A 43,330-nucleotide genomic window follows, 5' to 3' on the forward strand; every position below is an offset into this window, starting at 1 on the left:
CGCGCGCTTCCTCGGCCGAGGGCTCCACCACGAACCAGCCGCGCCGCGACTGCACCGCCACGAAGCCCCGCGCCTGCAGCTGCATCAGCGCCTCGCGCACCATGGTGCGGCTCACGCCGAAGTTCTCGGCCAGCTGCTGTTCGCCGAGCCGCTCGCCGGGGGCGAGCTTCTGCGCGAGGATGGCTTCGACCACGCGCTCGGCGATGGTGGTGGGGGTGACTTCGGGCATGGGGCTAAAGCCCGTTAGTGTGCCGGATGGGCCGTGCGCGTCGCGTGGGCGGCGGCCACCGGCGAATCCGGCTCTGCCAGCGGCTCGTCTTCGGGCGAGTGGGTGCCGTTCAACACCGCATGGGCCCGCTCGCGGTCGATGTCGCCTTCCCAGGCTGCGATGGCGACGGTGGCCACGCAGTTGCCGATCAGGTTGCCCAGTGCGCGGGCGATGCCCATGAACCAGTCGACCGACAGCACCAGCACCAGCCCGATCGCGGGAATGGCCGGAATCGCATGCAGCGTGGCGGCCAGCACCACGATGGCCGATCCCGGCACGCCGTGCGCGCCCTTTGAGGTGACCAGCGCGATCGCCAGGATGGTCAGCAGGTCCGACATCGTGATCGGCGTGTTGGTCGCCTGCGCGATGAACACGGCCGCCAGCGTGATGTAGATCGAGAAGGCGTCGAGGTTGAAGGAGTAGCCGGTCGGGATCACCAGGCCCACCGTCGAATCGCGGATGCCCATGTTGCGCAGCTTGGCCATGATCTGCGGCAGCACGCTGTCGGACGAGGTGGTGGCGAAGACGATGGTCAGCTCTTCGCGCAGGTAGCGCAGCAGCTTGATCAGGCTGAAGCCCGAGAGCTTCATGACGAAGCCCAGCACCACGAACACGAAGATGAGCACCGACACGTAGAACAGCGCCACCAGCATGCCCAGCTGCTTGAGCGAGCCGATGCCGTACTTGCCCACCGTGAAGGCGATGGCGCCCAGCACGCCCAGCGGTGCCAGCTTGATGATGATGCCCATGATCTTGAACAGCACCAGCGACATCGCGTCGATGACCACGGCCACCGGCTTGCCGCGGTCGCCCAGCAGCGCCAGTGCACAGCCGAACAGCACTGCGAACAGCAGCACCTGCAGCACGTCGCCGGTCGCGAAGGCGTTGACCACCGTGGTCGGGATCAGCTTCATCAAGAACTCGACCGTGCCGCCGCTGGTCAGCTTGTCGGCGTTGGAGGCGTAGGCGCTCATGGCCGAGGCGTCGAGCGTGCCGGGGTCGACGTTCATGCCTACGCCGGGCTTGAACACGAAGGCCAGCACCAGGCCCATGGCCAGCGCGACGGTGGTGAGCACCTCGAAGTAGATCAGCGACTTCACGCCGACGCGCCCCACGCGCTTCAGGTCGCCTGCGCCGGCGATGCCATGCACCACCACGCAGAAGACCAGCACCGGGATGATCATCTTGATCAGCTTGATGAATCCGTCGCCCAGCGGCTTGAGCTTGGCGGCGAACTCGGGGAAGAACAGGCCCGCCATCACGCCCAGAACCAGCGCGATGACGACCTGACCGAAGAGGGATTTTGCGAACTTGGGCATCCTCGAATCTCCGTGGTGAGGGTTGCATGCAAGACGCGATTCATCTTGCATACAAGCAATGTAGGCAAGATTCGGGATTTTTCTGTGCGGGTTTTCCTGGGGGGAGGGGCGCGTATCGGTCGAACGCCGTCTCGGCCGGCTGCCGTTTCAGAGCGGTTTCAGCCTTCAGGCTCGAGAAGCGGCGTCGTCCGCGGCTGGGGCACCCTGCCGAAGCCCGGCACCCGCAGCGTCATGTCGTCGACGTCGATGCCGAACGCCAGGCCCAGAAGATTGAGTTCCAGGCCCTCGTCGCGTGCCACCGTGACGCCGGCCAGGCCCAGCAAGGACAGTTGCCAGCCGGTGCCGCTGGGTGCATGGTCGATGAAGGTGGTCGGTCCGAGGTAGTCCTTGCCGATGGCGGTGGGCGGCAGGTCCAGGCGCAGGCCAGGCACTTGGCGAGCCACCCAGGCCACGAACGTGTTGCTGTTGGGGCCGGGCCAGAGCCGGTACGAGTCGCGCCAGGGATAAGCCGCCACTGCAGTTTCGATCTGGTCGATCAACGCCTCTGCATGGGCGCCGCGATGGTCCGCCAGCAACTGCGGATCGGCGCCGAACCATTGAACGTCCGGGGCATCGACTTCGCTGGTGACCAAGGCATCGCCGCCGCGGCGGGCCCGCCATCCGACGATGTGGTACGTGGTGTAGTGCGCCGCGCCGGCGCGCTTGACCGCGATCCAGGGATGGATGCCGAAGGCGCCCCGCCATCGCACGATGCGAGCACCGTAGACCTGCACGACCGCACCGCTTTCTTGCGCAGGGCTGGGCGCCTGCCTGGTGCTCTGGCGACTCGTCATGTACCAAGGGGTGTCCAGGTCCAGCTTGCCGGACGCGAGGACACCGATGGGGCCCAGCATCAACAAGGCGAGCAAGGCAAGAAGCATTCGCGACCAGCGCGCCCAGCGCGGCAAGCGCCTCCGGACAGGGTCCGAAGATGAAGGTTTTGTCATCCTGCCAGTATGCGCGGGGGCGTTGACACAACGCTCAGCTGGGGAAGCAGCTTTCCGTGGCGTCGAGCCGATCCGCGAGAGCCGTCAACGCATCGCCAACCGGCTGCGCCACCTTCAGCGCCAACAAGCCGTCCGCCCGCGTGCGTCCGAGGTTGACCGCCGCCACCGGCTTGCCCGCCGCCACAGCCGCCTGCACGAACCGGAAGCCCGAATACACCATGAGCGACGAACCCGCTACCAACACGGCATCGGCTTCGCCCAGCGCCGCGAAGGCAGCTTGCACGCGCTCGCGCGGCACGCCCTCGCCGAAGAACACGACGTCGGGCTTCAGCATGCCGCCGCAGGTCGAGCAGGCCGGCACGTCGAAGGCGGCGAAATCCTGCCCTTCGACGTCGGCATCGCCGTCCGGCGCAGTGCGCGCTTCCAGTGCGGCCCACGCGGGGTTGCGCGCGCGCAGCGACAGCTGCATGTCGGCACGTGGTGTGCGCGTCTCGCAGCCGAGGCAGCGCACGGTGTCGATGCGGCCGTGCAGGTCGATGGTCTTGCGGCTGCCGGCGGCGTCGTGCAGGCCGTCGACGTTCTGCGTCAGCAGCTGACTCACGCGGCCCGAAGCCTCCAGGCGGGCCAGCGCGCGGTGCGAGGCGCCCGGCTGCGCTGTCGCCATGGTCGGCCAGCCCACGAGGCTGCGTGCCCAGTAGCGACGTCGTGTCAGCTCGTCGCCGGTGAAGGCCTGGAAGGTCACTGGCGCAGGACGCTTCCAGTCGCCGTTGATGTCGCGGTAGTCGGGGATGCCGGAATCGGTGCTGCACCCAGCGCCTGTCAGTACGAACAGGCGGGGATGGCGCTTCGCGAAGTCGGCCAGCGAGGTGTAGACGTCCATGGCCGTCGAGCATACGGCTGCCGACGCTGCCCCGCAGGCCGAGTGCCTCCGATGCGGGGCCGAGGTGGACGGTATGTCAGCAAGCCACGCCCGTCGTGCTGCCGTTGTCGATCGGCAGCGCGACGTCGAGCCCGGCGGTGAAGGTCAGGCCCTTGGCCTCGAGCTTGCGACGCACCTCCGTGCCGAAGTCCCGCTCCACGCGCTCCGCGACGGACGGGATGTTGTCGACGTCGCGAAACCGGTCGCGGTCGCCCTGGATCGTCACCAGCAGGCTCGCCTCGGTGTTCGAGACGTTGGTGAAGTTGCGCACCACGCCGGGCGGCACCGCGATCATGTCGAAGGGCTCCAGGAAGATGTGATGTTCTCCCTCGTCACCCCACCGGACCTCGAAGCGCCCGTTCAGGCAGAAGAAGGTCTCGTGCGTGTAGTGGTGGGCGTGCAATGGCGAACCGTTGCCGGGCGGACAGGTGGCGATGTTGATCGTGTACGTGTCGCCACCGTCGCCACCGATCACGGGCGGGTCTTCGCCGGTAGCGCTCAAGAGGCCTTTGGGGCCCATCAGGATGAACGTCCTGTCGGCCGCGATCGCGGCGTAGGCGCCGGCGGGAATGCCATCGCCCTTCATGAACTGCTCCTTGACCGGCTTCAAGTCCTTGAACCGTGCGACCCGCGTCATCATTTCCGTCGGGCTCGGGGTGTGAGTCTTCATCTTTGCCTGCTTGGTGGTGAATGGAAACGGATCAGTCCAGCTTGATGTTCAAGGGCGGGACCAGCTTGCGCCACTTCTCGATGTCGGCCTTGTAGAACTCGGTGAATTGCTCGACGGTGGTCGGCGCCAGGTGCGTGCCCAGGGTGTCCGCGAGCGTCGCGAACGCGGGCGTGGCCATGATCTTGTTGATCTCCAAATTCATCTGGCGCACGGCGGCCGCAGGCGTGCCCTTGGGCGCGAGCACGCCGACCCAGGAGAAGCATTCGTAGCCCGCGTACGACTCGGCCACGGCCGGAACGCCGGGCAGCTGCGGCATCCGCTTGTACGACAGGGCCAGAGGCACGAGCTTTTTCGCGTTGACGTTGGGTGTCGTGGAGCCGATGTTGTCGAAGCCCATGTCGACGACGCCGGCCATCATGTCGCCCGCGTACAAGTTCTTGTAGGGCACGTGGCGGAAGCGCGCGCCCGTGGTGGCCTGCAGTTGTTCCATGCAGATGTGCGTCATGCTGCCGTAGCCGTGGGACGCGAAGGTGACCTGGTCGGGCCGCGCCTTGCCCGCCGCCACGAGTTCCGCCAACGACTTGTAGGGCGTGTTGTTGTTCGCGACCAGGATGTAGCCGCCGGTGATCAGGTTGGTCACCGGGATGAAGTCGTTCGGCGAGTACCGGAGCTTCTCGTAGATCAGCGGGTTGATCGTCAACGGGCTGTGCACCGTGACGAGGAAGGTGCTGCCATCGGCGGGCTGGCCGAGCGCGTACTCGGTGCCGATGTTGCCCCCGGCGCCGGCGCGGTTCTCCACCACGATCGGCCGGCCGAGCACGGCGGGCAGCTTGGCGCTCAGGTCGCGCGCCAGCACGTCGATGGTCGTGCCCGGCGGGAAGGGCACGACGAACTTGATGGGGCCCGACGCGACTTGCTGCGCGATGGCGGATGAAGCCGCCAACGCAGAGGTCAGGGCGAGCAGGTGCGCCAGGCAGCGCCTGAGAAATGTCTTGTTCATCGTGTCTCCGGTTGTTCTGTCTGGCTGCGGAAAGCGAAAGCGGAAAGCGGCAAGGCGCCCGCAAGCTACCCCTGCAATCGCCGCGCGAGAAAGTCGAGTCCGTCGTTGAGCTGCTCGCCTTCGACGGGTGTGTGTGCGCCCATGTAGACCTTGCACCATTTCTCGGCACTGCCGAGGCGATCGAACAGGTCCAGCTGCCCCTCGCGTCGGAAGAACTGGTCGTCCCACTTGACCTGGTACAGCACCGGGCAGCGCACGGCCGGCGCATCGGCGACGAGACGCTCGCTGTTGACGTAGTCGGAGCCCCACATGCCCAGCAGTGCGGCGCGGATGCGCGGCTCCTGTGCGATCAGCGGCAGCCCGTACGCCGTGCCCATGGACACGCCCCACCAGCCGATGGCACGCGCATCGACGCATTCCATGCGCGCGAGTGCATCGATGGCGGCGCGCCACTCGGCGACCATGAAGTCGATGCGCGTGTCGACCGCCCACAGGTCGCGAAACGCCTGCTGCATCGCCGGCCCGATCAGGCCATCGGATCGGCGGCTGCCGTGGATCGGGCCGTCGATCGCCGCAGCCACGAAGCCGTGCGCGCGCACGAGGCGCGAAGCCAGGTCCTGAATGCCGGGCGCGTCCTTCGATTGCGAGCCGCCGTGGCCGATCAGCACCAGCGGCCGCGGCTCTCGCGCGTTCACGGGCGTCCACAGGTTGGCCGGCACCGCATGCCCCTCACGGTCGACGCTGAACTCGCGCGTCACCACGCCCCATTCGTCGCTGTCTTCACGGCTCCAACGCATCGTCGCCTCGCCGTTCACTGCGGCTGCAGCTTGCCCGCCGCGATCATCACCTGCACGGCTTCCGGCGAGTATTCGGCGCTCGGCTGGTCGCCGCCGATGACGCCCAGCAGCAGGCCCTTCGTCCTGCCGTGGCCCGCCTCGATGCAATGGAACTGGCGCTGCACGTGCGGCGGAAACGCGATCACGTCGTAGCGGCCCATCTCGATCGAGTCGTTGCCCTGGTCGCCTTCCCAGGTCATGCGCCACCGGCCCTCCAGCACCATGAAGGTCTCGTTGGTGTCGTGCACGTGCATCATCACGCCGTTGTCGGGCTCGGCTTCCACCATCGCCATGCCGAAGCCGGTCTGCAGATGCGTGATGGCCGCGCGCAGGCTCGAAGGAACGGGGGAGACGCGTCCACCGCCTTCGTCCTCGGGTGGCTTGAAGCCCATGATGTTCATGAAGCTGCGACGATAGCCGGGCAGGTCGGCATCGGGCAAACCGCCGTCGATGCGCGGCATGTCGTCGAAGTGAACGACGCATCGGAGGATGTCGTCGCGCGACGGCTTGATCACGGGAATGGTCATGTCTTTGTCTCCTGGCTTGCGGCGAATTCTGCGCAGGCGCCGCCTTCCATCGCCATGTCCGGCGCGTGATGTGCCCATTGATGCGCCGGATGCGCCGTATGTGCGTCGATCGGAACGTGGCGGGCGCCGGACTCAGCGCGCGCTCTTGCGCGACTTTGCGGACGCGCGTGCCGCCGGCGTCAGGCCGCCGGCGACATCGCGAAACTTCTGCCGCAGCCAGCGGTGCGCGGCATCGTGATGGGTCAGCTCGTGCCACACCATCGAGAGCCGCAGTTCGGGTGCCGCGAACGGCGCCGGCAGCACCTGCAGGCCGAGCCGCGCCTCGCTGCGCATCGCGATCTCCGTCGGCACGGTGGCGATCAGATCGCTGCCGGCGACGAGCAGCGGAATGGTCACGAGGTTGGGCATCCACAAGACGACGTTGCGGGCACGCCCGCCGGCACGCCGCAGCGCTTCTTCGGTGCGCGATTCGAGCGTGGTGGTGTGCGTTCCGCCCACCATCAGGATGTGAGGCAGGCTCGCGTAGTCGTCCAGCGAGATCTTGCCGCGGACCATGGGATGGCCTGCCCGCGCGATGCACGACACCGAGTCCGTGAAGATGTCGCTGACATGCAATCCTTCGGGCATGTCGGCGTAGTAGCCGATGCAGAGATTGAAGCCGTCTTCCTCGAATCGCTCGCGCAGGCGCAGCGCATCCGAGGGGCCGATCTCGACGTGCACGCCGGGCGCTTCGCGCACGAGGGCGTTCATGATCGACGGCATGAACAGCATCGACACGTAGTCGGACATGGCGATCTTGAAGGTGTTGCGTGCCTTGGCCGGGTCGAACGTCGCCTGCGATTCCAGCGCGGCATCGACATGGCGCAGCGCTGCGCGCACCGAGGTCTGCAATTGCAGGGCGCGCTCCGTCGGCACCATGCCCTGCGAGGTTCGCACCAGCAGAGGGTCTTGCAGCTTCTGCCGCAACCGCGCGAGCGCGTTGCTCATGCCGGGCTGGCTCATGTTCATCTTCTCCGCGGCGCGCGTGACCTGCTTCTCCTGCAGCAGGGCGTCCAGGCAGGCCAGAAGATGCAGGTCGACGATGCGGTTCGATGTCATGGTGGGAGCGAAACCAGATTCGAGCCAATGCTACATTCGACGAACGCAGCGGCATCCTTCTTCGGCCGGCGGCGGCAGGCCCACCCGCTGAGTGTCGAGGCCTGAACACGTTCGGAGCCCCTGCTTGAAACTCGTCTCCACGACCTCGCTGCACTACTTCGCCGAGGTTGCGCGCACCGGCTCGATCAGGGCGGCATCCGAAAGCCTTTACGTCGCTGCGTCGGCCATCAGCCGGCAAGTGGCCATGCTGGAGGACTCCTTGGGCGCGCCGCTGCTCGAGCGCCGCCAGGGCCGCGGGAAGGTCAAGCTCACGGCGGCAGGCGAACTGCTGATGCGCTACTACAAGAACATCGGCAACGAGTCGCGGCGCATGCATGCCGAGCTGGAGGCCCTGCAGGGGCTCAAGCGTGGCCACGTCAAGTTCGGCATGCCCGAGTCGCTGACGCGCGACCTGATGCCGGGCTTCTTCTCGCGCTTCTCGAAAGACTATCCGGGCATCTCGTTCAGCGTGCATGTCGCCGGCAGCCCACGGCTGACCGAGCTGCTGCTCGAGGACGAGATCGACGCCTGCTTCACCTTCGGCGACGTTCCGCAGCAGGACCTGACGATCGTCCATTCGCGCCTGCTGCCGCTCTTCGTCCTGGTGCCCAAGGGCCATCCCTTGGAGGGGCGGAAGTCGTTGCGGCTCTCCGATTGCGCCGAGTACGGCCTGTCGCTGCTCGACTCCACGCTGTGGGCCAAGCGCCAGTTCGACGAGATGCTGTCCAAGGCGAAGATCCGGCCGCGCGTCGCGCTGGAAACCAACTCCTACGAACTCATGCGCAACGTGGCTGCCGAGGGCATGTGCCTCACCTTCACGACGACGCCGCTCGAAGATCCGAAGGCCAAGCCGCGCGCGGGCTCCTACGTGCCGCTGAAGGACCCGCGCGCACGCCCGCAGCGCTTCGCATTGAGCGTGCACCGGGGGCGCAACCTGCCGCTTCCGGTCGAGACCTTCCTGGCGGAACTCCTGCTCGTGCTCGAGGACGCCGAGGCACGTGCGCAGGCCGCGCAGGGCGGCCGCTGAGGTTCAGGCCTCGGCCTCGGCCGCGAGCTCGGCCGGTGTCTTGTACTTCTGCACCGCCGCGAAGCGGCTCACCAGGTACTCGCCCGACTTGATGGGCGCGTGCTTGGGGGCCGTGCCATCCTTGGGCTCGAAGCCCGGCAGGCAGCGCACCGGCGTGTCGTAGTCGAGATTGAAGAAGGTGGGAATCGAGTAGCGCTCGCGGCCAGTGCGGTTGGCCACGCGGTGCGGGTTGGACACGTAGAAGCCATTGGTCCAGACCTTGACCAGGTCGCCGAGATTGACGACGAAGGTGCCTTCGACGTAGGGCGCCGCCACCCATTCGCCGTCGCGCGTGCAGAGCTCCAGCCCACCGATCGGGTCCTGCGTGAGCAGCGTGATCATGCCGTAGTCGGTGTGCGCCGCCGCGCCTAGCTCGAGATTGGTGAAGGACTCCTGCGGCGGGTAGTGGAAGAGCCGCGATTGCACCATCGGCTTCTTCGCGTATTGAAGGAAGAAGGATTCGTCCTGCCCGGTGGCCAGCGCGAACACCCGCAGCAGGTTGCGGCCCAGTTCGATGGTCGCGTTGAAGTAGGTCATGGCCGCTTGCTCCAGCCACGGCTTGTCGGCGGGCCAGCGGTTGGGCCCGTGCAGCGGGCGGCCGGACTGCACGTCCGCGTCGTCGAGCGCCAGGTCCATGCCCAGCTCGTAGCTCTCCTTGCGATCGGGCTTGTGGCCGGGATGCTGCGTCACGCCCATCGGCATGAAGCCGCGCCGGAAGCGCTCGTCGATCTTGTCCTGGAGGCGTTCCTCCATCGGCAGCGACATGTAGCGCCGGGTGGCGTCGAACACGTCGTCGATGACCTGCTGCGGCACGCCGTGGTTCTTGACGTAGAAGAAGCCGGTGTTGGTGCAGGCGGACTTGAACCGCTCGACCAAGGGGCCGACGGGGCCACCGGCCAGCCAGGGGCCGAGGTCGAGGATCGGCATTTCTTCGGCAGAGGCCCGGCGTGGGGCCTCGACTGCTTGTTCCGTGATGTTCATGTCGTATCTCCTTGGAGTGCTTGGAACCGGCTCAGGTGCCGCGGGAAAGATCGGTGAAGGCGTCGGCCCAGAAGATCACGCGCCGCGCGATCGACTTCACGATCGCGTGCAGCACGATCCCGATGGCCGACAGGATGATCAGGATGGCGAACATGCCGCCGGCATCCATCGAGAAGTTGCGCTGCAGGATGAGGTAGCCCAGGCCCGCCTGCGCCCCCACGAATTCGCCGACGATCGCGCCGATGACGGCCAGCACGATGCCGATGTCGAGGCCGGCGAAGACGTACGGCAGCGCATGCGGCAGCCGCACCATCCGGAACACGTGCCAGGGCGATGCGGTGAAGGCACGCATCAGGTCGATCTGGTCGCGCGGCGCCGATCGCAGGCCCACGATGGTGTTGGCCAGCACCGGGAAGAACACGATGGTGGCGGTGATGACCACCTTCGACGTCGTGTCGAAGCCGAACCAGAGCACGAAGAGCGGCGCGATCGCAACCTTGGGCACCGTCTGGAAGGCGACCACGTACGGATAGAGCACGGCTTCGAGCAGCGCGCTCTGGCCGATCATCGCGCCCAGCAGGAAGCCGGCCAGCGCCCCGAGCCCGAAGCCCGCCAGGATTTCGTAGAGCGTGATGCCCAGGTGCGGCCACACCTCGCCGCTGGCGAAGACGGCATGAAGCGACTTGCCCACGCCGACGGGCCCGGGAAAGATCAGGTGAGAGACGTCGAACGCGGTCACGGCCACGTGCCATGCCACCATGACGAACGCGAACACGGCGACGATCAGCATCCGGCGCCGACCGGGCGTGAGCCAGTGCCCCGGCTCTTCGGCGGTGGTGTCGATGGTTTGGATGTCTTCGGCGATGGCGGCCATCAGTCGAGCCCTCCGCTGGCATTGAGGTTGGTGCGGATGCCGGACACGTAGCTGCCGAACCGCTCCGTGTTGATCAGGTCGAGCGTGCGCCTGGCCGGCAGGTCGACGTCGATCACCTGCGTCACGCGGCCCGGGCGGGGCGACATCACGACGACCCGATCGCCGAGGAACACCGCCTCGGGAATGCTGTGCGTGACCAGCATGATCGTGGCGCCGGTGCGCTCACGCAGCTTGAGCAGCTCGACGTTCATGGTCTCGCGCGTCATGGCGTCGAGCGCGCCGAAGGGCTCGTCCATGAGCAGGAGAAGCGGGTCGTTGACCAGGGCGCGCGCGATGCCCACGCGCTGCTGCATGCCGCCGGAGAGCTCGCCGGGGTACTTGGTCTCGAAGCCCGCAAGGCCCACGAGTTGAAGGTAGTGCATCGCCCGCTCGCGTGCGACCTTGGCATCTCGGTTCTGGATCTGCGCCGGAACGAGCACGTTGTCGAGCACGTTGCGCCAGGGCAGCAGCACCGGCGCCTGGAAGACCACGCCGATGTGGCGGCTGGGGCCGGCGTGTCGCTTGCCTTCCAGCTCGACCAGGCCGCGGCTCGCACGCTCGAGCCCGGCCAGGATGCGCAGCAGCGTGCTCTTGCCGCAACCGCTCGGGCCGACCACGGTCACGAACTCGCCCCGGCCCACGCTGAAGCTCACGTCGTGCAGCGCGACCACGTCGGCGCCGTCCTTGGACTTGAAGGTCTTGTGCAGGCCCTCGAAGCGGAAGGCCGGTGGCGAAGACGGGTCGGCGTGCAGCCGGTGGCCTTCCCCGCCCGTCACGACCTGAAGCGCGGCGCGTGCGTTCATGTCGCCTCCGCCCGTGCAGCGCCCTGTACCTCTGCTTCTGCTTCTGCCGACCATGCATCGATGGCGCGCAACGCGAAGGCCCTGCGCTCCTCGCTGATGAAAGCCGCCTCGAAGCTGTTGCGCGCGAGGCGTACGAGGTCGGCACGCTCCAGCCCGAGCGCTACCTGGCAGGCCAGGTAGTTGTCGTTGACGTAGCCGCCGAAATACGAGGGGTCGTCGGAGTTGACGGTCACGCACAGTCCCGCGTCGAGCAGGCGCTTGAGGGGATGCGCGGCCACCGATGGCACCACGTGGAGGCGCAGGTTCGACAGCGGGCACATCGTCAGCGGAATGCGGCTCTGTGCCAGTTCGGCGACGAGCGCCGCGTCGTCCACGCAGGCGTTGCCGTGGTCCACGCGCTGCACCTGCAGAAGCTCGACCGCCTCGCGCACGTAGCCGGCGGGCCCTTCCTCGCCCGCATGGGCGACCACCTTGAAGCCGAGCGCGCGGCAGCGGCGGAAGAACTCGGCGAACTTGCGGGGCGGATGGCCGACCTCGGCACCGCCCAGGCCGAAGCCCATGAGGCGGTCGTACCAGGGTGCCAGCGAGTCCAGCAGTTCGAGCGCCTCGGCCTCGCTGCGGTGGCGCTGCGCGACGACGATGAGGCCGGAGCTGATGCCGTCCTCCGCCAAGGCCTCGTCCATGGCGCCCAGCACGCCATCCATGATGGTGGCGGGAGCGACGCCGCGCGTGGTGTGACCCTGCACGCCGAGAAACATCTCGGCATGCAGCACGCGGTCGGCATGCGCGCGGTGGAGGTATTCGCGCGTGACGTCGTGGAAGTCCTGCGACTGCACCAGTACCCTGCAGCCGTCGTAGTACAGGTTCAGGAAGTCCTGCAGGTCGTCGAAGCTGTAGGCCGCGCGGAGCTCTGCTTCGGTGCTCCAGCGGATGTCGACGCCGTTGCGGCGCGCCAGGCGCAGGAAGAGGTCAGGCTCGATCGAGCCTTCCAGGTGCATGTGCAGCTCGGCCTTGGGCAGGCCGGCCACGAACTGTTCGGGCGTCATGTCGAGTGTCTGGTTCAGAGGCCCTTGCAGGCCTTGGCCGCGGCGATCACGGCGTTGCGGTCGAAGTTGTTGATGGCCTCGACGAAGCCGGGCTTCAGGTACAGCATCGACTCGGGCGGCAGCGTGCGCTTGATGGTGCCGTCCTTGAGCATGAAGTCCTGCATCCGGCCGTAGGCCGCGGGGCTCATGGCGCCGATCAGCTTGCCGCCGTTCATCGTGTGCGCCGCGGCCATGGTTTCGAGCTGGGTCTGGAGCAGCGCCAGGTCGTTCTTCGCGAGCGTCGCCTCGTCGGCGCCGGTGGGCTTGCTGCCGGGGAAGTTCTTCCAGTGGATCTGGCGCGCGCAGTCGGGGTTGGTCTGCGCGAACAGCGTCGCCTTGGCAGCGCCGCGCGCGATCGCCTCGACCATGGCGGGGTCGGCGTCGATCGTCTTCTGCATGGTCGCGAACGTGAAGTCGGGCAACGCGCGCCAGGCGGGGTCGAACACGATGCGCATCGGGACGCCTGCATTCTGGAAGCCGGTGAGCGCTGAGCCCCAGAACATGAGCGCCTGCACGCGGTCTGTCTTGAGGGCTTCGAGCGCGGGGGCGCCGGCGCCGGTCGCGATGATCTGCACGTCGGTGTCGGGGTTGATGCCGTTGGCGCGCAGGTAGCCCTTGAGCAGCGGCACGCCGCCGGTGCCCAGGCTGAAGATGCCGATCTTCTTGCCCTTGAGGTCGGCGACCGACTTGATCGAACTGTCGGCCGTGACGCCCACGCCCCAGTCGATGACGCCGGTGCCCATGATGCCGCGCACGGCGACGTTGTTCTCGGTGTTCGCCTGGATCAGGCCCGTGGAGTTGACCTGCGCGAAGTCCACGCCGCCGGCCATCATCTGCTGGATGCCCTGCAGCGAGCCGCCGGTGGTCACGATCTTCACGTCGTAGCCGTCGTCCTTCCAGTAGCCCAGCGCGATCGGCAGCGTGAGCCACGGATAGGTCACGTTGACGACCTGCGTGCCGAGCGCGATGGACACGGGCTTGAGCGGCTTGGGGGTCTGGGCCGCCGCTGCGGAAGCCAGGCCCGCGGCCAGAACGAGGCCCGCGAGCAGGCGCATCGGCGAACGGAGGGAAGGGCGAGGAAGATGGGGCATGGATGCGCTCTCGGCAGTTCGAATCGGCCGAAGTTTGCATCGTGTTGCTGATCTCTTTCGCTCAATATTCAGCGGCGATCCGTCGAATTAATCGAACATAAATCGATGGTGTTCGTGGCGCTCGATGGTGCGTCGTGCACCACGAACGGCACCAATCCGGCGATTCCACGCTGTTGCTCAGACGATGCCTCGATTTGGTGCGAGCGGCCGCAGACACCCGTTGCGTTCGGCGAGGCGAGAGGGCCCGCGTGCGCTCTTCGATCTCTAGTTTTGCTGCCCCCGCAGGTAGCGCGCCGGCGAAGCCCCGAAGTTCCTGCGGAACAAGGCGATGAACGCACTCGGCGTCGAGTAGCCGAGCGCATCGGCGACGCTCGCCACGCTCGTTCCGCGCGTGAGCATGTCCATGGCGGCCATCAGAACGGCTTGCTCTCGCCAGTGCGCGAAGCTGATCCGTACTTCCTGCTGGAACAACCTGCTCAGCGTGCGCACCGACAGGCCGGCCCATGCGGCCCAATCCTCACGCGTTCGCGAATCCGCCGGGTTGTCGAGGATGGCCGCTGCGACCCGGTGCAGCCGCCGATCGCGGGGCATGGGCAGTTGCATGCGATCGTGCGGCGCTCCCGCAAGCTCGTCCAGCAGCACCGACATGACGCGCTTCTGCGGCGCCGCCAGTGCCGGTTGCGAGGTCCAGGCCACTGCGCGGAACACGAGCTGGTCCATCAGCTCGTTGACTTCGATCACGCACGGCTTGCCGGGTAGCCCCTTGCTCGCCGCGGGCGACAAGTAGAGGTTCCAGCTGTGCGTGACGCCGTTGCTGTTGACGGCATGCAGTTCACCCGGTGGCATCCATGCGGCGCGTCGTGGCGGCACCGCCCAGGCGCCTCGTTCGGTGCGCACCTGCAGCAGTCCGTCGGCGACGGACATCAGTTGGCCACGATGGTGCCGATGCCACCGGCCTTCCTGCTTCGCGTTGCTTCCGGAGAACGAGGGCATGCTCGCTGCGGAGATCGCCAACACACCGGGGCCTGTGCGCCGGTCGCCCAGTTCGTTGAGCGCCTGCCGGTAGGCGACGAGACTCGGAAACGTATTCGACGTGCTGGACATGGCCCGATCTCGACATTTCTTTGCAAGGCCCCGCTACCGCGCGAGGGACTTGAAGTGGGACAGTTCATTCATGGCGGCGACAGGCGCCGCGGAACCCTTCCACACCATAGCGATTTCGAGCCATGAAGCCAATATCCGATTCGCCCGCTCCGAACACCACCGAAGTCTTCATCGTCGGCGGCGGGCCGACCGGCCTCGCCATGGCCCTGCTGATGGATCGCTTCGAGATCCCCTTCGTGCTCGTCGAACGGAATCCCGGGCTGACCGACCACCCGCGTGCGCGCGGCGCCTGGGTTCGCACGATGGAGCTGTTTCGTCAGTGGGGCATTGAGCGCGCGGTCAAGGCCCGGGGTCTGCCCGATGATGCGAACGGATTCGCGTTCGTCGAAGCGATCGCCGGGCATGAATACGGCCGCGTCCCACGCGAGATCGACCTGGGCCAGACTCCGGCGTGGAAATGCACCGTGTCGCAGGACGTCGTGGAGGACGAGTTGTTCCGTGTGGTGCGGCGTTCGAAGTGGGGCCGCGTGTGCCACGGCACCGAATTCCTGCGATACGAAGAAATGCCCGACCGCATCCGGGCCTTCACCCGCGACGTCACGACCGGCCACGAATCGTGTTGGAGCGCGCGCTACCTCATTGCGGCGGACGGCGCGGCGAGCGGCCTGCGGCGCCAGATGGATATCGCGATGACCGGTCCGGCGAGCCTGGCCATCATGAACAACGATTGCTGGGAAGGCGACCTGTCGCACCTGCCCAGCGTACGGCAGGTGGGCGTCTTCCGGATCATGCCCAACGATCCCTGGGTCACGCCGGCGAGCGTGCTCAACACGAATGGCGCGGACCGTTGGCTGACGGTGACCAAGGTTGGCGAGGGGAACGACGCAACCCCGCCGCAGCGCAGCGATGCCGAAGTCGTGCGGCTGGCTCGCGCGCATTCGGGGATTCCGAATCTCGACGTGAAGATCATCAACCGCTCGGTCTGGCGAGTCAGCAAGCAGGTGGCGGCGCGCTATTCGCGCGGACGGGCCTTCCTGATCGGCGACGCCGCGCACCGCTTTCCGCCGACCGGCGGCTACGGCATGAACACCGGCATCCAGGATGCGCACAACCTCGCATGGAAGCTCGCGATGGTGTTGCGCGGCCAGGCAGGCGTGGCCTTGCTGGACACCTACGACATGGAGCGCCGGCCGGTCGGGCAGGCCAACGCGAACTTCAGCCATGGCAACACCGTGCGCTTCATGAAGATGGAAGAGGCCTTCCAGGCGCGCAACCTCCAGGCGATCGAGTTCTGGATCAAGGACGTCGTGCACCACAGCCACAGCATCGGGCTGGGCTTGGGCTTCGCCTACGACGAAGGAGCACTGATCCCGGACGGAACGGCGTCGCGTGGATTGACGCTCGGCCGCTACGATCCTTCGGACCGGCCAGGGGGGCGCTTTCCGCACCTGTGGCTGGACCTGGCGCGGCAGCGATCGACGCTCGACCTCTTCGATCGCGACTTCTGCATCGTGCACGGTCCGTTGTCGGCCGATTGGGCGGCCGTCGCGCGGGACGTGGGCGAGCGTCTCGGCGTTGCGATACGCAGCCTGCGGCTCGATACGGTCGATTCGCGTGACGGGCTCGACATGAGCCTGCACGGTGCGGTGCTGGTGCGCCCCGACGGGCACATCGCGTGGCGCATGCCTTGGGTGCCGGCCGATCCGGCGGCGAGCCTCGAGCAAGCCTTCCGACAGTTGCTGCGCCGCGATGAAATTGCCACGGTCCGGAGCGTCGCATGAACACGATCGTTCACGGGCTGCACCATTTCACCTTGCGTTGCGAACTCGAGCAGCTCGACGCACTGAGCGACTTCTACCGCCGAGCCCTGGGCCTCGAGCCGGGGGACCGCCCGGCGCTGCGATTCCCGGGCTACTGGCTCTATGCCTGCGGCCAGCCCGTGGTCCACCTGTACGCTTCGGGCCGCGCCGCGAGCCCCGAGGCCGTCGCGCTGGACCATGTGTCCTTCCGAGCCTCCGGCCTTGCTGCGGCACGGCGCCGGCTGGCTGCCGAAGGCATCGACTACACCGAGGCACCCGTGCCGGGCTGGAGCTTGCACCAGGTCTTCATCCGAGATCCGCTCGGGCTCAAGCTGGAATTGACCTTCGACATGGCCGAAGAGGGAGAGGGCAGGCCATGACCGGCTTCGTGAACCTGCGCCACGCGCGCACCGCCTTCGATCGACAGGGTGCCGGCCTGCCGATCCTGCTCATCCACGGCGCCGAGGCCAACCGCGAGAGTCTTGCCGGCCTGGCATCGGCACTGGCCGCGCCTGGGCCTTCAGTCCTGTGCGCGGTCCGCTACGACCAGCGTGAATGCGGAGAAACCGAAGGCGACGGGGAGCCGCACACCATCCCGGACCTGGCGCAGGATGCGGCCGAGCTCATGACCGGCCTGGGCTTCGAGCGCTTCGCGGTGATGGGCACCTCGCTGGGCGGCCGCATCGCGCAGGCCCTGGCCATCGCGTGCCCGCAGCGTGTCGAGACGCTCTGCCTCGTCAACACATGGCCGCTGGACCGGCAACTCGCAGACCTGAACCCGGAAGGCGTCGCCCGCATGCGCAGGCTTCGCGACGGCCTGCCGTCCACGGCGGCGGAGTTGGCCGCCATGTTCTACAGCCCGGCGCATGTCGCACGGCATCCGGCGCTCGCACAGCGCTTCGCGCGGCCGGCGCCCGGGTCGCGCCGCGGCGCGCTCGCAGCCGAGGTGCACCGACTCCCGCCGGCCCTGATCCAGGCGCGGACCTTGTGCGTCTCGGGCGGGCAGGACCGGGTGGTGCCGACCGAAGTCGTGCGGGCGCTGGCAGACCGCATTCCTCGCGCGCAGTTCGCGTGCATCGAAGACGTGGGCCACTCGATCGCCGTCCAGGCCCCGGAAGCGCTGGCCGCACGGATCGCCAACTTCACGCACAGCCCCGACGCGTCATGACGCGGCTGCCGATTCACAACCACCACGAGAGGTCATCGATGTCCAGATCCGTCCTTAGGCGCCGCGCGCTGGCCCAGGTTCTTGCGTGCGCATGGCTCGCGTCGTCCACGCTCCATGCCTCGGCGCAGCAGACCGTGCGCGTCGTCGTGCCTTTCGCCGCGGGCAGTTCGACCGATCAGCTGGCGCGCCAGCTCACCGACGCGTTGCGCGAGATCAATGGGAGCACCTACGTCATCGAGAACAAGCCCGGCGCCAGCGGCATCATCGGTTCGTCGGATGTCCACAAGTCGAAGCCCGATGGCAGCGCCCTGCTGATGACGACCGGCGGCCATGCGACCAATGCCGTGTTGTACGAGAAGCTTCCCTACGATCCTCAGGCGGGGTTCACCCCGATCTCGCAGCTCACGGAGACGGCGGGCTTCCTGTTGATGGTGCCCGCCGCGTCCTCTTACAAGACGCTCGACGACTTGATCGCGGCAGCCAAGGCGAAGCCCGGCACGATCAGCTATGCGTCGGCCGGCAACGGCAACACGACGCACCTGGTCGGCGCGCTTTTCGAGAAGGCGGCGGGAATCAAGCTCATACACGTCCCCTACAAGGCCACGCCGATGAACGACCTCATGGCGGGACACGTCGACATGCTGTTCTGGGGCTCGGGCTTCGCCACGCCGATCATCCAGCAGGGCAAAGCCAGGGCGCTGGCGCTGGCCGGGGACAAGCGGGTCGAAGAATTGCCGGACGTACCGACGCTCAATGAAAAGGGCTTGCGCGGTGTCGACGTCCCGGCCTGGTCGGGCTTGTTCGGTCCGCCCGGCATGCCGCCCGAGACGGCCGAAAAGATTCAGCGCGAGGTGGCCAGGGCGATGCAGAGTCCCGCATTCATCAAGTCCTTGAGTGCATCGCCGGGCACAACGCGTCTGGCATCCACGCCGTCGCAGTTCAGGGAATCGTTGAGCAAGGAAATCGTCCGCCTGCGTCGCGACATCACGCCGCTCGGGATCCGGATGGAGTGAGCGTGGAAGACCCAGCAAAGTCGCTGGCCGAACTCCGAGCCGAGATCGATGCACTGGACGACCAGTTCTGCTCGCTCTTGGCGAACCGGCTGACGCTGACGGATGCCGTCGGCCGCTGCAAGGCGCTGACCGGCGAGCCGCCGGAAGACCCGCAGCGTCAGAGGCGGCGCAAGAAGCTGCTCGAAGCATTGGCCGTCCGCCATCGACTGCCAAGAGTGCTCGTCCAAGGTCTGTTCGGGCTGATCAAGGAAGAAGTGGTTGCCCGCCACATGGCGACGGCGAGGCGACTTGGCTGTGTGCAAGGGGGCCGAATGGATTGTCCGTGAGTCGAACGCAATGCCTTCGTCACGGTATCGACACGCGGCGCTCCCTAACATCGGGTTGATCATGCCTCGCCGCGTCATCAGCGCTTACGATGACAACCCATGCCCACCCTGCGTCTCATGCTGCTCTGCACCTGCCTCTTCCTGGCGGCGTGCGCCGGTCAACCGACATCGAAGACACCCGACTCGCGGCCGTCGCGCATCTCCGCAGACCAGTCGCGAGACGTGGCGATCCATGCCGTGGGCCTGGTCGGCACGCCGTATCGGTATGGCGGCAACACGGTCGACGGCGGCTTCGACTGCAGCGGTCTGATCGCGTACGTCTACCGTGAAAGCGTCGGCCTCTCGACGCCGCGCACGGTGGCCCAGCTTGCCGGCTTCGGCAATGCCGTGGGGCGCGATGAATTGCGAACGGGCGACCTGGTGGTCTTCGGCGGCGGGCGGCCGACACACGCCGGCATCTACGTCGGCGACAACCGCTTCGTGCATGCGCCGTCCACCGGCGGCGAAGTGCGGCTGGACCGGTTGGACGGACCGTACTGGTCGCGGCAGAGCGTCGACGTGCGGCGCCCTTGATCGTGCCGGGCGACGCGCCCGTCTGCGATTCGTCGACCCATAGACCGATGGTGGGTGGGAAGGTCGTCGGACATAGGCCTTTGAGTGGAAGCGCAGCGGCGCGCAGAGGTCTACGCTTCGCAGCATTGCCAGGTCCGTGAGGGAGACGACGATGCTCAAGTTGCTGCTTGCCCTGCTCATGCTGATCGGCGGCGCGAACGCGCTGGCCATGACCAAGGCCACGTGGCCCACGGCCGACCTGAAAGGCGCGAAAGACAGCGCCCTGCTCAAGCGCTACGAGGGCGCGTACATCGTCGTCACCGAGCAGAAGGCCTTCGCCGAATTCGTGTTGCCGGTCTCGGCGCTGGTGGAGGTGCCGGACAAGCGCGACCGCATGAACAACAGGCTCCACGAGCCCAAGGAGCGCAAGGCACTGGAGGGCGCCTACACGCGCCTCGTGTACGTCGTGCCGAATGGCCGGTCGCCTTTGGAGGTGTCGCGCAACTACCGCGACGAGATCCAGGGCAAGGGCGGCCAGGTGCTCTTCGAATGCAAGGACGCCGACTGCGGCGGCGACCCGAAGCGCGGCAGTTCGGGCGGCGGCGGCGAGATGAGCATGGCCATGTACCTCTACCCGGAGTCGCGCGTGACCGCCGAGTACGGGTCCACCGGGTACTGCGCCATGACCGCGTACATCAGCGACCAACGCTACCTCGCCGCGCAGATGCCCAACGCCGGCGCGCACGTCTCGGTGTTGACCTACACCGTCGTGGCGCCGGACCGCAACGGCATCTGCAACGGCATCAACGAGCGCACGGTCGCGGTGGTCGACATCGTCGAGGCCAAGGCGCGCGAGCAGAAGATGGTGACCGTGCAGGCATCGGAGATGGCGAGCGCCATCGCCGGCACCGGCCGCATCGCGCTCTACGGCATCTTCTTCGACTTCAACAAGGCGGACGTGAAACCGGAATCGGATGCGACGCTGGAGCAGATATCGAAGCTGCTGAAAGACAACAAGGCGCTCAAGCTGATCGTCGTCGGGCACACCGACAACGTGGGCGGCTTCTCGTCGAACATGGACCTGTCGCAACGGCGAGCCGCCGCGGTGGTCGCTTCGCTGGTCCAGCGTGGCATCGGCAAGGAGCGGCTCGCGCCGCACGGCGTGTCGTTCGCGAGCCCGGTCGCCACCAACAAGACCGACGAAGGGCGCGCCAAGAATCGTCGCGTGGAGCTGGTCGAGAACTGACCGGCACGAGCAGCCGCTTCGCTCAGGCTACAGAAGATCCTCCAGCCGCAACGGCAGTCGCCGCAGCCGCTTGCCCGTCGCATGGAACACGGCGTTGCCGATGGCGGGCGCCACGCCCACCATCGCGACTTCGCCGAGGCCCTTGGCGCCCGATGCGTTGAAGCGCAGGTCGGGCTTGTCGACGAAATGGACCTCGATCTCGCCGATGTCGGCGGCCACGGGCACGACGTACTCGGCCAGGTTGGCGTTGAGGAAGCCGCCATGGCGCGGATCGGCCTCGCTGGCCTCGCGCAGCGTGGCGCCGATGCCCCAGACCACGCCGCCTTCGACCTGGCTGCGCGCGGTGCGCGGGCTCACGACGGTGCCGCAGTCCGCGACGCTGACCACCCGCGGCACGCGGATGCGGCGCGTGGTCGGCTCGATGCGCACCTCGACGAAATGCGCGATGAAGCTGAAGCCGACGAAGTCCGGATAGACCGGGCCCGCTGCCGCCGGCAGGCCGCCGGTGAGGCGGCCGAAGGCCTGCTCGGGTTGCCCTGGCGCGAGGCGTTGCGACTTCGCTTCCGCGAAGCTGCGGCCCGAGACCCGCAGCAGGCTGACCGCCGTGGCGCCGGGCTCGGTCGCGGCAGCGCCAGCGTGTTGCCGAAGGTCGTCCAGCAAGCGCTGGGTCGCCTCCATCACGGGCGGCAATGCCGTGGCCGTGCCCCACGAACCGGCCGTGAGGTGCTGCGGCGCCGCGGCCGTGTCGCCCAGGCGTATCTCGATGGCCGCCACCGGCGCCCCGAGCGCGCGCGAAACGGTGAGCGCGATGGCGGTGCGGATGCCCTGGCCCATCTCGTGGCCGCCGACCGCCACCTGCACCGCGCCGTTCGACGCCAGCCGTACGGTCGCCATCGCCGGTGCGGTGGCGGCCTTGTAGAGGCCCAGTGCGACACCCCAGCCGACGAGGCTGCCGTCGGGCGCACGCATCGAGCCCGGCGCCATCGTGCGGCGCTGCCACCCGAAAGCCTCTTGGCCCTGCACCAGGCATTCGACCGCGTGACGCGACGAGAAGGGTTTGCGCGTCAGCGGATCGACTGCCGCATCGTTGGCCAACCTGAAAGCGACCGGGTCGCGTCCCACGGCATAGGCCAACTCGTCGATCGCGCTTTCGAAGGCATAGGCGGCGCCGTGCTCGAAGGGCGCGCGCATGTAGCCGGGTGTCTGCACATCGGTGCGCACGAGCCGCTCGATGCCCAGGTAGTGCGGCGCGCCGTACAGCCGCGACGTGACCTCCGTGCCCATCGACGGAAAGAGGTCGTGCCTGGAGGTCTGTTGGTCGATCTCGTGAACGGCCGTCACCAGTCGGCCACCGCGATCGGCCCCGAGCCGCACGCGGTGCCGAGTCGCCGGCCGGAAGCTCGCGTTGTGGAAGAGCTGCGCACGCGTCATCACCAGCTTGACCGGCCGGCCCAACTGGCGCGCGGCCAGCGCCACGATGGCGGTGTGGGACTGCAGAGAGTTCTTCTGCCCGAAGCCGCCGCCCACCGTCGGGGAGAGCACGCGGACTTTGGTGGGATCGATGCCGAGCTGTTTGGCCAGGCCGTGGCGCACGCCTTCGGCGTTCTGCGTCGGCTCCTGCACGGTCAGCATGTCGCCGTCCCATTCGGCCACGGTCGCGATGATTTCCATCGGGTTCTGGTGCTGTGCGGCGAGGTGGTAGTCGAGGTCGACCGTTACCGCGGCGGTGGCCAACGCGGCTTCGGCATCGCCCACGCGGCGGTCGGCGAACATCGGCTGCGGCAGCACCGCGGCTTGCGCCAAGGGCTCGGCGCCGGGTGCGTCCGGCGTCGCGACGAAGGGCGTCGTCGTGTACGCCACGGTCACTTGTGCCGCGGCCTCGCGCGCGGCCTCGAGCGACTCGGCCACGACCATCGCCACGCTCTGGCCGCGGTAGGCCACCTGCGCCGAACGCAAGGGGTAGAAGCTCTGGAAGCCGAAGCCGCCGCCCATCAGGAAGCCACCGGTGTCGAAGGCACCGATGTTCTGGTGGGTGAACACCATGCGCACGCCGCGCACGCGCATCGCCGCCTCGGTGTCGATGCGGGTGACGGTGCCGCGCGCGATGGTCGACGACACGAGCGCGGCGTGCAGCATGCCCGCGCGCCGTGCGTCGCCGGCATACCGGGTCGCGCCGCGGACCTTGTCGCGCGCATCGACGCGCTCCGCGCCGACGATCGGTCTGGGCGCTGGTGTTGAAAGTGTCTTGGCCATCGGTGTCAGGTCCTTTCCTTGGCCAGCATGAGCGCGTCGGTCACCGTCTCGATGCCGAGCGCGATCTTGAAGGCGTTGTGCGACAGAGGCCGGGCGCCCTCGAAAGCGAGCGTCGCCGCGCGCCGCGCCGTGCGGCGGGTGAGGCTGCCACCGATCAGGCTGCGTTCTGCCTCGGTCGCGCGCCAGGGGCGCGTCGCGACGCCGCCGAGGGCGATGCGTGCATCGGCCACCTGCGAGCCATCCAGGCGCAGCGCCACGGCGGCCGAGGTGAGCGCGAAGGCATAGGACTCACGGTCGCGGATCTTGTGGTACGTCGAGGCGCGCCCGACGGCGTCGCGCGGGATCCGGATGCGCACGATCAACTCGTCGTCGGCCAGCACCGTCTCCAGGTGCGGCGTGCTGCCGGGCGCGCGGTGCAGTTCGCGCACGGCTACCGTGCGCGCGCCGCGCGGGCTGAGGGTGTCCACCAGCGCATCGAAGGCCACGAGTGCGACCGCCATGTCGCCCGGATAGGTCGCCACGCAGGCGCTGCTGCCGCCCAGCACCGCGTGGGTGCGGTTGAGGCCATCGATGGCTGCGCAGCCGGCGCCGGGCGTTCGCTTGTTGCACGGAAACTCGAGCCCGTCGCGAAAGTAGGCGCAGCGCGTGCGTTGCAGCAGGTTGCCGCCCACCGTCGCCATGTTGCGCAGCTGTTGCGAAGCAGCCTTCCACAGGGACTCCGACAAGGCCGGAAACTCGCGCTGGACGACGGCGTGCTCGGCCACCTCGCTCATCGTCGCGAGCGCGCCGATGCGGATCTCGCGGCGCGCGCTGGCGTCGATGCGTTGCAGGTCGTCGATGCGCGTGATGTCGATGACGGTGGCCGGTGTCTCGATGCCCAGCTTCATCAGGTCGAACAGCGTGGTACCGCCCGCGAAGAAGCGCGCACCGGGTCGATGCCGCGCCAGCGAGGCCACGGCCTCTTGCGCGTCGCGAGGGCGCAGATAGGCGAAGTCCTTCATGACGACGCTCCGGCCTTGGCGGGCACCATTGCCGGCGCGGCCTCGCGAATCGCGCGCAGGATGCCGGCGTACGCGCCGCAGCGGCAGAGGTTGCCGCTCATGTATTCGCGGATCTGCGCGTCGCTGGTGGCGTGGCCTTCGTGCACGCAGGCGATCGCGGCCATCACCTGGCCCGGCGTGCAGTAGCCGCACTGCAGCGCATCGTGGTCGATGAAGGCTTGCTGCATCGGATGCAGCGTGCCGTCGGCCGATTCGATGCCTTCGATGGTGGTCACTTCGCGGCCGTCGGTCTTCACGGCCAGCGTGAGGCACGACGCCACGCGACGGCCATCGACGTGGACCGTGCAGGCACCGCATTGGCCATGGTCGCAGCCCTTCTTGGCACCGGTCAGGTCGAGGTGCTCGCGCAGCATGTCGAGCAGCGAGGTGCGCGGCTGCAAGGTCAGTGCGTGGCGCTTGCCGTTGACGGTGACCTGCACCTCCTGCCGATGCGCATCGCTGCCAGGCTGGGTCGTGGCGTCCGCGCCGGCCGCCGCCGCCGTGATGGGTGCGCAAACAGCGGTCGACATCATGAAGGTGCGTCTGCGCAGCAGGGGCATGGTGGATGCTTCCGGGCTCGTGGATTCGGTACTGTTCATAAGCGCCCGAGTGTGTCCGTCGGCCCCGCGCCGATAAATACCGTGCGCGGACATCAATATTCCGCCTGGCTCAACAATCAGGCGGCGCGGCAGGCGCCGGATCGCCGGTCAGCGTGCATCGGCCGGGTGCCTGGCCGGCCCGAAGGCCTCGGCGTACAGCCCGACCACCCATTCGACGAAGACGCGCACGCGCGGCGCGAGCAGGCGGCGGTCGGGGTACAGCACCGACAGCGGCATGACGGGGCTCTGCCATTCGGGAAGGATCTCGACCAGCCGGCCGGCCTGCAGGTCGTGTTCGATGTGAAAGCGCGGCAGCTGCACGATGCCGCAGCCGAGGAGGCCGCACTGCACGTAGTTCTCTGCGTCGTTGACGCTCATCCAGCCGTCGCAGTCGAAGTTGCGCTCCTCCCCATCGACGAGCAGCGTCAGCGGGTAGTCGATGTTGCCGCTGCTCGCGAAGAACTTCACCATGCGGTGACGGGCCAGATCGTCCGGAACGAGCGGCGTGCCCATCGACGCGAGGTAGTCCGGGCTCGCGCACAGCACCTGGGGCATGTCGGCCAGGCGGCGCGCGACGAGCGCCGAGTCGCGCAGGTTGCCGGCCCGGATGACGCAGTCGACGCCTTCGCGCACCAGGTCGACCAGCCGGTCGCCGCTGCTCACCACCAGTTCGATGTCGGGGTAGCGCGCATGAAACGCCGGAATGCTGGGCAGCACGATGCGCGTGGCGTGCGTGCCGTGCATGTCGACCCGGAGCCGGCCGCGCGGGCTCGAAGCCAGGTGGCGCAGCGACGCGTCGGCATCGTCGAGCTCGGTGAGCACGAGGACGCAGCGTTCGTAGTATTCGGCGCCGTCGTGGGTGGGGCGCACCTGGCGCGTGGTGCGCTCGAGCAGGCGCACGCCCAGGCGCGTCTCCAGGTCCTGGATGGCCTTGGTGGCCGTGGCGCGGGGGATGTCGAGCATCGCGGCGGCCCGGCTGAAGCTGCCGGTGTCGACGATGCGGGTGAACAGCAGCAGGGTCTCGAGGCGATCCATCCGCGGCATTGTTGATCAATCTGGAATGGCCGAGTGCGCCGTGCAGTGCGCGGCGGGGCGACGGATCGGGCTATATTGGCCGCCCCTCAAACCTGGAGAACGACATGGCCAAGGCCTATTGGGTGAGCGCGTATCGCGCCGTACACGATGCAGACAAGCTGGCGGCCTATGCCAAGCTGGCCGGACCGGCCATCACGGCGGGTGGGGGCCGGTTCCTGGCGCGCGGCGTGCCGGCGAAGACCTACGAGCACGGGCTGGCGGAACGCACGGTGCTGATCGAGTTCGACAGCGTCGAGCAGGCCGTGGCCGCCCACGACAGTCCGGCCTACCAGGAGGCGCTCGTCGCGCTGGGTGACGGGGCGGACCGCGACCTGCGGGTGATCGAAGGGGTCTGACGCGCTGCCGCGAAGCTGCAGAGAAGCACCGCGGGCGGCGTAAACCGGCCACGGGCGCTGAAGAGATGCTAGGCTGCCACCGAAGCCAAAACCAACGGAGGCAGAGATGGACAGCAACACGCAACCGAATCTTCAGGCCCACCAACTCGTTCGCCGCGCCATCGCCCTGGTGCTGGCGGGCGGCCGAGGCTCCCGCCTCAAGCAACTGACCGACCGCCGGGCCAAGCCGGCGGTGTACTTCGGCGGCAAGTTCCGCATCATCGACTTCGCGCTGTCCAACTGCCTCAACTCGGGCATCCGGCGCATGGCGGTGGTCACGCAGTACAAGTCGCACTCGCTGATGCGGCACCTGCAGCGCGGCTGGAGCTTCCTGCGCGCCGAGCTCAACGAGATGGTCGACGTGCTGCCGGCCCAGCAGCGCGTGGGCGAGGAGCACTGGTACCGCGGCACGGCCGATGCGGTGTACCAGAACCTCGACATCATCCAGACCCGATCGACCCCGCACGACTACGTGGTGGTGCTGGCCGGCGACCACGTCTACAAGATGGACTACTCGATCATGCTGGCCGACCACGTCGCGCACGGGCGGGGCTGCACGGTCGGCTGCATCGAGGTGCCGCGCATGGAGGCGGTCGCCTTCGGCGTGATGGCCGTGGACGAAGCACGCAACATCACCGCCTTTCTCGAAAAGCCGGCGGACCCGCCGCCCATGCCCGGCAAGGCCGACGTGGCGCTGGCCAGCATGGGCATCTACATCTTCGACTCCGAGTACCTGTACACCCTGCTCGAGGAAGACAGCGCCGACCCGGATTCCGATCACGACTTCGGCAAGGACATCATCCCGCGCACGGTCGCCCAGGGGCGGGCCGTGGCGCACCCCTTCGGCATGTCGTGCGTCACCCGCGCGCGCCGGGGTGCCGACGTCCCGGCCTATTGGCGCGACGTAGGCACGATTGATGCATTCTGGGCGGCCAACCTCGACCTGGCCTCGATCACGCCCGAACTCGACATCTATGACACCGACTGGCCCATCTGGACCTACCAGCGGCAGCTGCCGCCGGCCAAGTTCGTGCTCGACCGCGACGGGAAGCACGGCATGACGGTCAACACCATCGTCTCGGGCGGCTGCATCGTGTCGGGCTCGCACGTCAAGGACTCGGTGCTGTTCTCGAACGTGCGCGTGCATTCCTTCTGCAAGATCGAAGAGGCCGTGCTGCTGCCCGACGTCGAGGTGGGCCGCGGTGCGCGGCTCAGCAAGGTGGTGGTCGACCGCGCCTGCGTGATTCCCGAGGACATGGTCGTCGGCGAGGACGCCGAGGCCGATGCGGCGCGCTTCGAGCGCACCGAAGGCGGCGTGGTGCTGATCACGCGCGACATGCTCAAGCGGCTCGCCGGCTAGGACGCGGATGAAGATCCTCCAGGTCAGCGCCGAGCTGTTTCCCCTTCTCAAGACCGGTGGCCTGGCCGATGTTGCCGGTGCCCTGCCGCGGGCCTTGCTGGCAGCGCAGCAGGACGTGCGGGTGCTGCTGCCGGGTTTTCCGGCCATCCGTGACGGCGTGGCCGACGCCGTGCAGGTGGCCGAGCTCGATGCGCCCTGGGGCAGCCGCGTGGGCCTGCGCCGCGGGCGCATCCCGTCGGAGGGCGGGCCGGACCTGCAGGCCTACTGGATCGACGCGCCGCAGCTGTACGACCGGCCGGGCAACCCTTACGAAGACGCCCAGAAGCAGCCCTACCAGGACAACCACCGACGCTTCGCGCTGCTGGGTTTCGTGGCGGCGCGCATCGCCTACGGGCTCGACCCCGGCTGGCAGCCCGAGGTGCTCCATGCCCACGACTGGCACGCCGCCCTGGCGCCGGCGTACCTGGCCTTCGCGCCGCGCAATGGCCAGCCGCGCGTCGGCAGCGTCTTCACTGTGCACAACCTGGCCTACCAGGGGGTGTTCGCGCCGTGGCATTTCGCCGACCTCGGGCTGCCGGCCGCGGCCTGGAGCATCGATGGGCTGGAATACCACGGCCAGCTGTCTTTCATGAAAGGCGGGCTGAGCTTCGCCGACCGCATCACCACGGTGAGCCCGACCTACGCGCGCGAGATCCAGACGCCCGAGCAGGGCTGCGGGCTCGATGGCCTGTTGCGCCACCGTGCCGGCGTGCTTGGCGGCATCCTCAACGGCGTCGACGACCAGGTCTGGAACCCGGCCACCGATACGCTGTTGCCGCACGGCTTCGAAGCGGGGCACTTGGACGGCAAGGCGAAATGCAAGGCGGCGCTCCAGGCCGAACTCGGCCTGGCGCCCGCGCCGGACACGCCGCTCTTCGTGGTCGTGAGCCGCCTGACCGAGCAGAAGGGCTTGCACCTGGTGCTCGGCGGGCTCGACGCGCTGCTGGCGCAGGGCGGCCAGCTGGCCCTGCTCGGCAGTGGCGATGCGTGGCTGGAGCAGGCCTTCCGCGAACGGGCGTCGGCCTCGCCGCGCTCGGTCAGTGTCACACTGGGCTACAGCGAGCCGCTGGCGCATCGACTCTTCGGTGCCGGCGACGTGACCCTGGTGCCATCGTTGTTCGAGCCCTGCGGCTTGACGCAGATGTACGGCCTCAAGTACGGTAGCCTGCCGCTGGTGCATCGCGTCGGCGGCCTCGCCGATACGGTTGTCGACGCCACGCTGGAAGACATGGCCGACGGCCGCGCCACCGGCTTCTGCTTCGATGCCTTCGATGCCGACGGCTTCGGCCGCGCGATGCGCCGCGCCTTCGCCCTCTACCGCCGTCCCGCCGATTGGCACGAGGTGCGCGCCACCGCGATGGCCCGCCCCGCCGACTGGGGCCATGCGGCGGTCCGCTATCTCGACGTCTATGCCAAGGCGTTGTCCTGACAACACCATTCCACTGTTCGAGTTATGTCCACCATCGATTTCACGTACGACCATCCCGACCGCGATGTAGCCGCCTTCAAGCGCTCTGTGGCCAACAAGCTGATGTACGCCGTCGGCAAGGACCCGGTGGCCGCCAGCCCCGACGACTGGCTGCACGCGACCGCGATGGCGGTGCGCGACCAGCTCGTCGAGCGCTGGATGGCGACCACGCGCGCCCAGTACACCCAGAAGCTCAAGCGGGTCTATTACCTGTCGATGGAGTTCCTGATCGGGCGCACCTTTACCAACGCGCTGCTCGCGCTCGAACTGCAGGACACTGTGAAGCAGGCGCTGGCCGATTTCGGTGTCGACATCCAGGCGCTGGCCGAGCGCGAGCCCGACGCGGCGCTCGGCAACGGCGGCCTCGGGCGGCTCGCGGCCTGCTTCCTCGACTCCATGGCCACGCTCGGCGTGCCGGGCATGGGCTACGGCATCCGGTACGAATACGGCATGTTCCGGCAGCAGATCGTGAACGGACAGCAGGTCGAGACGCCGGACTATTGGCTCACGCGCGGCAACCCTTGGGAATTCCAGCGTCCGGAGGTCACCTACCGCGTGCGCTTCGGCGGCCACGTGCAGCGCCTCGAAGGGAAGGGCGCCTCGCACGACGCGGCCCGGTGGGTCGACACGCACGACGTGCTGGCGATGGCCTACGACACCATCATCCCGGGCTACGGCACGCAGTCCACGCAGACGCTGCGTCTCTGGTCGGCACGCGCCACCGAGGAAATCGACCTGTCGGCCTTCAACCGCGGCAACTACTTCGCGGCGGTCGAGAGCAAGAACCACTCCGAGAACGTGTCGCGCGTGCTCTACCCCGACGATTCGACCGCCTCGGGGCGCGAGCTGCGGCTGCACCAGGAGTACTTCTTCGTCAGCGCCAGCGTGCAGGACATGCTGCACCGCCACCTTCGCAACCACAGCGATTTCGACACGCTGTCGCAGCAGATCAGCGTGCACCTCAACGACACGCACCCCGTACTGGCGATACCGGAGCTGATGCGCCTGCTCATCGACGAGCACGAGCTGTCGTGGGACACGGCATGGGCGCAGACCCAGAAGGTGTTCAGCTACACCAACCACACGCTGATGCACGAGGCGCTCGAGACCTGGCCGGTGGAGCTGCTCGGCCGCGTGCTGCCGCGGCACCTGCAGATCCTGTTCGAGATCAATGCACGCTTCCTGCACGTCGTGGCGCACGCGCAAGGCAACGACGTGGAACTTATGCGGCGCATGTCGCTGATCGACGAATCGGGTGAGCGGCGCGTGCGCATGGCCTACGTGGCGGTGCTGGCCAGCCATTCGATCAACGGCGTGTCGGCCCTGCATTCGGAGCTGATGAAGCAGTCGATCTTCGCGGACTTCGCCAAGCTTTTTCCCGAGCGATTCAACAACAAGACCAATGGCGTCACGCCGCGCCGCTGGTTGGCGCAAGCCAATCCGTCGCTGGCTGCCCTGCTCGACACGCGCATCGGGCGCGGCTGGCGGCGCGACCTGTCGCAGCTCGAGGCGCTGAAGCCGATGGCGCAGCAGCCGGCCTTCGTGCGCTCGTTCCGCCATGCCAAGCGCGAGAACAAGCTGCGGCTGGCCAACTGGATCGAGCAGCACATGGGCCTCGTCGTCGACACCGACGCGCTGTTCGACGTGCAGGTCAAGCGCATGCACGAATACAAGCGGCAGCTGCTGAACGTGCTGCACGTGGTCACGCGCTACCAGCGCATCCTCGACGCGCCCCTGGGCAACCACGTGCCGCGGGTGGTGGTGTTCGGAGGCAAGGCGGCATCGGCCTATCGCATGGCCAAGCTCGTCGTGCGGCTCATCAACGACGTGGCGCAAGTCGTCAACAACGATGACCGGGTGGGGCCGCTGCTCAAGGTCGTGTTCGTGCCCAACTACAGCGTGAGCCTGGCCGAGATCATCATGCCGGCGGCCGACCTGTCGGAGCAGATCTCGACGGCCGGCACCGAGGCTTCGGGCACCGGCAACATGAAGTTCGCGCTGAACGGTGCGCTGACCATCGGCACCCTCGACGGCGCCAACGTCGAGATGCGCGAGGGCGTAGGCCCCGAGAACATCTTCATCTTCGGCAACACCACGCCGCAGGTGGCCGAGATCCGCACCCGCGGCTACCAGCCGCGCGCCATCTACGAGTCCGACCCCCAGTTGCGCCGCGCACTCGACGCCATCCGCGACGGCGTGTTCTCGCCGGCCGAGCCGACGCGCTACCAGGAGATCTACGACGCGCTCGTGAACTGGGGCGACCAGTATCTGCTGCTGGCCGACTACGCCAGCTACATCGAGACACAGGACAAGGTCGATGCCCTGTACCGCCAGCCCGATGCCTGGATGCGCATGGCGATCCTCAACGTGGCGGGCATGGGCGGGTTCTCGTCGGACCGGACGATCGCGCAGTACGCGCACGAAATCTGGCATACGCGCCCGGTCGGGTTGGCCTGACCGCTGCCTGACCGCTGCCCTGGAGGGTCCGGGGTAGCGTTGGAGAATCCCTCTGTCAAGGTCAAAAGACATTCCTGCCCGTAAATCGGTTGGATAGACTCTTAGGCAATCTCCGATTTGCAGCCTTGACGGTCCCCTCCCAGATTCAGCCCAACGCCCCGGTCACGCTCGACAACTGCGACCGGGAGCCCATCCACATTCCGGGCCTCGTCCAGCCGCACGGGGCGCTCTTCGCCTTTGACGACCAGGGCCGCGCCACGCATGTCACGTCGAATGCGGCTGCGCTGCTGGGCGTTGCGGTGCCGGCGCCCGGCGAGACCGTCGCGCCCAGCCATTTCGGCGGCGACCCCGACGTCGATGCGCTGCTCGACGCCGCGCGCGACGATGCGGAGGGCCAGCCCCAGGCCGGCGAGGCGCACCTGGGCGGACAGACCTTCGACGTCATCGTGCATCGCATGGCCGAGCAGGTCATCGCCGAATTCGAGCTGCGCCCGGCCTCGCGCGACGAGGTGGGTGATTTCGCGCTGAAGGCGCACCGCCTGATGGACCGGCTCAAGCGCCAGCGCAGCATCGAGTCGCTGCTGGGCCTGGCCGTCGAGGCCGTGCGCGACCTCACCGGCTTCGACCGCGTCATGGCCTATCGCTTCCTGCACGACGACAGCGGCGAAGTTGTCGCGGAGGCCAGGCACGACGCGCTCGAGCCGTTCCAGGGGCGCCGCTATCCGGCCAGCGACATCCCGGCGCAGGCGCGCCGCCTGTACGTGATCAATTCCCTGCGGCTGATCGCCGACGTCAAGGCCGCGCCGGTCGGCGTGGTGGCCGCCGGTGCGGACCTGCCACCGCTGGACATGAGCCATTGCGTGCTGCGCAGCGTGTCGCCGATCCACATCGAGTACCTGCGCAACATGGGTGTCGGCGCATCGATGAGCATCTCGGTCGTGGTCAACGGCAAGCTCTGGGGGCTCCTGGCCTGCCACCATCGCTCGGCGATCCAGGTGCCTTACTCCATCCGCATGGCCTGCGACGTGCTGGGCCAGGTGCTGGCGGCCAACGTGCAGAGCCAGCTGGCGCGCGAGCAGGCGCGCCGCACGGACGACGCGGCCAAGCTTCGTGCCCGCCTCATCGAGGCCGTGCTGCACGCCGAGGATTCGACCGCGGCGCTCGCGGGCCTGGCCGAGCCGATCGCGCAGGCCTTCGGCGCCGATGCCCTGCTGGTCGCCGAGGACGCCAAGCTGCACGTGCACGGCAACTTGCAGCCCGAGACGGCCTCGCGCATCGTGCGCTGGCTCGGCGGGCCCACGGCACCCAAGGGCGACCTGCTGCAGACGCACGCGGTGGCCGAACTGGCGCAGGAGCTGGCTTCGATCTGCGGCCCGTGGACCGGGCTGATGGCCCTGCGCTTCGACGAGCAATCGCAGGGCTACCTCGTGCTGCTGCGCCGCGAGCAGATCGAGACGATCCAATGGGGCGGCAGGCCCGAGAAAAATTATGTGAGCGGCCCGCTCGGTCCGCGCCTCACGCCGCGTGGTTCCTTCGATGTGTGGAAGCAGGAGGTCCGCGGCACCAGCGTCCCCTGGAGCGACGTCGAGCAGGCACTGGGCCGCCAGCTGCTCGACGAGCTGGCCCGCGCCAGTTCCACCCGCATGAACGAGATCCACCGCGCGCGCACTCACCTATTCGCGATGCTCGGCCATGACCTGCGCGACCCGCTGCAGTCGATCACCATGGCCGCGCGCGTGCTCGAGAAGTCGCAAACGGGCGCCGGCGAGGTCGGTTCGCGCATGGGGCAGCGCATCCAGTCGTCCAGCAGCCGCATGGCGCGCCTCATCGGCCAGGTCCTCGATGCGTCGCGCCTGCAGACGGGCCTGGGCTTGCAGATCCACCTGACCGACGTGGACCTGAGCCGCCTGCTGGAGGACCTGCTGGACGAGGCGGCGATCGCCTACCCCGGCGTGCGGGTCAGCCGCGAGCTGCCGAAATCGCTGACCGTACGCGCCGACTCCGACCGCATGGCGCAGCTCTTCACCAACCTGGTGAGCAACGCGCGGCACCACGGCACGGCCGGCGAGCCCGTGATCGTCCAGCTGTCGAACCAGGGCGACGACGTGGTGCTCGAAGTCAGCAACAGCGGGCCGCCCATCGCACCCGAGCTGGTGCCGCATCTATTCTCCGCCTTCAAGCGGCAACCCGACAGCGGCACGCGCAACAAGAGCGGCCTGGGCCTGGGGCTCTACATCGCGCAGGCCATCGCGCTGGCGCACGAAGGCACCATCGGCTACAGGTACGCAGACCCTTACGTGGTGTTCTCGGCGAGGTTTCCGGCGAAGCTGGCGGGGGTGTAGACGCTCGGGTCAGCGCTTGAATGGCGGGGCCTAGGAATGGCGCGCTCCCGCGCCGCACTCGGGCGCCCTGCCTACAGGCAGGCGCGCCGCTGCGACCCCGGTCCCGGTGCTCCGTCGGGTACGCTGCAAACGCCTCGAAGCCGAGAAGAGGCATCCGACTCCCGCTCGGGAGTTCTTGTTCAGCGTGAGGACCAGGGTGAAACTCGAGTCGTACAAATACAAGCGCATCGTCATGGTGTGCGCAGATTGCGAAGACCGCTCCAACGGTCCGCGGCATCTCGACAGCAAATCGGCCATCAAGGAGTTGCGCCACTTGTCTGCCGATTCGCCCGTGCGCACGCGAGTGACGCGCACCAAGTGCCTCGGGCTGTGTCCGAAGAAGGCCGTGGCGGTGGTGGCGCTAGGTGAAGCGCTGTCGGCCGTGAGCGCGGAGATCGAGAACGAGGGTGATTTGAAGGATCTGGCTCGTTACGCGTTCGGCTCGGGCTCGCAGAAGCGTTAGGCCATGCGCTGTCGCCACTCGGGCTTGCCAGAAGCCCGGGGCACCAGCACCGGGTCATAGAAGCCCGGCGTCACCGACATCCGCACCTGCTCCGTCACCCCCTGGTAGTCGCCCAGCCCCGTCGCGGCCTGGAATACCTCGGGCGGCAGGTACGCGTGTGCCGGCTTGCTGTTCGCGGTCGCATGGGCGTAGTCCTTGTCGAACAGCCCCAGCGTGTAGAGCCACAGCGACAGCCGCGTCAACGAGACGTGAACGCGCCAGCTGCCGCCTTCGCTCGCGCGCCGCATGAGGGCCGCCACCACGCCGGTGGTCAGCAGCCAGGCGGCCAGGTAGTCGTTGACGACCATGATGGTCGGCAGCTTCGGCGCCTGGGGCGTGCCTTCGAGCGTCATCACGCCTGTCACGCAGCCGGCGGTCTGGTCGAAGCCCGGCAGGTCGGCCCAGGGGCCGGTCTGGCCGTGCAGGCTGACGGTCGCATGCACGATGCCGGGCCGTACCGCGGCCGCCTGTTCGGCCGAAAGTCCGAAACGGTCGAGAAAGCCGCGCCGGCGGTTGGCGTAGAACACGTCCGCGTCGGCCAGCAGGTGCTGCATGCGGGCGTGGCCGTCCTTGCTGCCGACGTCGAGCAGCGCCGAGCGCACGCCGACGTTGGCCGTGGCATAGAGCAGGTCGCTTTCGAAGTCGCCCGGGCGCCAGATGTTGAGCACGTCGGCGCCGTGCAAGGCAAGGGCGCGGCCGGTGCCGGCGCCGGCGATCACGCGGGCCATGCCCAGCGCGCGAATGCCGTCCAGCGGCTGGCGCGGCTTGGGCGCGAAGGGCTCGGGGTTGGCGTCGCCGATGCGCTCGATCTCGATCAGCGGCAGCGGGCGCAGCACGTCGAGGTACTGCGGCTCGTCCATGAACTCGTCGACCGAGCGCAACATGGGCATGACGACGCCGGCCTTCGCGGCCGCCGCTTCGAGTTCGAGCGCCTTCCATCCGCGGATGGCCTGGGCCACGGCCTGCTCGCTGTCGCTGCATCCCAGCAAGCGCAGAGCCGACGACTTGAGGCGCGGGTACAGGTTCAGCGGCATGACCCAGCGGCCATCACCCGCCTGGTAGAACTTGAGCGTGAAGGGCGAGTCGGGGTCGGCCGTGTTGCGCGGCGGATGACCGTTGAGCTTTTCCCACTGCCGGTCGTAGAAGGGGCACAGGCGATGCGGGGCGCGGTGCAGGTCGACTGCGATGTCTTGCCCGCTACCGCCGCGATGACGCCACAGCGCCGCCATCGCCACCGACTTGGCTGCCAGCCCGATGCCGGCGGCCGATGCGATGCGGAACACGCTGGGCAGGATCGGGTCTTGCCCGATGAACTCGATCGCGCCGCCGCTGTCCGCGGGGCAGAGGCCGACGCCCTGGAGCACGGCTTGCAGGTGGTCGTGCGGGTCGAAGCCGTCCGCATGCGCCGTGGGCGCGGCCAGCGCGCGCCGGATCGCATCGGTGGTGGGGTCCATGGTCGGGTCCATGGTGTGTTCAGCCTTTCAGTTTGGCCAGCGCCTGCAGGATCGCGATCTGCCGTGCGTCGCGTGCGCCTTCCAACTCGGCTCGCGTGTGCTGGCCGTAGGAGGCGTCGGCCTGCTCGAACAGCAGCTTCGTCGTGGCCTCGTCGAAGCGCACCTCGCGCTGCATCGAGGCCCAGCGCTTCTCCATGCCGGGGCCGAACTGCTGCACGAAACTGCGCAGGCCGCCGTCGCCACCGCCCAAGTGGAAGGACCCGAACGGACCATCCACCGCCCAACGCAGGCCGACCGAATGGGTGACGATGTCGTCCAGCTCGTCGATGCTCACCACGCCGGCCGCGACCAGCGCCACGCATTCGCGAAAGATGGCCGACTGCAGCCGGTTGGCCACGAAGCCGCTGACCTCTTTGCGCAGCACCTTGGGCACCTTGCCGACGGCACGGGAGAAGTCGACCGCGGCCTGTACCGAATCAGCCGAGGTCGCCTTGCCTGGCACCACTTCCACCAGCGGAATGATGTGCGGCGGGTTGAAGGGGTGGCCGATCAGCATGCGCTGCGGCGTGCTCATCTCGCTGGCCTGATCGGTGGCGGGCAGGGCGGAACTCGACGAAAGGAACAGGGCCTCTGCCGGCGCGGCCTGCTCGATGCGCCGCCAGAGCCCGCGCTTGAAGTCGATGCGCTCGGGGCCGTTTTCCTGCACCAGGCCGGCCCCCGCGACGGCGCGTTCCAGGTCGGGCTCGAAGACGAGCCGTTCGCCGAAGTCGGCCTCGGCCATCGGTGCGCCGAGTTGAGCCAGCGTCGGCATGGCCTGTGCCACGTAGGCGCGAACTTCCGAATCGACGCCTTCGCGCGGATCGCTCACCCGCACCCGCAGGCCGTGCGCGAGGAACACCGCCACCCACGAGGCGCCGATCACGCCGGCCCCGATGACGGCGGTCTCGCGGTAGCGCTTCAGCACCGTGTCGTCATTGCTCATGGTCATTTCGCCAGGTAGTCATGGACAACGGAAGGCGGCGTCAGCGACAGGTCCGCCAGGATATGGCTGGCCGCCACCACTTCGCGTACCGGAAAGTCGGCCATCGGCGCCAGCACGTGCTCGAACAGCTGCAGCCGCGCCGGTCCCTTGTACGCCGTCTTGATCTCGATGTCCTGGATCTGCGAGCGCACCAGCTCGCAGATGCGCAGCTGCCGGTCGTACCCGCGCATGAGCTTCAGCATGAAGGTCGGCACGCAGATCTCGGCGCGGGCCTCTTCGACCGGAAGCGCCTGGTGCTTGTAGCCCATGGTGGCGACCGCGATGCGCAGGGTGCCGTAGTCGAGCGTGCCGACCAGTGTGTCGGAGTCGACGTAGAGCTTCGGCGCGCCCAGCTTCTTCGGAAAGGCGCTGACTTCGCGGCCGCTGGCGATGGCCGGGTGGTTGTCGACGTACATCGCGTGCAGGTACTCGCCGCGCTCCTGGCCCAGGCGCACCATGATGGCCTGGCCGCATTCGGTGTAGTTGCCCAGCCCGGTGGTGTCGGGCATGCGCATGACCTCGAAGCGCACCAGCGGCTCGTCTACTTCGAGCGGCTCGGGCACCACCTTGCGCAGCGCCTCCAGGTCGGTGCGGTAGGTGATGTTGAGGTATTCGCGGTTGTGAAAGCGGTAAGGGCCGCGCGGAAAAGCCGGTGCACCCAGCGGCGTGCTGACCTGCTTGAACAGTTCTTCGATCTTCATGATTCGACGCTCTGGGCTCCGGTGCTCTGGGGCTCGTAGGATGGGCGCGGACGCGGCCCGCCGTCAACCGGCGGAGTACTGCTCACGCAGGGCCCGCTTGTTGATCTTGCCCACGCTGGTCTTGGCGATCGCGTCGACGAAGCGGATCGTCGACGGCACGGCGAACTTGGAAATCCGCCCTTCGTCCACGAAGGCCATCAGGTGCTTCTTGAGTGCGGCATCGTCGACGTCCTGGCCGGCACGACGGACCACCAGCGCGACGGGGCGCTCGCCCCACTTGTCGTCCTTGACGCCGAACACGGCCGCCTCGGCCACTGCCGCGTGCTGGAGCAGCAGGTCTTCGACGGCGATCGACGACACCCATTCGCCGCCGCTCTTGATCACGTCCTTGAGCCGGTCGGTGATCTGCAGGTAGCCGTCGGGGCCGATGCTGCCGATGTCCTGCGTGTGCAGGTAGCCGCCTTCCCACAGCGCCTCCGAGGCCTCGGGGTTGTGAAAGTAGGCCTGCGTGAGCCAGGGTGCGCGCACCACGATCTCGCCGGTGGACTGGCCGTCGTGCGGCAGCGGATTCATGTCGAGGTCGACGATCCGCATGTCGACCAGCGGCAGCGGCATGCCCGAGCGGCAGCGCTGCGCGAGTTGCGCGTCTGCCGGCTGCGCCAGTATTGCGTCGCCGAGCTGCGCCTGCGACAGCGTCGGGCAGGTCTCCGACATGCCGTAGCCGGCCCACACGTCCATGCCGCGCGCGAGCGCAGCGCTCGCGAGCGACGTGCTCAGCGCGGAGCCGCCGATCACCATCTTCCAGCCGCGCAGGTCGCCCGCCTGCTCGGCTGGCACGTTCAGCAGCATCTGCAGGATGGTCGGCACGCAGTGCGAGAAGCTCACGCCCTCGGCCTGCCGCAGCTCGAGCAGGCCGGCCGGGTCGTAGCGGCCGGGGTACACCTGCTTGATGCCGAGCGCGGTCGCCACGTAGGGCAGGCCCCAGGCATGCACGTGGAACATCGGCGTGATCGGCATGTACACGTCGCCGCGGTTCAGGTTCTGGCCCGGGTGGCCCGATGCCATGAAGCCCATGGTCGCCAGTGTGTGCAGCACCAGTTGCCGATGGCTGAAAGACACGCCCTTCGGCAGGCCCGTCGTGCCGGTCGTGTAGAACACGGTCGCCCGCGTGTTCTCGTCGAAGTCTGTGAAGTCGCGCGCGGGCGAAGCGGCCGCCAGCAGCGCCTCGTATTCGCCGGCGAAGGGCAGGGTGCCGGCCGGCGGCGCCTCGGCATCCTGCAGCAGAACGAAGTGCTTGAGCTTGGTGAGCTTGGGCTTCAGCTCGGCGACCACGTCGGCGAATTCGGCATTCACCAGCAGCACGCTGGCGCCCGAATGCTCGAGTGTGTAGAGGATTTGTTCGGGCGACAGGCGCACGTTCACCGTCATGAGCGTGGCGCCCATCATCGGCACCGCGAAATAGGACTCGAGGTAGCGGTGGCTGTCCCAATCCATCGCCGCGACCACGTCGCCGTGGCCCACGTCCAGCGCCGACAGCGCATTGGCCAGGCGGGCGATGCGCTCGCGCAAAGTGCGGTAGCTGTAGCGCTTCAGGTCGCGGTAGACGATCTCCTGCTCGCCAGAGTGCACCAGGGGTGCATGCAGCAACTGGCGGATCAGCAGCGGGTAGGCGTAGGCCGAGGGGGCCCGCTCGATGAGGGCGTCTGTCACGGGGCGTGTCTCCTTGCTCGGGCGTGTTGCCGCTCGGCGGATTCTGCGAGTAAGTCCCGGGGGGCCGACAGGTGCGGCGCGGCTAACATGGGGTGACTTCCGGACAGCCATTTCGCCGCAAGCACAGTGCTCCCTACCACCAACACCATCACCGCGCCATTGCCGCTGGCCGACGAGCGCGTCTATCCCCCCTACAAGATCGCGATTTTGGTGGAGACGCTGGCCGAATCGGGCGTGCCCGTCGAAGTTGCGCTGGCGCGCACCGGCCTGCAGGCTGACGAGCTGCAGAGCTCGTCGCTGAAAACCTCGATCCGCCAGTTCATGACGGTGTGCCGCAATGCGATGGCGGCCACGCCCGACCCCGAGCTGCCCTTTCGCGCGGGCAGCCGCATGCGCGTGTCGAGCTACGGCATGTACGGCTATGCCTTGCTGTGCTGCAGCACGCTGCGCGAGGTGGCGCAGATGGCCACGCGCTTCCATCGCCTCGCCACGCCGGCCGTGTCGCTGCGCTTTCGCGAAGAAGACGGCGAGGGCGTGTGGCGCTTCGACGAGGTGTCGGGCCTGGACCTGGACGATCCGCTCTACCGCTTTCTCGTCGAGTTCCAGTTCGGCATCCATCAGACCTTGGCGCGCGACATGCTCGGGCCCGCCTTCAAGCTGAGCCGCCTGCGCGTGCGCTACCCGGCGCCGGCGCATGCCGCGCTGTACCGCCGGCACTTCGGCTGCGACTGCGAATTCGACCAGCCCTGCAACGAGCTGCGCTACCCGGCCGCGCGGCTCGACCAGCCGGCCGCCTACCGCAACCCGATCACCGTCGCGATGGCCGCCGAGGTGTGCGAGCGCATGCTGGTCGAGGCCAAGACCGCGAGCGGCGTGACGCGCCGCGTCTACAACCTGCTCATGGAAACGCCGGGCCAGTTCGACGACATGGAAGCCCTGGCGCACAAGCTCAACACGAGCTCGCGCACGCTGCGCCGCCACCTTACGCAGCAGGGCACCTCGTACAAGGAAATCCTCGACGACGTGCGCTGCCACCTGGCCAAGGAATACCTGCGCAACACGCGCATGAGCATCGACGACATCGCCGGCACGCTGGGCTTCAGCGACGCGGCCAACTTCCGCCACGCCTTTCGGCGCTGGACGCAGCGCAGCCCCAGCGACTTCAGGCGTTGAAGCTTCACGGGGCACGGGCCGGCTGTCCGGCGTGAACCCCTTTGTGACCGGCAGGCGACTTGGTCGCGCATGCCTTGCGACAGAACAATCCGGATTCAACCGATGCGGCCGTCACAACGGCTGCCGACCCTGGAGACACACCGTGAAGCGTTCCACTTTCATCACTGCCGCCGCGCTGTGCGCGGCCGGCGTCTGGGCCGCCGGCCCTGCAGCCGCACAGGACAACTACCCCACCCGCGCCATCCGCATGGTCGTGCCCTACGCGGCCGGCGGCGGCGTCGACGCCATCGCGCGGCAGGTGGGCCGCAAGCTCAGCGATGCGCTGGGCCAGCCCGTCACCGTCGACAACCGGCCGGGCGCGGGCGCCATCATCGGGCTCGACGCGGTGGCCAAGGCGCCGGGCGACGGCTACACCATCCTCTTCACCGCGGGCTCGTCGATCAACATCAATCCGCACGTTTACAAGAAGCTGCCCTACGACCCGTCGAAGGACCTGCAGCCCGTGGCCCAGGCCGGCAACACGCCCCTGCTGCTGCTGGTGAACGCGAACAACCCCGCCAAGACACTGGCCGAGTTCACGGCCGCAGCCAAGGCCAAGCCGGGCAGCGCCACCTTCGGCTCCTACGGCAATGCCACCACCGGCCACCTGCTGGGCACCGCCTTCGCCAAGGAAGCCAAGATCGACCTGATGCACGTGCCCTTCAAGGGCGCGGCCCCCGCACTCACCGACCTGATGGGCGGGCAGATCACGGCGGTCATTGCCGACCTCGGCTCCGCGGCCGGCCTCATCAAGGGCGGCAAGGTGCGCGCGCTCGCGCAGACCGGCACCAAGCGCACCGCGGCACTGCCGGACGTGCCCACCTTCACCGAATCGGGCCTGCCCGACCTCGCCGGCATGGGCGGCTGGCTCGGCATCTTCGCGCCGGCCAAGGCCCCCAAGCCCATCGTCGACAAGCTGGGCGCCACGCTCAACAAGGTGCTGCAGACGCCGGAGCTCAAGGCCAGCATGGCCGAGCTGGGCTACGAAGCCACGGGACTGTCGGGTGCCAAGTTCGACGAACTGGTGCGCGCGGATACGGCGCGGTGGGGGAAGGTGGTGAAGGATATGGGTGGGATTACGTTGGATTAGCTGATGTCGTGACTTGGCCGGCGTGCCTGCGGTAGATGGTTGCCCTTACGCGCATCCACGGGAACCCTGCTTACGAGATTCTGAACTTTTGTTCTGAATCCCGGCTTTTGCTTGCTGACGGTGACTACGCTCTGCGCCTTTCATAAATAGGCCCAGAGGAAATCAAGATGACGTTGTCGAGCGCGCGCGAATGCGCGGGTCGTCGCCTGCGCGTCCGCGGCATGGTCGCAGCGCTCGTGATGGCGTTGAGCACAGGTAGCCATGCGTTCGCAGCCGAGCCAGCGCCCACCGGCTTCGCGCTCACGAGCCGACCCATCGTGTACCCGACGATGCAAGACGCGTGCGATGCCTTCCTGCCCATTGCGCAGTCTTGGAACCCCCTCGCCGGGTATGAGTCCGTGAGGTTGACCCCAGGCAATTTTCCGGTTTGTCATGCAGGGGCGAACAATGTCTACGACCTCTACACCGGCGTGCATGTGACGCCACCGAACTGTCCGGCCAACAGCCTGCTCGACTGGTCGTCCTACAGTTGCAAGTGCGGTGTCGGCACCAAGGAAGATCCGGCAAGCAACACATGCGTCCCCGCTCCGGTAGCCGAACCTGAAGCGGGTCAGATGTGCAGCGCAGGTTTGGCCATCGGCCAACCCATTCTTCCCGCCACGGGCGAGAAGTACCGCTTCGAACTCGACTACGCCGACGGCGGCCCCGCCCCGCTGTCCTTCAGCCGAATCTACCGCAGTACGTGGTGGCTCGATGCGTCTCGGCCCTCTGTGGGACTGGGGCAGGTCTGGTCGCACAACCACGGCGCCGCGCTCAAAGTGACCTCGACCGACCCCGCTGGCTCGGTCACCATCACGAGCCCCGAAGGCTACCTGCGCACCTTCGTGCGATCCGCACAGAGCCCGGCATGGTCCGCAACGAACAGCGCCGACACCTTGGTGCAGACCGCGGACGGATTGTGGGTGAGCCGCCGCGCCGATGGCGACCAGACCCTGCGCTTCGATGCGTCGGGCAAGCTCGTGTCTTCCTCGTCGCGCAACGGCTGGATCACCACCTACGACTACGACATCGGTGGCCGATTGGCCAGGGTCGCCAATGCGTTTGGACGCAGCTTGCGTATCGCCTACAACGCCAGCGGCCAACTGGCCACCGTCATCACTGCGGATGGGCGCGTCATCGGCTACGCCTACGATCGCACGGGTCGGCTGGCAGGCGTCACCTACCCCGACGGCGGAACCCGCAGTTTCGTCTATGAGAAAGAAGCCCTTCCTCAGGCCCTGACCGGAATCTTCGACGAAGGCGGTGCGCGCTGGGGCAGCTTTGCCTACGACGCGGTGGGCCGTGCCACCCTCACTGAACTCTCCGGCGGGGTCAATCGGTACGAGGTGCGCTATCAGGCCGCCGGCGGGGTCGACGTCACCGACCCACTCAGCACGACTCGCCGCTTCATCTACGGAACTGCCAACGGAAAGCTTGCCGTCACGGGAGCGTCGCGACCATCCGGCGAGTTCGAAGCCGATGCGGCGTCCCGCACCCAGGACGCCAACGGCCTGATCACGAGCGAGACCGACTTCAAGGGTGTCGTCACTACGACGACCTGGGATACGGCCCGCCGCCTGCCGCTGTCGGTGACGCGTGCTGCCGGCACACCGCAGGCCCAGACCACCACCACCCAGTGGCATCCGATCTTCTCGCTGCCGACCTTGGTGACAGAGGCTGGCCGCACGGTGGCCACTACCTACGACGACAAGGGCAACGTCCTCAC

General features: G+C 67.9%; 40 protein-coding genes. 17 read left to right on the forward strand and 23 right to left on the reverse strand.

The window, feature by feature from the left end:
* From B0W80_RS24720 to B0W80_RS24760, 9 genes are all read right to left on the reverse strand, one after another.
* Nucleotides 1-229, reverse strand: a 229-nt coding sequence (locus tag B0W80_RS24720; RefSeq protein WP_143684768.1) for a GntR family transcriptional regulator, incomplete at its 3' end; no start/stop codon positions are given.
* Between the two features lie 14 nt (nucleotides 230-243).
* On the reverse strand, nucleotides 244-1,587 hold the full coding sequence (locus B0W80_RS24725; RefSeq protein WP_077001813.1) for a C4-dicarboxylate transporter DctA: 1,344 nt from the start codon (nucleotides 1,585-1,587) through the stop codon (nucleotides 244-246).
* Nucleotides 1,588-1,745: 158 nt separating this feature from the next.
* The gene (locus B0W80_RS24730) at nucleotides 1,746-2,495 is read right to left on the reverse strand and encodes a DUF3750 domain-containing protein (protein ID WP_218668945.1); all 750 of its coding nucleotides are present in this window, start codon (nucleotides 2,493-2,495) and stop codon (nucleotides 1,746-1,748) included.
* Between the two features lie 112 nt (nucleotides 2,496-2,607).
* Nucleotides 2,608-3,528, reverse strand: coding sequence for an NAD-dependent protein deacetylase (locus B0W80_RS24735; RefSeq protein ID WP_256856685.1), 921 nt, complete (start codon nucleotides 3,526-3,528; stop codon nucleotides 2,608-2,610).
* Between the two features lies 1 nt (nucleotide 3,529).
* The gene (locus tag B0W80_RS24740; RefSeq protein WP_083745610.1) at nucleotides 3,530-4,162 is read right to left on the reverse strand and encodes a cupin domain-containing protein; all 633 of its coding nucleotides are present in this window, start codon (nucleotides 4,160-4,162) and stop codon (nucleotides 3,530-3,532) included.
* Between the two features lie 31 nt (nucleotides 4,163-4,193).
* Nucleotides 4,194-5,162, reverse strand: coding sequence for a tripartite tricarboxylate transporter substrate binding protein (locus B0W80_RS24745; protein ID WP_077001817.1), 969 nt, complete (start codon nucleotides 5,160-5,162; stop codon nucleotides 4,194-4,196).
* Between the two features lie 65 nt (nucleotides 5,163-5,227).
* Nucleotides 5,228-5,959 (reverse strand): dienelactone hydrolase family protein, encoded by a 732-nt coding sequence (locus B0W80_RS35655; protein WP_179107017.1) that lies wholly within the window; start codon nucleotides 5,957-5,959, stop codon nucleotides 5,228-5,230.
* A 14-nt stretch (nucleotides 5,960-5,973) separates the two neighbouring features.
* On the reverse strand, nucleotides 5,974-6,525 hold the full coding sequence (locus tag B0W80_RS24755) for a hypothetical protein (protein ID WP_077001819.1): 552 nt from the start codon (nucleotides 6,523-6,525) through the stop codon (nucleotides 5,974-5,976).
* A gap of 132 nt (nucleotides 6,526-6,657) precedes the next feature.
* On the reverse strand, nucleotides 6,658-7,623 hold the full coding sequence (locus B0W80_RS24760) for a LysR family transcriptional regulator (protein ID WP_077001820.1): 966 nt from the start codon (nucleotides 7,621-7,623) through the stop codon (nucleotides 6,658-6,660).
* Nucleotides 7,624-7,747: 124 nt separating this feature from the next.
* On the opposite strand from B0W80_RS24760, the gene B0W80_RS24765 reads away from it, so the two are divergent.
* On the forward strand, nucleotides 7,748-8,689 hold the full coding sequence (locus B0W80_RS24765; protein WP_077001821.1) for a LysR family transcriptional regulator: 942 nt from the start codon (nucleotides 7,748-7,750) through the stop codon (nucleotides 8,687-8,689).
* 3 nt (nucleotides 8,690-8,692) lie between these two features.
* Here B0W80_RS24765 and B0W80_RS24770 read toward each other — a convergent pair whose 3' ends face one another.
* The 6 genes from B0W80_RS24770 to B0W80_RS24795 all read right to left on the reverse strand — a co-directional run bounded on the left by B0W80_RS24770 (nucleotide 8,693) and on the right by B0W80_RS24795 (nucleotide 14,705).
* Nucleotides 8,693-9,709, reverse strand: coding sequence for an isopenicillin N synthase family oxygenase (locus B0W80_RS24770; protein WP_077001822.1), 1,017 nt, complete (start codon nucleotides 9,707-9,709; stop codon nucleotides 8,693-8,695).
* A 31-nt stretch (nucleotides 9,710-9,740) separates the two neighbouring features.
* Nucleotides 9,741-10,583 (reverse strand): ABC transporter permease, encoded by an 843-nt coding sequence (locus B0W80_RS24775; protein WP_077001823.1) that lies wholly within the window; start codon nucleotides 10,581-10,583, stop codon nucleotides 9,741-9,743.
* Nucleotides 10,583-11,425 (reverse strand): ABC transporter ATP-binding protein, encoded by an 843-nt coding sequence (locus tag B0W80_RS24780; RefSeq protein ID WP_083745613.1) that lies wholly within the window; start codon nucleotides 11,423-11,425, stop codon nucleotides 10,583-10,585. Before B0W80_RS24780 ends, B0W80_RS24775 begins: the two co-directional genes overlap by 1 nt.
* The gene (locus B0W80_RS24785; protein ID WP_077001824.1) at nucleotides 11,422-12,471 is read right to left on the reverse strand and encodes an adenosine deaminase; all 1,050 of its coding nucleotides are present in this window, start codon (nucleotides 12,469-12,471) and stop codon (nucleotides 11,422-11,424) included. Before B0W80_RS24785 ends, B0W80_RS24780 begins: the two co-directional genes overlap by 4 nt.
* 14 nt (nucleotides 12,472-12,485) lie before the next feature.
* Nucleotides 12,486-13,601, reverse strand: a complete 1,116-nt coding sequence (locus B0W80_RS24790) for an ABC transporter substrate-binding protein (RefSeq protein ID WP_256856682.1) — start codon at nucleotides 13,599-13,601, stop codon at nucleotides 12,486-12,488.
* 264 nt (nucleotides 13,602-13,865) lie between these two features.
* Nucleotides 13,866-14,705, reverse strand: coding sequence for a helix-turn-helix domain-containing protein (locus B0W80_RS24795; protein WP_077001826.1), 840 nt, complete (start codon nucleotides 14,703-14,705; stop codon nucleotides 13,866-13,868).
* A 122-nt stretch (nucleotides 14,706-14,827) separates the two neighbouring features.
* Here B0W80_RS24795 and B0W80_RS24800 point away from each other — a divergent pair, with 122 nt between their 5' ends.
* The 7 genes from B0W80_RS24800 to B0W80_RS24830 all read left to right on the forward strand — a co-directional run bounded on the left by B0W80_RS24800 (nucleotide 14,828) and on the right by B0W80_RS24830 (nucleotide 20,809).
* Nucleotides 14,828-16,486 carry an FAD-dependent monooxygenase gene (locus tag B0W80_RS24800; RefSeq protein WP_077001827.1) on the forward strand — a complete coding sequence of 553 codons (1,659 nt, stop codon included), beginning with the start codon at nucleotides 14,828-14,830 and terminating at the stop codon, nucleotides 16,484-16,486.
* Complete coding sequence (locus tag B0W80_RS24805; protein ID WP_077001828.1) at nucleotides 16,483-16,884, forward strand: VOC family protein; 402 nt, start codon at nucleotides 16,483-16,485, stop codon at nucleotides 16,882-16,884. The genes B0W80_RS24800 and B0W80_RS24805 overlap by 4 nt, the downstream gene beginning before the upstream one ends.
* Entirely contained in the window at nucleotides 16,881-17,672 is a 792-nt protein-coding gene (locus B0W80_RS24810) for an alpha/beta fold hydrolase (RefSeq protein ID WP_077001829.1), read from the forward strand. The genes B0W80_RS24805 and B0W80_RS24810 overlap by 4 nt, the downstream gene beginning before the upstream one ends.
* Nucleotides 17,673-17,710: 38 nt before the next feature.
* Complete coding sequence (locus tag B0W80_RS24815; protein WP_077001830.1) at nucleotides 17,711-18,685, forward strand: tripartite tricarboxylate transporter substrate binding protein; 975 nt, start codon at nucleotides 17,711-17,713, stop codon at nucleotides 18,683-18,685.
* Between the two features lie 2 nt (nucleotides 18,686-18,687).
* Entirely contained in the window at nucleotides 18,688-19,011 is a 324-nt protein-coding gene (locus tag B0W80_RS24820) for a chorismate mutase (protein ID WP_077001831.1), read from the forward strand.
* A 99-nt stretch (nucleotides 19,012-19,110) separates the two neighbouring features.
* The gene (locus B0W80_RS24825) at nucleotides 19,111-19,584 is read left to right on the forward strand and encodes a C40 family peptidase (RefSeq protein ID WP_077001832.1); all 474 of its coding nucleotides are present in this window, start codon (nucleotides 19,111-19,113) and stop codon (nucleotides 19,582-19,584) included.
* A gap of 151 nt (nucleotides 19,585-19,735) precedes the next feature.
* Nucleotides 19,736-20,809, forward strand: a complete 1,074-nt coding sequence (locus B0W80_RS24830; RefSeq protein WP_077001833.1) for an OmpA family protein — start codon at nucleotides 19,736-19,738, stop codon at nucleotides 20,807-20,809.
* A gap of 27 nt (nucleotides 20,810-20,836) precedes the next feature.
* On the opposite strand, the gene B0W80_RS24835 is transcribed toward B0W80_RS24830, so the two are convergent.
* The 4 genes from B0W80_RS24835 to B0W80_RS24850 form a co-directional block, all read right to left on the reverse strand.
* Nucleotides 20,837-23,062: a xanthine dehydrogenase family protein molybdopterin-binding subunit gene (locus B0W80_RS24835; protein ID WP_077001834.1), complete on the reverse strand. Its 2,226-nt coding sequence runs from the start codon at nucleotides 23,060-23,062 to the stop codon at nucleotides 20,837-20,839.
* A 5-nt stretch (nucleotides 23,063-23,067) separates the two neighbouring features.
* Entirely contained in the window at nucleotides 23,068-24,063 is a 996-nt protein-coding gene (locus tag B0W80_RS24840; RefSeq protein WP_077001835.1) for a xanthine dehydrogenase family protein subunit M, read from the reverse strand.
* Nucleotides 24,060-24,662, reverse strand: coding sequence for a (2Fe-2S)-binding protein (locus tag B0W80_RS24845; protein WP_256856683.1), 603 nt, complete (start codon nucleotides 24,660-24,662; stop codon nucleotides 24,060-24,062). Before B0W80_RS24845 ends, B0W80_RS24840 begins: the two co-directional genes overlap by 4 nt.
* Before the next feature lie 147 nt (nucleotides 24,663-24,809).
* Nucleotides 24,810-25,736 (reverse strand): LysR family transcriptional regulator, encoded by a 927-nt coding sequence (locus B0W80_RS24850; protein ID WP_077001837.1) that lies wholly within the window; start codon nucleotides 25,734-25,736, stop codon nucleotides 24,810-24,812.
* Nucleotides 25,737-25,840: 104 nt separating this feature from the next.
* Here B0W80_RS24850 and B0W80_RS24855 point away from each other — a divergent pair, with 104 nt between their 5' ends.
* The 6 genes from B0W80_RS24855 (at nucleotide 25,841) to B0W80_RS24880 (ending at nucleotide 34,338) form a co-directional block, all read left to right on the forward strand.
* Nucleotides 25,841-26,131: a DUF1330 domain-containing protein gene (locus B0W80_RS24855; protein ID WP_077001838.1), complete on the forward strand. Its 291-nt coding sequence runs from the start codon at nucleotides 25,841-25,843 to the stop codon at nucleotides 26,129-26,131.
* A 106-nt stretch (nucleotides 26,132-26,237) separates the two neighbouring features.
* Complete coding sequence (gene glgC, locus B0W80_RS24860) at nucleotides 26,238-27,530, forward strand: glucose-1-phosphate adenylyltransferase (RefSeq protein ID WP_077001839.1); 1,293 nt, start codon at nucleotides 26,238-26,240, stop codon at nucleotides 27,528-27,530.
* Nucleotides 27,531-27,537: 7 nt separating this feature from the next.
* Nucleotides 27,538-28,998, forward strand: a complete 1,461-nt coding sequence (gene glgA / locus B0W80_RS24865) for a glycogen synthase GlgA (RefSeq protein ID WP_077001840.1) — start codon at nucleotides 27,538-27,540, stop codon at nucleotides 28,996-28,998.
* Nucleotides 28,999-29,022: 24 nt separating this feature from the next.
* Nucleotides 29,023-31,494 carry a glycogen/starch/alpha-glucan phosphorylase gene (locus B0W80_RS24870; protein WP_077001841.1) on the forward strand — a complete coding sequence of 824 codons (2,472 nt, stop codon included), beginning with the start codon at nucleotides 29,023-29,025 and terminating at the stop codon, nucleotides 31,492-31,494.
* A gap of 125 nt (nucleotides 31,495-31,619) precedes the next feature.
* Entirely contained in the window at nucleotides 31,620-33,836 is a 2,217-nt protein-coding gene (locus B0W80_RS24875; RefSeq protein ID WP_077001842.1) for an ATP-binding protein, read from the forward strand.
* A gap of 196 nt (nucleotides 33,837-34,032) precedes the next feature.
* On the forward strand, nucleotides 34,033-34,338 hold the full coding sequence (locus B0W80_RS24880; protein WP_077001843.1) for a hypothetical protein: 306 nt from the start codon (nucleotides 34,033-34,035) through the stop codon (nucleotides 34,336-34,338).
* Here the strand turns inward: B0W80_RS24880 and B0W80_RS24885 are convergent.
* From B0W80_RS24885 to B0W80_RS24900, 4 genes are all read right to left on the reverse strand, one after another.
* A complete protein-coding gene (locus B0W80_RS24885) occupies nucleotides 34,335-35,843 on the reverse strand; it encodes a CoA transferase (protein ID WP_218668946.1) in 1,509 nt (502 codons plus the stop codon). The two genes, B0W80_RS24880 and B0W80_RS24885, sit on opposite strands and share 4 nt — an antisense overlap.
* Before the next feature lie 7 nt (nucleotides 35,844-35,850).
* Entirely contained in the window at nucleotides 35,851-36,813 is a 963-nt protein-coding gene (locus B0W80_RS24890) for a 3-hydroxyacyl-CoA dehydrogenase NAD-binding domain-containing protein (protein WP_256856684.1), read from the reverse strand.
* A 2-nt stretch (nucleotides 36,814-36,815) separates the two neighbouring features.
* The gene (locus B0W80_RS24895) at nucleotides 36,816-37,553 is read right to left on the reverse strand and encodes an acetoacetate decarboxylase (RefSeq protein WP_077001845.1); all 738 of its coding nucleotides are present in this window, start codon (nucleotides 37,551-37,553) and stop codon (nucleotides 36,816-36,818) included.
* 63 nt (nucleotides 37,554-37,616) lie between these two features.
* The gene (locus B0W80_RS24900) at nucleotides 37,617-39,263 is read right to left on the reverse strand and encodes a fatty acid--CoA ligase (RefSeq protein WP_077001846.1); all 1,647 of its coding nucleotides are present in this window, start codon (nucleotides 39,261-39,263) and stop codon (nucleotides 37,617-37,619) included.
* A gap of 126 nt (nucleotides 39,264-39,389) precedes the next feature.
* On the opposite strand from B0W80_RS24900, the gene B0W80_RS24905 reads away from it, so the two are divergent.
* The 3 genes from B0W80_RS24905 to B0W80_RS24915 all read left to right on the forward strand — a co-directional run.
* Nucleotides 39,390-40,436 carry an AraC family transcriptional regulator gene (locus B0W80_RS24905; protein ID WP_083745616.1) on the forward strand — a complete coding sequence of 349 codons (1,047 nt, stop codon included), beginning with the start codon at nucleotides 39,390-39,392 and terminating at the stop codon, nucleotides 40,434-40,436.
* Nucleotides 40,437-40,578: 142 nt separating this feature from the next.
* On the forward strand, nucleotides 40,579-41,565 hold the full coding sequence (locus tag B0W80_RS24910) for a tripartite tricarboxylate transporter substrate binding protein (RefSeq protein WP_077001847.1): 987 nt from the start codon (nucleotides 40,579-40,581) through the stop codon (nucleotides 41,563-41,565).
* 167 nt (nucleotides 41,566-41,732) lie between these two features.
* Nucleotides 41,733-43,330: DUF6531 domain-containing protein (locus B0W80_RS24915; protein ID WP_143684771.1), on the forward strand; the 1,598-nt coding region annotated here is incomplete at its 3' end.

This window comes from Variovorax sp. KK3 (assembly GCF_001984055.1).
In the GTDB taxonomy this organism is placed as follows: Bacteria; Pseudomonadota; Gammaproteobacteria; order Burkholderiales; family Burkholderiaceae_C; genus Variovorax.

What these genes read in the sequence shown, in the direction of transcription:
- B0W80_RS24725 (WP_077001813.1), bottom strand. Translation starts at nt 1,587, where the DNA reads ATGCCCAAGTTCGCAAAATCCCTCTTCGGTCAGGTCGTCATCGCGCTG.
- B0W80_RS24740 (WP_083745610.1), bottom strand. Translation starts at nt 4,162, where the DNA reads ATGAAGACTCACACCCCGAGCCCGACGGAAATGATGACGCGGGTCGCA.
- B0W80_RS24745 (WP_077001817.1), bottom strand. Translation starts at nt 5,162, where the DNA reads ATGAACAAGACATTTCTCAGGCGCTGCCTGGCGCACCTGCTCGCCCTG.
- B0W80_RS35655 (WP_179107017.1), bottom strand. Translation starts at nt 5,959, where the DNA reads ATGCGTTGGAGCCGTGAAGACAGCGACGAATGGGGCGTGGTGACGCGC.
- B0W80_RS24755 (WP_077001819.1), bottom strand. Translation starts at nt 6,525, where the DNA reads ATGACCATTCCCGTGATCAAGCCGTCGCGCGACGACATCCTCCGATGC.
- B0W80_RS24760 (WP_077001820.1), bottom strand. Translation starts at nt 7,623, where the DNA reads ATGACATCGAACCGCATCGTCGACCTGCATCTTCTGGCCTGCCTGGAC.
- B0W80_RS24770 (WP_077001822.1), bottom strand. Translation starts at nt 9,709, where the DNA reads ATGAACATCACGGAACAAGCAGTCGAGGCCCCACGCCGGGCCTCTGCC.
- B0W80_RS24775 (WP_077001823.1), bottom strand. Translation starts at nt 10,583, where the DNA reads ATGGCCGCCATCGCCGAAGACATCCAAACCATCGACACCACCGCCGAA.
- B0W80_RS24780 (WP_083745613.1), bottom strand. Translation starts at nt 11,425, where the DNA reads ATGAACGCACGCGCCGCGCTTCAGGTCGTGACGGGCGGGGAAGGCCAC.
- B0W80_RS24785 (WP_077001824.1), bottom strand. Translation starts at nt 12,471, where the DNA reads ATGACGCCCGAACAGTTCGTGGCCGGCCTGCCCAAGGCCGAGCTGCAC.
- B0W80_RS24790 (WP_256856682.1), bottom strand. Translation starts at nt 13,601, where the DNA reads ATGCCCCATCTTCCTCGCCCTTCCCTCCGTTCGCCGATGCGCCTGCTC.
- B0W80_RS24795 (WP_077001826.1), bottom strand. Translation starts at nt 14,705, where the DNA reads ATGTCCAGCACGTCGAATACGTTTCCGAGTCTCGTCGCCTACCGGCAG.
- B0W80_RS24800 (WP_077001827.1), top strand. Translation starts at nt 14,828, where the DNA reads ATGAAGCCAATATCCGATTCGCCCGCTCCGAACACCACCGAAGTCTTC.
- B0W80_RS24805 (WP_077001828.1), top strand. Translation starts at nt 16,483, where the DNA reads ATGAACACGATCGTTCACGGGCTGCACCATTTCACCTTGCGTTGCGAA.
- B0W80_RS24810 (WP_077001829.1), top strand. Translation starts at nt 16,881, where the DNA reads ATGACCGGCTTCGTGAACCTGCGCCACGCGCGCACCGCCTTCGATCGA.
- B0W80_RS24815 (WP_077001830.1), top strand. Translation starts at nt 17,711, where the DNA reads ATGTCCAGATCCGTCCTTAGGCGCCGCGCGCTGGCCCAGGTTCTTGCG.
- B0W80_RS24825 (WP_077001832.1), top strand. Translation starts at nt 19,111, where the DNA reads ATGCCCACCCTGCGTCTCATGCTGCTCTGCACCTGCCTCTTCCTGGCG.
- B0W80_RS24830 (WP_077001833.1), top strand. Translation starts at nt 19,736, where the DNA reads ATGCTCAAGTTGCTGCTTGCCCTGCTCATGCTGATCGGCGGCGCGAAC.
- B0W80_RS24835 (WP_077001834.1), bottom strand. Translation starts at nt 23,062, where the DNA reads ATGGCCAAGACACTTTCAACACCAGCGCCCAGACCGATCGTCGGCGCG.
- B0W80_RS24840 (WP_077001835.1), bottom strand. Translation starts at nt 24,063, where the DNA reads ATGAAGGACTTCGCCTATCTGCGCCCTCGCGACGCGCAAGAGGCCGTG.
- B0W80_RS24845 (WP_256856683.1), bottom strand. Translation starts at nt 24,662, where the DNA reads ATGCCCCTGCTGCGCAGACGCACCTTCATGATGTCGACCGCTGTTTGC.
- B0W80_RS24850 (WP_077001837.1), bottom strand. Translation starts at nt 25,736, where the DNA reads ATGGATCGCCTCGAGACCCTGCTGCTGTTCACCCGCATCGTCGACACC.
- B0W80_RS24855 (WP_077001838.1), top strand. Translation starts at nt 25,841, where the DNA reads ATGGCCAAGGCCTATTGGGTGAGCGCGTATCGCGCCGTACACGATGCA.
- glgC (WP_077001839.1), top strand. Translation starts at nt 26,238, where the DNA reads ATGGACAGCAACACGCAACCGAATCTTCAGGCCCACCAACTCGTTCGC.
- glgA (WP_077001840.1), top strand. Translation starts at nt 27,538, where the DNA reads ATGAAGATCCTCCAGGTCAGCGCCGAGCTGTTTCCCCTTCTCAAGACC.
- B0W80_RS24870 (WP_077001841.1), top strand. Translation starts at nt 29,023, where the DNA reads ATGTCCACCATCGATTTCACGTACGACCATCCCGACCGCGATGTAGCC.
- B0W80_RS24885 (WP_218668946.1), bottom strand. Translation starts at nt 35,843, where the DNA reads ATGGACCCGACCATGGACCCCACCACCGATGCGATCCGGCGCGCGCTG.
- B0W80_RS24890 (WP_256856684.1), bottom strand. Translation starts at nt 36,813, where the DNA reads ATGAGCAATGACGACACGGTGCTGAAGCGCTACCGCGAGACCGCCGTC.
- B0W80_RS24895 (WP_077001845.1), bottom strand. Translation starts at nt 37,553, where the DNA reads ATGAAGATCGAAGAACTGTTCAAGCAGGTCAGCACGCCGCTGGGTGCA.